Below are 57671 nucleotides of genomic sequence, written 5' to 3'. Positions count from 1 at the left end.
GGATAATCGCCTTGCGGCTCGGGCAGCTTGACTGCGGGAAAAGCATACAGCAGACCGACCGTTCCAGCCAGCGCGAGCCCTATGCCGACATAGGCGAATCTTCGCAGCAGTCGGTACCGTTCTTTTTTGCAGACAAGCGCGGTAACCAGCAGGACCAGCACAACCGCGGCTCCCGCCAACGCAAATCCTCTCATCGTCGACTCCTCCTGTTCTTTTGGGCAGATGCTTCAATCTTACCTGGCAAAGGCCGTTTCAGCCATCGATTTTCCTTACAGCTTGATCGGGCTTGTGGGTACAACGGCAAAGCGGTCGAACGTTATAACGGCATGTAAGGCAAACCGCGTAGGCCCAGCATAAATCCTCCCTTTGAAAGCGTGCCTAGACGGTACGGCTTCCGAAGGGAGTTTTTATTATAAAAAATGAACAGGGAGCGTGAACCGTATGGAAAATGAGCTGATGCAGCGTCTGATTGAACGGTACTTGAGCGCTCATCACACGTTCGCAGTCGACCTGCCCAACGGTATGAAAGCGGGCGAAGTTCTGGCGCTGCGGGGAAAATCGGTCTTTGAAAAAAAAGGAGAAAAGCGGGTCCGAATCGAAGATCACAGTTAAAAGGTTCTGTCGTAAGCAGCAGGAGCCTGGAAAACGGCGAATCCGGAAAAATAGCGGCGGACGAATCTTTTTACAAGCGATCGAATCTCGCAATAGGGGAATACGTCATCGTACGCCTTGCACGGACAAAAAATGCGGTGAACCCGCTGTCAAAGGAGGAGAGGACACGCATGAAAAGATCCTCATTGTCCCTCGCACTCCGTATTCTGTCGCTGCTGCTCGGCGTAGTCGGAGTGCTGCTTATTATCCGTAGTACGGAACTTGGGCTGGCCCAGGCGGATTCGCTGACAGACGGCGAACAATACGACTCCGGCACCCGATTCTGGCTGGTGCAGCAGAGCGGGATCGCCGCTTATCGGACGCTTGGCGCGATTCTGGCCGGAGTCGGCCTGTTCCATGCGCTGCGTCCGCTCAGCCGGCTGGAAATGCAGCGGATCAGCACCTCGTCGGAGCAGGAAGACGAGCTGACCGGCATCAAGCAAACGCTGCTGCCGGGAGCGGCCAAAGATTCGGACACGTTCGCACCGCGTGCGGCCGGGTCCGAAGGGCCGAGAATCGATACGGCCGCCCGCATCGTCAACGCGTCTCCGCAAACGATCTATTGGGCGTTCGTCGATCCCGACGTGCTCGTGCGCTGGCTGCCTCCCGCAGGAATGCGCGGGCGGATCGAGCGCTTCGAACCGCAGACGGGCGGCGCATACCGCATGACGCTGACGTCTGCCGACGCTTCCGGTTCGTTCGAAGGCAAATCGTCGCCGGACACGGACATCGTCGAAGGCCGCTTCACGGAACTGGTGCCGGGACAGAAGATCGTGCAGACGGCGACGTTCGATTCGCCCGATCCTTCTTTTGCCGGAGAAATGGTCATGACGTGGGAACTGGAACCGGTCGGGGAAAAAACGAAAGTGACTGTCCTCTGCGAACACGTCCCGGCCGGCATCCGGCAGAGCGAACACGAACAGGCGCTGTCGTCGACGCTTGCGAATCTGGAGCGTGTGATCGGATAAGGAAAAGGTTGGTCGCTGTGTAATCTATTTATCTTGGATTATGACATGCAAAACAGGCATCCTGACATATGGCAGAACGCCCTCTTTTCCTATAATAGAAACAGAAGTTTATGTTCAAAAGCACGCATGGTAACATGAACACGACATCATAGTCCGAAACGGAGGATTTTCTTTTGCCTATTTTCCATGATTCCACAGCCCAAACGTTCCACCTGCAGTCCGCCGCGTCCAGCTACGTGATCCAGCTCGTGGAGTCCGCGCATCCCGCCCACGTGTACTGGGGACCGAGACTGTCCCAGGAAACGTTCGAGCCGCGCATCCATTCGATCGAGCGCGCTTCGTTCAGCCCGAACCTGAGCCCGGAAGCGATGCACGTCTCGCTCGACACGCTTCCGCAGGAATATCCGGCCTACGGCAGCGGCGATTTCCGCGAGCCGGCGTTCGAAGCCCGCTACGCGGACGGATCGACGATCAGCCGCCTGGCGTACGAGAGCCACGAGATCGTGTCCGGCAAGCCGGCGCTCGAAGGCCTGCCCGCCACGTACGTCGAGAACGACGCCGAAGCGGACACGCTGCATATCCGCCTGCGCGACGAGCTGACCGGACTCAGCGCCGTGCTGAGCTATACCGTGTTCCACGAGATCGACGCGATCACCCGCTCCGTGCGCTTCGCGAACGAAGGCCAAGACGTCATCGCTCTCGGCCGCGCGCTCAGCGTCAGCGTCGACTTCAACCACAGCGAATTCGAATTCCTGCAGCTTTCGGGCGCGTGGATTCGCGAACGCCATATCCACAAGCGCGAACTGGTTCCGGGTATCCACCGCATCGACAGCAAGCGCGGATCGAGCAGCCACAACCAGAACCCGTTTATCGCGCTGCTGGCCAAAGACGCGGGCGAAGACTTCGGCGAAGTGTACGGATTCAGCCTCGTGTACAGCGGCGGATTCCTCGGCCAGGCCGAAGTGGATTCGTTCGGCTCGACGCGCGTCCAGCTCGGCGTCCAGCCGTTCGATTTCGAATGGAGACTCGAAGCGGGCGAGACGTTCCAGACGCCGGAAGCGGTCATGGTCCGTTCGTCGGAAGGACTCGGCGGCATGTCGCGCACGTACCACAAGCTGTACCGCACCCGGCTCAGCCGCGGCGAGTTCCGCGACAAAGCGCGTCCGATTCTCGTCAACAACTGGGAAGCGACGTATTTCGATTTCAACGCGGATAAGATCAAGGAGATCGCGGCGGCCGGCCAGGACCTCGGCATCGAGCTGTTCGTGCTCGACGACGGCTGGTTCGGCAAGCGCGACAGCGACGACAGCTCGCTCGGCGACTGGTTCGAAGATTCCCGCAAGCTGCCGGACGGCTTGTCGAAGCTTGCGAGCGACATCACGGCGACGGGCATGGAATTCGGCCTCTGGTTCGAACCGGAGATGGTCTCGCCGAACAGCGAACTGTACCGCAATCACCCGGACTGGTGCCTGCACGTGCCGAACCGCAGCCGCACCGAAGCGCGCCGCCAGCTGATTCTCGACCTGTCGCGTCAGGACGTGTGCGATTATATCGTCGATTCCGTCTCGAAAGTGCTGGAATCCGCGCCGATCACCTACGTCAAATGGGACATGAACCGCAATATGACGGAGATCGGTTCCGAACTGTTGGCGCCGAACCGCCAGCGCGAGACGGCGCACCGCTACATGCTCGGTCTGTACGGCGTGCTGGAACGCATCGTGTCGCGCTTCCCGCATATCCTGTTCGAGAGCTGCTCCGGCGGCGGCGGACGTTTCGATCCGGGCATGCTCTATTACATGCCGCAGACGTGGACGAGCGACGACAGCGACGCGGTGGAGCGTCTCAAGATCCAATACGGCACGAGCATCGTCTATCCGGCGAGCAGCATGGGCGCGCACGTATCGGCCGTGCCGAACCATCAGGTCGGCCGTATCACGCCGCTTGAGATGCGCGGACACGTCGCGATGAGCGGCAACTTCGGCTACGAGCTGGATCTGACGCAGTTCACCGAAGAAGAGAAGACGGAAGTGAAAGCGCAGGTGCAGCAGTACAAAGAACTGCGCGGCCTGATCCAGTTCGGCGACTTCTACCGGATCAAAAGCCCGTTCGAAGGCAACGATACGGCGTGGGCTTACGTGTCGGAAGACCGCTCGCAGGCGTTCGCCGCCTACTTCCGCGTGCTGGGCGAACCGTATGCGCCGCTGCGCCGCCTGAAGCTCAAAGGACTCGACCCGACGAAGCGCTACAGCGTCGAAGGCCGCCTTGGCCAAGGCGAGAGCGGCAGCGTGTACGGAGGCGACGAACTGATGCACTTCGGACTGTCGCTGCCGATGCTGAACGGGGATTTCCAGAGCGTGCTGTACGTGATTAAGGAAGTGTAACTTCGGCTGGTTGTCGAACCGGCAGCTCATACGGCATCCAAGCCGGAGCATCCGATTGACTGTCTTTTTCGCACACATAGTCGTCTTCATATAAGTTCCGTCGGGAAACCAACTTCCCGGCGGGATTTTTCGTTTATTCTAATAAGAGGCATCATGTGAAAAGCGAGGCTCGGCTGCGAGCGGGAAGAGGAGACCCTGGATGAAAATGAGAAGGGCTGTAATCGTGCTGCATCCGATCCTGTTCTGCGGAGCGATGTTTATCGCGCCGATCGCTTCCTGGCCGTTGATCGTCGGAGTATCGCTCGTTTTTTGTTTGCTGTGGGAAAAATGGACCGACGTGCTGCTTTCGACCGCGCTGCTGCTGATTGCCGTTTTTCCGCTGGCTTTATGGATCGTTTCTTTTGAGGAGCCTTTGATGGTCCTGAATCTGAAACCGTGGGCCGGACTGCTTTATGTCGCATACGGCTTTTTGTTCCTGCTGCCGCAGTTGGGTCTGGTGGCGATCCGGCGTGCTTTTCAGGCAAAAAAGATGAAAAGCAGCCAATAGATGCGAGAGAACACTTATTTCACGCTTCACCTGCCCTCTGCCGCAAATAACTGCGTAGAAGCGGTTATTTTCTCTGTTTTGGCTCGGTGAGGTACTTTTTCGGAAAATAACTGCTCTCCTGCACTTATTTCACGTTTGGATGAGACAGTAGGGCAAATAAGTGTTCTCTCGCAGTTATTTTCGCAAACAACCTCAAAAGTCTCTTTTCATGCGTATGGGTAGGCGAATGCGAAGGACGGGCAAACTCTCTTTTACAAATGACGACATCGCTGGCGATGATCTCGGATATTCACGGCAATACTTATGCGATACGCACAGGGAAGGCGCTGCGCTAAGCGGCTCTGGCTCTGTCGGGTAGATCGGCTGTCAAGAAATCGCGAACAGAAGGAGATTTTACACATGCAGCAACCTGTTATCGTCGTCCCTTACGACGAGAATTGGCCTCACCGGTTCCAAGAAATCGCCGGAAGGCTCCGTCAATCGCTTGGCGACCGGGCGCTGCGGATCGACCATATCGGCTCGACGGCGGTCCCCGGGCTCGACGCCAAGCCGGTGATCGATATCCAGATTTCGGTGCCGGCGCTTGAACCGATGATCTATGCGCAGGCGCTCGAATCGGCCGGATACGTTCACCGCGCAGACAATCCCGATCTGACCAAACGTTATTTTCGCGAACAAGCCGGACAGCCGCGGACGCATATCCATGTGCGCGAAGCGGGCAGTTGGTCCGAGCAGACGGCGCTGCTGCTGCGCGATTTTCTCAGGGAGCACGAATCCTATCGCAAGCTGTATGCCGCGGAAAAGCATGCGCTGGCCCGCCGGTATGCCCGACCGGATCAGCGGCAGCTGTACGTGGACGGCAAAGATCCGGTGATCTGGCGCATCCTGTACGCAGCGAGCGGGTGGAGTCATGCAACCGGCTGGAAGCCGCAGCGTCCCGGCGACGACGATCGGGATCGGCAGGCGCCGTCGTCGGGCGATACGCGCTGAGCCCCGATCTGTTCCCTTGAACGCTTCCGGGCGCAGCATGAACAAATCCCCGCAAAAGAACCGCCAAGGTTGACTTGCCCATCCCCGCCCTCTAGCATAGAAAGCAGTGAATGACGGGGCAACGCCCCGTTCAACTTTGAGGCAGCCGGAGGGATCGCGATGATCAATCATATGACGACGCTTGGATTCGATATGCAGGGCGAAGAAGATTTTCTGAAACTGGCGGATTACGCCTACAAGAACGGGACGCCGATCCAGACGCCGCAGGGCGCTTACGTTCGGCTTCAGGCCGGAGGCGGCGCGGAGCTGTGGCTTCAGCTGGACCGCGAACAGGTGGCGATCGGGATGCATCCGCATTTTACCGGGGCGGGTCTGATGCAGGTCGGCATCGAAGGCGAGCTGCGGCGGGAAGAAGCGAACGAACTCGACGGTACGTTCTATGCGTGGGCCGGAGCGGAAGCAGGGCGTCCGGGCGAAGGCTTGTACGCGTTCTTGTTCGATCTGCCGGATCGGGACGTGTACGGGGCTCTGACGACGCCGATGATCCGGTCGGTGCAGCTGTCGGCGTTCGCGCATGAGCTGACGGTGTTCTCGAACGAAGCGGATTATTATTCGTATCAGTTGGAGCGATCCGCGGGAGGGCTGGTGCTGCAAACGGAGACGTTCACGTCGACCGGACTGGACGATCAAGGCGGAGAACCCGGTTCGACGGCTGCTTTTACCGGACGGGTACTGCGCGCGGGCTGGATCAAGAACGAAATGAGCGGAACGTATTTCCATTGGGCGCTCGTGCGCACGCTAGGCGGCGATATCGACGTGGTCGCGGACGAGCGGCTGGTCGGCGGACGCGAGATTCACGAAGGCGATATTCTGAGCGGGTCGTTCTGGCTGAGCGGGCGTTTGGTGGAACAGACCTGAGCTTGAGCATGCAGCGAAAGGAGCGAGGCAGATGGAGTTGAGCGGGATGGTTCCGATTTTGCGCATCTTCGACGAGACGAAAGCCCGGGAATTTTATATCGGGTATCTGGGGTTCGCCGTCGATTGGGAGCATCGTTTCGAAGCGGGCCTGCCGCTGTACATGCAGGTGTCGAGAGGACCGGTGCGGCTGCATCTGTCCGAACATCACGGCGACTCCACGCCGGGCTCCGCGGTTCGGATCGGGGTGTCGGACGTGATGGAGCTGCACCGCGAACTGACGGCCAAGCCGTACCGTTTTCTCAATCCGGGCGTGGAAAACAGGCCGTGGGGCGGGGCGGAACTTGAGTTGGTCGATCCGTTCGGCAATCGCCTCGTGTTCCACGAGTCCGGTTGAGGCCGGCGTTAGCGGAACTTGAACCCGGCCATGCATAATCTTTGATCTGCAAGCCTTGATGGGCAATCCTGATTTGTATCCGCATACATTCTGACAGCGAGACATTCTGACAGCGAGAGGACGATGCACCATGACCCAAGCGCAAATTCCAGCCATGATGAAAGCCGCCGTTATGCACGAATTGAGACAGATCACGATCGAGGAAGTTCCGGTACCGGAGATCGGGCCGAACGAAGTGCTGATCCGGGTAATGGCCGTCGGCATCTGCGGGTCCGATCTGCATTATTACGACCACGGCCGTATCGGCAGTTATGTCGTTGACGGACCTTTCGTGCTGGGGCACGAATGCGCCGGCGAGATCGCCGCCGTCGGTGCCGAAGTCGCGAAGTTCAAGGTCGGCGACCGCGTCGCGATCGAGCCGGGCGTCACCTGCGGCACGTGCGAGATGTGCAAGGCGGGACGGTATAATCTGTGCCCGAAGGTCGAGTTTCTGGCGACGCCGCCGTATGACGGAGCGTTCGTGCAGTATCTCAAGATGCGCGCGGACTTCGTGTTCCCGATTCCGGATCATCTGTCGTACGAGGAAGCGGCGCTGGTCGAGCCTTTCTCGGTCGGCATCCATGCGGCGTCCCGCTCGAAGCTGCAGCCCGGTTCGAGCCTCGCGATCATGGGCATGGGCCCGGTCGGCCTCATGGCCGTCGCGGCGGCCAAAGCTTACGGCGCGTCGACGATCATCGCGACCGATCTGGAGCCGCTGCGGCTGGAAGCCGCGCGGAAGATGGGGGCGACGCACGTCATCAACGTGCTGGAGCAGGACGTGGTCGGGGCGATCAAGTCGATTACCGGCGGAGCGGGCGTCGATACGGCGTGGGAGACGGCGGGCAATCCCCAAGCGCTCCAATCCGCTCTTAGCAGTCTGCGGCGCGGCGGCAAGATGGCGATCGTCGGCCTGCCGGCGCAGGCGGACATTCCGCTGAATATTCCGTTTATCGCCGACAACGAAGTCGATATTTACGGCATTTTCCGTTATGCCAACACGTATCCGAAAGGCATCGAATTCCTGTCTTCCGGGCAGATCGACGCGTCCGTGCTGGTCACGGACAAGTTCCCGCTTGCGCAGACGTACGAAGCGCTGGAACGGGCGTTGAATTACAAAAGCGAATGTCTCAAAGTGGTCGTGTATCCGAACGGATTACTCTGAACGCCTCGTCAACAAGACAGACAGTTTCCATATCGGATGGCGGGTCTTGAACAGAATGGAGCCGAATAAACGGCACACTAAAGGAGCTTTCCGTATAAACCTTCATACGAAGGAAAGAACGGGAAAGCTCCTTTCGTTGTGCTTTTCGTGCATGATTTTACAAAGTTATCGTTTACATTTTACAAATCGTTCACTAGTATTAAACACGGTGGCATCTATACTTACATACATGAGATTATAGGGGGATTACAAGCATGCGCAAGTTGTTGACGAAACGTTTGGCCGGAAGGTCTTTGGCTTGGCTTTTGGGTACGTCCCTTTTACTGATTCCGTTCGCTTCCGCTTCGGCCGAATCGGCCGGGACGCCTACAGAAACGAAGATTACGCTGCTCGGCACATCCGACGTCCACGGTCGCTTTATGCCGTGGGATTATGCGTTGGACGGTCCGAATCCGGCAGGAAGCCTGACGCAGCTGCATACGATGATCCAAAAAGTGCGTGCGGAAAATCCCAACACCATCCTGCTCGATGTCGGAGACATGATTCAGGATAACTCGGCCGAACTGTTCAACGATCAACCCCGGTCTCCGATGATGGTCGCCATGAACGAGATGAACTACGACGTCTGGGTGATGGGCAACCACGAATTCAATTTCGGTCTGGACGTGTTGGAGAAAATCTCTTCCCAATTCGACGGGCAGCGTCTCGCCGGCAATCTGTTCAAAGCAAACGGCGACCGGTACATGCCTGCGTATACGATCATCGAAAAAGACGGAATCAAAGTCGGCCTGATCGGCATGACTACGCCGATGATTACCGAGTTCGAGAAGGGGACCGACCATCTGGACGGCGTGAACGTGAAAGATCCGGTTCAGGAAACGAAAAAAGCGATCGCCGAGCTCAAAGGCAAAGTCGACGTCATGGTCGGAGTCATGCATATGGGTCTCGACAACGAGAACGGAAATCCGGGCACCGGCGTGACCGATATCGCCAATGCGAATCCGGAACTCGCCGCGATCTTTGCCGGACATCTGCATACGCTGATCGAATCGGAAACGGTGAACGGCGTGCTGATCTCTGAACCGAACAAATACGGATCGCACGTCTCGCGTATCGACCTGACGTTCGAGCAGGATGGCGACCGTGTCGTTCTGAAAAACAAAGAAGCCCGCGCGCTTGCCGTAAAAGCGTCGGACGGCACCTATGCGGATTCGGATGCGCAGCTTGAACAGACACTCCGACCGTTCCATGAATACGCCCGCGCGGACGCCAATATCCGGGTGGCCGAATTGGAAGGGAAAAATCTGGTGCCGGCGGACGAGATCACAGGCATTCCGGCCGTGCAGGTGCAGCAGACTCCGTTGTCCGACTTCTTCGCGGAAGTGATGCTCCATTACAGCGATGCCGACGTGGTGGCGCACCAGATCGATAACGACAAAGCCAGGCTGGATATCGGACCGATCAAGAAAAAAGACATTGCGTTCAACTATCAGTACGCGCTCGGCGAAGTGACCGTGTACGAAGTCACCGGCCGCGATCTCAAAGACTACATGGAATGGTCGGCGGGATACTTCAATTCGTCGCGCCCGGGAGACGTTACGGTCAGCTTCGATCCCAAGCGCCGGGCTTCCAAATACAGCACGAACGATTTCTTCGGCGGCGTCACCTATCAGATTGATCTCTCCAAGCCTTACGGCAGCCGGATCGCGCAGCTGAAGTCCGCCGGCGGAGAAGCGATCCAAGCGTCGGATAAGCTGAAGCTCGGCATGAACGCGTACCGGATGGAAGCGTTGATCGGGCAGGGCGGACCGCTGGAAGGGCGCACGTTCAAGCCGCTCTGGTCGTCCAAAGACGCGTCGGCGTTCGGCGAGATTCAAGGTACGATCCGCAGCCTGTCGATCGCTTACCTGACCGACGTGATGAAAGGCGTGTACGAACCGAAAACGCGGAGCGGCTGGACGATCACCGGCGTCGATACGGACGCACCGGCGCGCGCGGATGTCGTCGAACTGATCAACGACGGCATCCTGTCCGTCCCGACGACGGAAGACGGCAAATACACGAATATTGCCGCCATTAATATTGCGGACGCCGTGAATCCGCAAGAGATTGCCGCCCTGTCCGCCAAAGCCGGCGTGGACCCGGCTCAGTTCAAAGGTTTGAATACCAAAGGCGAATTTTATCGCAAGCTGAACGCGGCCCGTAAATTGGCAGCCAACGGCGGGGCAGCGACCCCATCGACTCCGACCGCGCCAACTCCGGCCAAGCCGGAAGCTTCAACCCCGGACACCGAGGCAGGCAGCCAAGTGAAATCGGGCAAAGTGACCGCAGAGCATCTGAACGTGCGCCTCTGGCCTTCGTCCAGGTCCAAGATCATCAAGGCCGTACCAAAAGGAACCGTGCTCGACGTCCTCTCGGCGGACAAGCACGGTTGGTTGAAAGTGAAACTGGACGGACGCATCGCTTACGTGTACGGTAAATACGTGAGCGTCGCGAAATAGGCGCAAGCCGCGGCGATAGAGGCGAAAGCGTCTGTACCGCCTGGATCAAATACTTGAACAGCGGAGGAATCCTATCCATGAAAATTGCGTTTCTCATCATCGACATGCAGATCGTCCATTTGGAAGGCGTACCTCAGTCCAAAATCGACAAGGTATGCGAATATATCAATCATGTGTCTGGCGTGATGCGTGCAGCCGGGCATCCGATTATCCATATTCAGGATATCGAAGGCATGACGGAAGAGACGGAAGGCAGCTACCGAACGATCGAAGAGATTGTATTCGAATCGCCCGATCAAGCGCTGTCCAAACAATATTCGAATGCGTTCTGGCAGACGAAGTTGGAAGAAACGCTTGCGCAGCACGGCATCGAACGCGTCATACTGGCCGGATTCGCAGCCGAACACTGCGTACAGTTCACGTACAACGGCGCGGTCGAACGCGGACTCAGTCCGGTACTGCTGCAAAACGGCATCCTCAGCCGGCACGACGATGCGGTCGCCGCCGCTTACCGGGATCGCAACCTGATCTCGTATCCGGTCGTGGAATGGCTGGCGCGAAGCTAGCCCTGTCTCCGGTAACCTGTCGGCGTGACCCCGGTCTTGCGCTTGAACAGCCGGTAGAAAAACTTCAAATCGCCGTAACCGACAGCCGCCGCGATCTCCGCAATCCCCGTGTTCGACGAGGAGAGCAGATCGCAGGCGGCTTCGACGCGTGCATTTTGCAGAAACGTCGAGAAGTTCAGCCCGGTCTGCCGCACGAACAGGCGGCTGAACTGGCGTTCGCTGAGGCCGGCCGCCCGCGCCAGTTCGCCGAGCGTCAGCGTCTCCGCGTACCGCCGCTCGATCTCCCGCACCGCCCGCGCAATCGACGCTTCGGCCGCGCCGCCGCGGATCGGCCCGGCCGAGGAGCCGGGCTCCGCCTCTTCGGTAGGATGCTCCGCCGCTTCGCCGGCGCGAGTGCGCTGCAGGGCGATCAGAATGCGGATCACGAGCGAGGTGAGCACCGCTTCGCAGCCCGGCTGCCGCGCCGTGTACTCGCGATACAAGGCGGTGAACCAGCCGTGGAATTCGCCGGGATCGCGCAGCTTGAACCAGGGACTTCCGGGTGCGCGAAAAGCGGCGAGCAGCGCCGAGGCGTCCGGAAACATCTCCTCCAGCCGCAGCAAATAGTCGATCGGGAAAATGCAGTTGTAGACGATCAGTTCCCGGCCGCGCCCCGGCGCCGCGGGGCGGAACACATGCGACACGCCGACCGGAATAAAAAAGACGTCGCCGCGCGAGACCCGCATATCCCGTTCGCCGATATAATGCACGCCCGCGCCTTCGCACACATAAGTCAGCTCGACGAAATCGTGCGTGTGCTCCAGCATGTCGAACGATTCCGACGCCCGGTTGACGTAAATCGGCATTTCTTTTTCAAAAAAATACGTGCCCAACAGTCGATCCATCCTTCGCTGCATAGGTGATCCCTCCTTGGCCGAAGCCGGCCGGTTCTGCTGCTTCGAGCCTAATCGTTTTGTCCGGGCTTGTCCAGATCGGCCTATGAATTCGTCCGAATCGGCCTCTTGGTCCGGGTACAAATCGCTTTACAATGAACAAGAACAGCACCGGCATTCAGCATACAAGCACGGGCATTCACTATACGATCGACCGGGAGGAATATGACTGATGCGTTCAACGAGAGTGACCGAACTGCGCTGCGAGTATTTGCAAGATCCGCTGGGACTGACCGTTCGCCGTCCGCGTCTGGGCTGGAAGCTGCTGGCGGATCGCCGGAACGTGATGCAGAGTGCTTACCACATTCAGGTGTCGGCCGACGATCCCTCTTTTGCCGAAGAAGGGTTGGTCTGGGACAGCGGACAAGTGGACTCGGACGAGAGCGTCCACGTACCGTACACAGGCGAGGCGTTGATCTCCGTGACGCGCTACCTGTACCGGGTGCGGATCTGGGACGAGCAGGGCGAAGAATCGCCGTGGAGCGAGACCGCCTGCTGGGAAACGGGACTGCTGGACGCCGGCGAATGGCGCGCGCGGTGGATCACGCCGGCGGCGGAGGCTATCGATGCGGCGGCTCAGGCGGCTTTTTATATGCGGGGGCAGTTTGAGACGAATGGGAAAAGAGTACGCCGGGCTACTGTCTTCGCAACCGCGCTCGGGCTGTACGAACTGGAACTGGACGGCCGGCGGATCGGCGACAGCCTGTTCACGCCGGGCTGGACGCGATACGACCGCCGTCTCCAGGTGCAGGCGTACGACGTGACGCAGCAGCTGAGCGGCGCGGGCGGCGAACCGCATGTGCTCGGCGCGGCGCTTGCGGACGGCTGGTACAAAGGCCGGCTCGGCTGGGAAGGCCGCCGCGACATTTACGGAGACCGGCGCGCGCTGCTGCTGGAGCTGCATATCCGGTACGAAGACGGGACACGGCAGGTGATTGCGTCGGACGAATCGTGGCGCGCCAGCGCGAACGGACCGATACGCATGTCCGGCCTATACGAAGGCGAGACGTACGACGCTTCGCTCGAAATGCCCGGCTGGAGCGGCCCCGGCTTCGACGCTGCGGACTGGTCTCCCATCTCGGCGCTGGACCGCCCGCTGGATACGCTGATCGGCGAGCAGAGCGAGCGGGTCAAAGTGACGGAGACGATCGCGCCGGTGTCGCTGATCGTGACGCCCGCGGGAGAACGGGTGCTGGATCTGGGGCAGAACATGGTCGGCCGCATGGCGTTTACCGTCCGCGCGCCCGCGGGCACGACGCTTACGCTGCATCACGCGGAAGTGCTGGACCGGGCAGGGAACTTCTACACCGGCAATCTGCGCACCGCCGCGCAGGAAGTGACGTATGTGTGCCGGGGCGGCGGCGCGGAGTCGTACCGGCCTGCTTTTACGTTTCAAGGGTTCCGCTACGTCCGTCTGACCGGCTTCCCGGAAACGATCGACCTGCATGACTTCGTCGGGGAAGTCATCCATACCGATATGCGTCCTACCGGATCGTTCGAATGCTCCAATCCGCTGATCAACCGGCTGCAGCGCAATATCGTCTGGGGGCAGCGCGGCAACTTCCTCGATATTCCGACCGATTGTCCGCAGCGCGACGAGCGGCTCGGCTGGACAGGCGACGCGCAGGTATTTATCCGCACGGCGGCGTTCAATTACGGCGTCTCGCCCTTTTTTACCAAATGGCTCAAAGATCTGGCGGCCGAGCAGCTGCCAAGCGGCGGCGTCCCGTTCGTCGTGCCGAACGTGCTGGGCGAAGACGCACATTCTTCGGCGGCCTGGGGCGACGCGGCGGTCATTTGTCCGTGGACGATCTACCTCTGCTACGGCGACCGGCGCATACTGGACGAACAATACGACAGCATGACCGGCTGGGTCGAATACGTTCGCGCCCAGGGCGAGAACGAGCTGCTGTGGAACACCGGCTTTCACTTCGGCGACTGGCTCGGGCTGGACGCGGAAGAGAACGGCTACGTCGGCGCGACGCCGCGGGATCTGATCGGTACCGCCTTTTTCGCCTATTCCACGTCGCTGGTCGCGAAAGCGGCCGCCGTGCTCGGCAAGGAAGAAGACGCCCGCACATACGCCGAGCTGCACGGCCGCATCGTCCGGGCTTTTGCCGACGAATTCATGACGCCAAACGGCCGGCTGGCCGGTCATACGCAGACGTCGCATGTGCTGGCGCTCATGTTCGAACTGGCGGAAGGACAGACGAAGCGCCGCCTGGCGGATACGCTGGCCGGGTACGTGCGCGAGCGAAAGATGCACCTGACGACCGGCTTCGTCGGAACGCCGTATCTGTGCCGGGTGCTGTCGGAGAACGGTCATCACGACGTCGCCGTGCAGCTTGCACTGCAGGAAGAGTATCCGTCGTGGCTGTACTCGGTGCATCAGGGCGCGACGACGATCTGGGAACATTGGGACGGCATCAAGCCGGACGGTTCGTTCTGGAGCGACGACATGAATTCGTACAACCATTACGCATACGGCGCGATCGGCGATTGGCTGTACCGCACGGTAGCGGGGCTGGATACGGACGAGTCCGCTCCCGGCTACAAGCGGATCAAGCTGTCCCCGAACCCGGAGTCCGGCTTGACGCACGCCCGCGTGCGGTACGAGTGTCTGTATGGCACAATCGTCAGCGGTTGGGCCAAGCTTGAAGACGGCAGCGTCGCGTACGAGTTCGAGCTGCCGCCGAACACGACGGCCGAAGTCCGGCTGCCGCGCTCGGCCGATCAGGCGGTGCGGATCGACGAACGCGAGGCCGCCGAAGCGCCGGGAACGGCAGCATTCCGCACGGAAGACGGCAGCGTCGTGCTGGAACTCGGCTCGGGCCGGTATACGGTGCGAGTCGGCGGTTGAAGAGAGCATACGAAGAGAGCATACGAAGAGAGCATACGAAGAGAGCATACGAAGAGAGCATACGAAGAGAGCATACGAAGAGAGAAGACGGCTTGCCGCGGACAGCGGGGGCCGTCTTCTTTTTGGGTAAAAAAGGATGGGGGACCGGGGCAGCGAATAATTAAAAAAGGAGTGAAAGGGGAGGATCGACATGAATCAATCGATCGTACATATCGCGCTCGTCGTGAACGATTATGACGAGGCTATCCCGCTCGCCGATCGAGTCGTCGCAGTTTTTTCCAAAAAAGAATCACTAAAATAAAAATCATATTCAAAGGAGCGATAATCGATGTCTAATTCTTTGCCCAACCCTTCCGCCCACAGCCTGGAAAGCCAACTCGCGAAGCTGCGCGAACTGGGGATTCACGGGGCCGATTCCGACGCGGATATGATCCTACGGTTAACGAAATATGTCGGAGCCGCCTACTATGAACAGCAGCCCTATCTCCGCCTGCTGGCGGAACTCGGACATGAATTGTCGCCGAACGTCTGGACGTTCGATGTCGAGTGCGTGGAGAGCGCCGACGTGTATGAGAATGCGATTTCGAAGATGATCGCTTTGGCGGAAGGGCGGATCGAAATCGGGAGTCTGCAGGGCAAGTTCGATCCCGCCGAAGATTGGACGCGGATTGATCTGGTCCATGCGGGCCAGTCGCATGAACTCAACGCCGCCAACAACGGGGATTGGTTCGACATGGACGTGCTGGGCCGGGTAGAACGGATCGTGCGTATGGAAGACTGGGAATTTCTGCACCGCTGGGAAGACCAGACGGTGACGCTGGTGTTTATCGACCGCGCAGCGAGCAAAGAGCTGATCCGGCTCACGGACAAGCAGTTTGGGCCTTTGATCTGAACACCTTCACGCCTATCGCCGCCTGCGCAAACAAGCAGCAGAAGGCACAAAATAGAAAAGTGGATAAATTTTGCATCCTTTTGCTTGGCAGCTGCGTAGAGTTCCCTTGTACGTTCGAGAAACGAAAACGAGAACAGATACAGGGGGATTCAGGATGAAAAAAAGATTATGGACAGGGTTGGCGGTCTGTTCGTTGGCGATCATGACGGCATGCGGGAACGATGCGAAAGAGACGGCCGCCGCCGCTCCTGCGCAGGCAGCGGCGGAGCAGCCGGCCGAGCGGGCGGTGGAGGCCGAAGCTTCCCAAGCGGAAGCCGCGGTCGAAGTCGAGCACGAAGCGGCAGCGGAGACGGAAGCAGCGGTCGAGACCGCCGCCGAACGATCCGGGCCAAGCGATACGCGTTCGGAATCGCTCGTCCTTACCGAGGGGGATATCCAGCTTGTGGAGGAGTATTTCGAGCAGATCGAACCTGCGCTAAACGTCGCGCAGTCTACGATGAGCAATCTCTACGGATCGCTTGAGGCATGGAATAACTACGAAATGGAAGATGCAGAGCTGCGCGAATCTCTGATGGCATCAAACGCCGCTTTTACGCTGCTGGAATACGACTTCTCCCGAATACAGGTGCCTGGTTTGGAATCTGCGGCGGTATACGAGGTGCTCTCCGAGATACAGAATATATTTTTGGGTATGGGCATAAACGGAGGGCGAGGCGTCGACTTGTTCATAGAGGGGCTCGACACGCAAAACGAAGCGAAGCTGGATGAAGCTAACGAGGCGTTTGCGCCTTTTGAACAATATGAAAAGCGGATGGCAGAGATCTCTAAGGAAGTACAAATGATGCTTGATACCGAGTAACAGACAAGCAAAAGGCGGAAAGCACCTTGAAGGGCTTTCCGCCTTTTCGTCTTTTCACCGATCGTGACTGTTCCAATCGTTACCGTTCCACCGTCCAGCCGGCTTGAATCTGCTGCGCCATCTCTTCGGCGATCTGCTCGGGCGTCCGCGCATCGACGTCGATCGTATGATGGTTGTCGGCGTACACGAGCTTGCGGCTGGCGAACATCTCTTCCACTTCGGCCAGCGATTTGCTTTGCAGAATCGGGCGGGTATCGATCAGCGCTTCAAAGCGCCCCAACCACGCCTCCCAGCTCAAATCGAGGTGGTACACGATGCCGCTCGACAGACACGATTCCCGGATCTCCTCCTGCATAAAAGAACCTCCGCCGAGCGACACGACTTTCTCGCGCTCGCTGCGGCACAGCGTCGTCAGGTACTCTTTTTCCATCTGCCGAAAAGCGGGTTCGCCCATCGTCCTGAAAATTTCCGTGACCGGCATACCGTGCAGCGCTTCGATCTCGTGGTCGGCGTCGAGAAACTCCCGTCCGAGCTTCTGCGCGAGCAGTTGGCCGATCGTCGTTTTGCCCGCGCCCATGAAGCCGATCAGAATGATATTTTTTTGGCGAAAAGGAATCCCGGAGGAAAAGGGTGGATTGGATAGGATCATGACTTTGCTCCTTTGCGGCTTTAAACCATTGAATTGTAAGTCGACAGCAGCGCCGCGTAAAATGAATACGTTCATTATAAAAGGTGCGGTTGACGGGAGCAAGGTCAAACGTGTAGGGAAGAAGGTGCAGCGATGCCCTTGTTGTTCGTGCGCCACGGTCAGGCCGAGCACAATCTCGATACGCCGGACCGGCTGGAGCGGCTTCATCCCAGGTTGACGGATCTGGGCAGGCAGCAGGTCGCCGAACTGAACAGCCGGATTCGGATCGACGACGGCGATCTGCTGCTGGTCAGTCCGACCGTTCGGACGTTGGAGACGCTGGCGCTGTTAACGGAAGGGTGCAATGCCCGGCCGGCTTGGGTCAGTCCGCGGGTCGGCCCGCGCATGTTTCCGCAAAATCCGGCGTGGACGACGCTGCCCTGCGACGTTCCGCTGACGCGGGAAGACGTGCAGGCTTACGGCGCCGGGCTGAAGCTGCGGCAGCCGGATACGGCAGCGCTGTGGAGAAGCGGAATCAACGCCATGCCCGAAGCCGAATTTGCCCCGCTTGCGCGGGAGCTGATCGACTGGATCGCCGGCCAACGCCGCCGAAGAACGATCATCGTCAGCCACGACGGAACGATCAACGCCTATCGGCAGCTGTTGGGCGAACCGGACGTGAGCCGGCACGATTTTCTCGGCGAAGCAGGCTGTTATACGTTGGATATATGAAAAAGAGGGGGATTGGAATGTCAAACCAAATCAAAGAACGTCTGCGTGAGCTGGGCATCGAGCTGCCCGAAGCGAGCGCTCCGGCTGCGGCTTACGCGAACGCGGTTATCGTAAACGGTCTGATGTTTGTCGCGGGTAAAGGGCCTTCGGGCGAACCTCGTGGTAAGCTGGGACAGAACTATACGACAGAGGAAGGCTTCGAATTCGCCCGGCAGGCTGGAATAGGGATTTTGGCCGTACTCCAAAGCGAGTTGGGATCGCTGGACCGCGTTAAACGCGTCGTCAAGCTTCAGGGGTTCGTCAATGCGACCGCAGAATTCGAACAACATCATAAAGTACTGGACGGCTGCTCCAAGTTAATGATTGACGTTTTTGGTGAACGCGGCTCGCATGCAAGATCGGTCTTTGGTGCCGTTTCTGTCCGCGACGATCTGCCGATTATCGTGGATTCGATTTTTGAAGTAGAAGAGGATGTGAACGCATGACCAGACAAACATACTCGACCGGTTCCCCGTGGGAACCGATCGTCGGTTACAGCCGCGCGGTCCGCGTCGGCAACGTCGTGGAAGTCGCGGGCACAACGGCGATGAAGGACGGAGAGGTCGTCGGAGTCGGCGATCCGTACCGGCAGACGGCGGAGATTCTGGGCACGATCCGGGAAGCGCTGGAGCACGTTGGAGCGAAAATGGAGCATGTCGTCCGCACGCGCATGTTCGTGACCGATATTTCGCAGTGGGAAGAGATCGGACGCGCCCACGGCGAAGCTTTCCGCGACATTCGTCCCGTGGCGACGATGGTTGAAGTAAAGGCGCTGATCGATCCGGCGCTGCTTGTAGAGATCGAGGTGCAGGCGATTGTACCGGAGGAGTAGAGCCGGAATTGGCGAAGGGGCAGGCGGAATTGCTGGATAAGCGGCCGGTTGTTCCGGGCGATGGGGAAGGCTCGAAGAGTGGGAAGAGTGGGAAGAGTGGGAAGAGTGGGAAGAGTTGAAGGGTTGAAGGGTTGAAGGTTTGAAAAGATTGAAGAGTGAAGGTTGAAGAGTGCAGGTCTAGGGCGATCGGAGTGTCGGAAACCTGCGCAGTCGCGGAAATGTTGACTTTTAATGCACATTTTCGGCTTATCGAGCGGGTTTTGGAGCGAATGTTGACTTGATGTGCACATTTTAGTCGATTTGGTCGGATTAGGCGTCGAAATCGGCTAAAATGTTGCCTTTTAGGCAGCATTATTGCTCCGGCGGCCGATAATCGCGTGAAATGTTGACTTTATGTGCACATTTTAGTCGACTTAGTCGGATTAGGCGTCGAAATCGGCTAAAATGTTGCCTTTTAGTCAGCATTGTTGCTCCGGCGGCTGCTAATCGCGTGAAATGTTGACCTTATGTGCACATTTTAGTCGACTTGGTCGGATTAGGCGTCGAAATCGGCTGAAATGTTGCCTTTTAGTCAGCATTATTGCTCCGGCGGCTGATAATCGCGTGAAATGTTGACTTGATGTGCACATTTTCGAAGCCGGGCTTGCTTTGCCACGTTCGGCCTGTCTCTGACCACGTTTGGCTTCGCCTCGCAGCGTTCAGTCTCGCCTGGCTCGCTCCAAAATCGCCAAAAGCCTCAAAAGCCCACACCCCAAAAGCCGCCAACCCATACCCAAACGGCGCACATCCACCCAAAAAACACCACAAAAAAGAAGCCGAGCCAACCGCTCGGCTTCTTTCGGCTTCTTTTCATATATCCTGCTATAAACGATCCGGTATCCGGCCGCTTACTTGCTTTTCGCCGCATCTTCCGCCACTTCGCCGGAGACCTGCGTAAAGCGGCCCAGCAGGGCGCGGATATCGGCGGAAGATTTGAGGCGGTATCGGGCCGCCGTCACTTCTTTGCCGATCTTGACGGAGTACGCGTGCTCCGGCAGCGCCGCGAACATGTCTTCGTCGGTCCGGTCGTCGCCGGCGCCGAACACGAAGTCGAAGTTGCCCTGCCTCAGCATGAGATGCGCGCCGTGGCCTTTGTTGACCCGCGTATCTTTGACTTCGATAACTTTGTTGCCGTCCAGAACGCCGACGGTCATCGACTGGGTGATGGACATGAGCGCTTCCTTCAGCTCGTTGCGCTTCACGGCCGCGATGTCCGGTTCGGACTGGCGGTAATGCCAGGCGATCGAATAGTCTTTCTCTTCGATCAGCGAGCCCGGCGTCCGGTCGGTGTACGTCTCCATGATCGGACGGATCGCTTCTTTCCATTCGTTGTCGATGTTCAGCGTCATCGTCCATTCGCCGCCCGCCGGGCGGAACCACAGACCGTGCGCCGCGACGATGCTGAGGTTCAGATCGCCCAGCCATTTCTCGGCTGTGAAGCGGTCGCGTCCGGTGATGATGACGACCGTGTTCTTCGGATCTTCGGTCAGCGTCGTCAGCAGCTGCTTCAGTTCGCGGTCCGGCCGCGCCTGATCCGGCGTCGGCTTGAAGCCGACGAGCGTGCCGTCGTAGTCGAGGAACAGCACCCGCTTGTTCGCGGTCCGGTACGCCAGATCGAGTTCCGACGAAGCGGAAGTCAGGCGATCGAGCGGTTCGGTATGGATCTTCTCTTCCGGCGAACCCTGCAGCGTGTTCAGGAATTCTTCCGCCCAGAACTTGACGTTGTAGCGGGAGATCCGGCGGTGCATGTTTTTGTTGCGGTCCATCTTGTCGTCTTCCGGCATTTCGAGCGCCATCTTGATGCCGGCCGCGATCGCTTCGTGATCGTTCGTGTTGACGATGATCGCTTCGCCGAGTTCGCTGGCGGCGCCGGCCGTCTCGCTCATGACGAGCATGCCTTTGTAATCGGTGCGCGAAGCGACGTATTCTTTGGCGACCAGGTTCATGCCGTCGCGCAGCGGAGTGACGAGCAGCACGTCGCTGTGGCGGTAGAAAGCGATCAGGTCGTCCTGGGACACGGTGCGGAAGAAGAACCAGACCGGCATCCAGTTGAACGTGCCGTATTCGCCGTTCACTTCGCTGACGAGCTCTTCGATCTCCCGCTTGAGGTTATCGTATTTCTCGATGCCGACGCGGGACGGCGCGATGATCAGGTTCAGGCGTACCTTTTCCCGGTATTCCGGGTAGTTGGACAGAAACTGCTTGAACGCTTTGATCCGGTCGGGAATGCCTTTCGTATAGTCCAGACGGTCGACCGAGATGATGTTGCGGACGTTCTGCGTGCTTTTGACGAAATCCATCGTTTCCTGCGACGCGTTTTCTTTGGTCGGCGTTTTGGCGAAATAGTCGTAATCGATGCCCATCGGGAACGCGTCTACCTGTACGACATGCGACTCCAGCTGCATTTTGTACAGGCTGTGTTCGTGTCCGAGCAGACGGCGCACGCTGCTCAGGAAGTGGCGCACGTAATCGTACGTATGGAAACCGATCAGGTTCGCGCCCATCAATCCTTGCAGAATCTCGTCGCGCCAGATCATCTGACGATAGATTTCGTACGAAGGGAACGGAATATGGAGGAAGAATCCGATCTTCACGTCCGGATGCTTTTCCCGGATCATCTGCGGCAGCAGCATGAGCTGGTAATCGTGGATCCAGATCGTGTCGCCTTCCTCGATCAGCGGATCAACCGAATCGAAAAACTTGCGGTTTACGCGCTGGTACGCTTCCCACGTCTCTTTTTTATACTCGACCGCGCTCGTGAAATAATGGAACAGAGGCCAGATCGTCTCGTTGCAGAAGCCGTGGTAATATTGTTCGATGTCGTCGGAAGTCAAAGGGACCGACAGGCATTTGTAGTCGTTTCTGAGGGTGTCGGCAACGGAGGAACTCTCTTCTTCGCTGAGATCGTCCTGCGCGACGCCCGGCCAGCCGGCCCAGACCGTGCTGCCCTGTTCATGGTAGTTTTTGAGTCCGGTAGCCAGACCGCCTATGCTTTCCTTGTACTCCAGGCCGGATTCGTGTTTGCTGACGGTGACGGGAAGACGGTTGGATACGAAAATCGTTTTACTCATAGGTTGGACCAGCTCTCCTTCTTATTTGAAAATGGATGAAAAACGCGCATTATCCGTAACAATTCTTTTGCTCATTACCCGAAACGGGGCGTTCAGACTCAAATCCGGGACGAAACGAAAACGTACGGCAGGTAAAACGGGGTTTTTGTAACTTTTTGGCGGCAGGCTCCGTTTAAGGGGAGAATGACCGGAAAATCGGGAGGAGAGAAGAACCTGAGATGCGAAGATCCGTCATGATGTCGGTTGTCCTGCTGCTGATTCTGGTGTCTGTAAACCTGTATGTGCCGTCCGGAAAAGCGCTGGCTTGCAGCTGCTCCATTCCGGCAGCGGCGGACCTGGCGACAGAGCAAGCCGCGGCCGTTCTGACCGGAACGGTGCTTGGGATCGAAAAGTTCAAAGACGGCCGGAACGAAGCCTATGACCGCAGGAAGTCCTAACGCAAGCGAATGAAGAAACGGGTAACAATAGAGGATGGATCGGAGTACTGACCGGGATTGTACTGCTTGCGGCTGCTTTCGGAGTGTGGCAATGGCGGAAGCGGGGCAAAAGAGCCCGGGAATGAACACGAAAAGAATGAACGCGAAAAGAATGAACACGAAAAGCAGCCTGCGGTTCGATCGCTTGAGATCGTGGTCGCCCGGCAGAAAAAGCGGCATCGGGAAGGAGCTTACAAGGATGCACAACCAAATGGACCCTCACAAGAAACAGGCAGCGCCGCGGGAACGCCCGACTGTCGATCAGGGCGGCAGCCGCGAGCCGTCGTACCGGATACGCCCCGCGACAGCAGAAGATCTTCCTTTTCTATGGGACATGCTGTTCGAGTCGTTGTATGTACAAGAAGGCGCGGAGCCGTTCGACCGTTCGATTCTCGAACAGCCGTCCATGCGCAAATACGCGGAAGACTGGGGCCGGGCCGGCGATTTCGGCGTGATTGCCGAAGCGCCGGACGGGACGCCGCTCGGTTCGGCGACAGCCCGTTATTTCGGCGCGGACAACCGGGGCTACGGTTATGTCGCGCCGGACGTACCGGAGCTCGGGATGGCGCTGCTGCCGGGCAGTCGGGGCCAAGGCATCGGGACGGCGCTGCTGGAGCGTCTGCTGGACGGACTGCGGGAGCGGGGCGCGCGGCGGGCATCGCTGAGCGTCGATCCGGGCAACGAATCCGCGATGAAGCTGTACCGCCGCTTCGGCTTCGAAGAAGTCGGCCGGGAAGGGACGTCGATCACGCTGATGGCGAGCTTGGGAAAAGAAGGCGCAGACCCGACTCCGTCCGAAGCTTTATCTTCGGCGGGCGAGGCAGGTACGGCAAATGCGGCAGAGAGGTACGCGGCGCCTGGCGAAGCGGAGCTTGAACGCGACCCGCTGATCGTCAGCCTGCGCCCCGAGCCTTACGCCCGGATGCTCGCGGGCACGAAGAAGCATGAATTTCGGCGGCGCTTCGCAGGCCGGCCGGCCGGCGCGTACCTGTACGTATCCGCGCCGGTCGGAGCGATCGCCGCCTACGCGCAATTCGGCCGCCCGATTGCGGGCACGCCGGAAGAGCTGGCCGCGCTCGCGGAGCGCGACGAGCCAGGCTCGTACGCGCAGACGCTGGCGTATTTCGACGGCACGAAGCGCGGCTTCGCCGTGCCGATTCTGGCGGTGCGGCCGATCGCTCCGCTGCCGCTGGCCGACATGCGCGGGACGTTCGGCTTCCCGCCGCCGCGTTCGTATCGGCGCCTAGACGCGGCGTCCGCGCTGGGCCGCGAACTGGCCGAAAGGCTGGCCGCCGCCGGCGAAGGACCGGAACCCGGGTAAGCGAAGCGCAGAGCAGAATGAGCAGCCTAAGAAACGACAGCATAAGCCGCACAAGCAGCGACAGCACAAGAGAAGAGGCCTTGCGAACATGGACGATTTCACGAAGCGACGGATCGAGAAAATCATGCGGCATTATATGGAGAGCGCCGCCGAGGAGCAGCTGCGCAACCGGCGCAGCATCGGCTATTCGCTGGAAGGCGACGAAGTGATGCTGATCGAGCAGCGTCCGTCCAAAGACGGCGCCGGCTGGATCGAGCTGCCGGTCGCTCAGTTCCGGCTCGACGCCGGCGGATGGAACGTCTACGGCATGGACAGCGGCGGCCGCTGGCGCCCGGTGCCGGAGATTCCGCCAAGCGACGATTTCCAGGCGTAGCTGAACCGCGTGGCCGCCAACGACCTGGGCATTTTTTAACGAAAAAGGAGGCTTAATTAGGATGAAATACGCCGAACAATTCCGCACGCTGCAAGAGACGCTCGTACCGGATAGCGGCCAGGCGCCGACCGTGCAGGGCGAACTGATCCGCTCGGTCGCCCGCCTGCACGAAGAAGCCGAACAAAACGGCAACGCGAACTGGGACGAAGGGTACGAGCTGTTCGCCGATTTTATCGAGAAGACGTTCCACGCGCAGCGCATGGCCGATCCCGTGTTCAGGGAGCGGGTCGAGACGATCATCAATCGTATCCGGCAGCCGAAGATCGCGTATCTGGATTATGAATCGTTCCACGAATTGAGCGATCACGCGGTGCAATGGTGCCGGCTCCATCCCGAGCCGATTCCGAATCCGCACGATCCGAGGCAGTACCGCTGAACCGGCGCTGCTGACCGGGTACCGCCGATCGCGGCCGAAGGCGAGGAAATGCTCGGGAACGCTCCGAAAACGCGCCTCGGCGCGAAGCAGGCAGGCCGGACAAGCGTCCGGTTTTTTTTATATCCAGAACGAAAATAACGCTTTCAAAAAAAGAGTTGAAACGTTTCCAATTTGGTGCTATCATACGCCTAAAGAGAGAAAAAGTAGGTGGAGAAACAAATGTCGAGTGTCAAGGATGTCGCTCAGTTGGCCGGCGTCGCGGTCGGAACCGTTTCGCGCGTCATCAACAACTCGGGTGCCGTCAAGCCCGAGACGAGAAGAAAAGTCGAAGAAGCGATTCGTACGCTGCAGTACGTGCCGAACGAAGTCGCGCGCAATTTCAAAATGCAAAAATCGAAGACGGTCGCGCTGCTGCTTCCGAGTATCTGGCATCCGTTCTTCTCGGAACTCGCTTATTACATCGAGGACGAACTGGATCTGGCGGGCTTCAAGCTTATGCTGTGCAACAGCGGCGGACGCCCGGAGAAAGAACTGTATTACCTGGAGATGCTTCAGCAGAACAAGGTGGCCGGCATCGTGGGCATCACGTACAACGACGTCGAACATATGGTACGCACCGATATTCCGATCGTCAGTATCGACCGGCATTTCGACAAGACCATCACCTGCGTCACGTCCGACAATTACGAAGGCGGCCGGTTGGCGCTGCGGGAACTGGTCAAGGCCGGTTCGACCAAGCCCGCTTTTATGGGTTCGCGCACCGAGCTGTTCAGCGAGACGATGAACCGCCGCGACGGCTTCGCGGACGAAGCCGAGGCGCTTGGCGTTGAATACGTCATTTACGAGAAGCCTGATCCGGTCGTCGACGAAGACGCGTATTACGAAGAGTTCCTCGAACGTCACCGCGATATCGACGGCGTGTTCGCGATTACGGACATGTTCGCCGCCAAATATATCGAACGCGCCAAAAAGTTGGGTATCCGGGTGCCCGAAGACGTGCGCGTAATCGGATACGACGGCATTCAGGACCACGCCTATTTCCATCCCGTGCTGTCGACCATTCGCCAGCCCGTCGAAGAGATGGCCCGCATGACGATCCAACTGCTGTTCAAGAAAATCGAAGGCACCGAAATCGAACAGGAAACGTATCGCCTGCCCGTTACGTTCAGACCCGGAGAAACGACGTAACGGAAGGCCTGTTTTTTAGCCAGTTTTGGAAACGTTTCAAATTTAAATTGGAAACGTTTCAATTCTACATAAACGTTGGGTGAACAGAAAGGGAGAATGAGGATGATATCAAGACAAAGCTTGACCGGACGCTCGGAAGTCAAAGCGAAACGAAACGTCTGGAGCCGGATCAAAAGGGATTACCAACTGTATCTGTTCTTGCTTCCAATCGTGGCGATCTATCTGGTGTTCCGGTACTACCCGATGTATGGCGTGCAGATCGCGTTCAAGGATTTCTCGCCCAGCCAGGGCATCTGGGGCAGCGAATGGGTCGGATTCAAGCATTTTGCCGACTTTTTCGGCGCGTACAACTTCTGGCAGATCATGGAGAACACGCTGCTGCTGAGCTTTCTCTCGCTGCTGTTCAGTTTTCCGGCTCCGATCCTTATCGCCCTGCTGCTGAACCAGATGATGGCGAAGAAGTACAAGAGCTTCGTCCAGACCGTCATCTACGCGCCGCACTTTATTTCCACCGTCGTGCTGGTCGGCATGCTGGGCGTGTTCCTGTCTCCCAATAGGGGCATCGTCAACCATGTCATTACGTGGTTCGGCGGCCAGCCGATCCTGTTCATGGCCGACGCCGGCTGGTTCCGCCCGCTGTACATTCTGTCCGGCATCTGGCAGGAGACGGGGTTTGCCACCATCATCTACCTGGCCTCGCTTGCCGGCGTCAATCCCGAACTTCACGAAGCGGCGATCATGGACGGAGCAAGCAAATGGAAAAGAGTGCTGAACGTCGATATCCCGAGCATCCTGCCGACGATCGTCATTCTGCTCATTCTGGCGCTCGGCAACGTGATGAGCATCGGGTTCGAGAAAGCGTTCCTTATGCAGAGCGATCTCAACTACTCCGCTTCGAACATCATTCCGACTTACGTGTACGAGACGGGCATTCAGAAAGCGCAGTACAGTTTCTCGACCGCCGTGGGCCTGTTCAACTCGGCAATCAACATTATCCTCATCTTCGCCGTTAACCGCATTGCCAAAAAATTGACGGAAACCAGTCTTTGGTAGGAGGAAGCCCCATGAACTTATTGACGAAAAGAAAAACGAAAGGCGATTTCTGGTTCGACGTCGTCAACTACTCGCTGCTGACGATCGTCATGCTGCTCGTGCTGTTCCCGCTGTACTTCGTCCTGATCGCGTCGTTCAGCGACCCGAACCTGATCTACTCCGGCGAAGTATGGCTGTTCCCGAAAGGATTCACGCTAGAAGGCTACGAGCGTATCTTCCAGGACGCGGCGATCTGGACGGGCTACGCCAATTCGCTGCTCTACGCTTCGGTCGGGACGTTTATCGGCGTGGCGGTGACGCTGTGCGCGGCTTATCCGCTTGCGCGCAAAGACCTCTACGGCAAAACGGCGATCATGTGGTTCCTGCTCGTGACGATGTTCTTCAGCGGCGGACTCATTCCGACGTATCTGCTGATCAAGGACCTGAACATGCTCGACAGCCTGTGGGCGCTCGTGCTGCCGGGAGCCGGGGCGGTCTTCAACGTCATCATCGTCCGCACTTTCTTCCAGTCTTCGATCCCGGACGAGATGTGGGAAGCCGCCTCGATCGACGGCTGCTCCAACGCCCGCTTTTTCTGGAGTATGGTGCTGCCGCTGTCCAAGTCTATCGTCGCGGTCATGGTGCTGTATCACGTCGTCGGGTTCTGGAACGGATTTTTCGACGCCATGATCTATTTGAGCGACGAGCAGAAATATCCGCTGCAGCTCGTGCTGCGCAACATCCTCGTCCAGAACCAGGTGAATTCCAGCATGATGATCGACGTGGAATCGTACGCGGCCAAGCTGCGGGTGACCGAGCTGATCAAGTACGGCGTCATCATCGTGGCCAGCCTGCCGCTGCTCGCCCTGTATCCGTTCCTGCAAAAATATTTCGTCAAAGGCGTCATGATCGGCTCGATCAAAGGCTGATCGCGGATTCGATTTCGCTCGGGGAGGGATGCCGGAAGCAGCACGAACCCGCGGTCTGCGGGCAGCGACACCCATTCATTCAACGAACCTAAGGGGGTTACGAAAGATGTCCAGAAAATTGTGGAAAAAACCGGCTTGGAAAAGTGCGAGCGTGCTGATGCTGACGAGCGTGATGGTGCTGGGCGGATGCGGCGGCGGCGCTCAGGAAGACCATGTGGGCAAAGCCGACCAGGACGACAACTTCAACGCGACCGGGCTGCCGATCGTCGACGACACGATCACGCTGAAGATGGTGTCGCAGAAGTCGGCGCTGGCGCCGGATTACGGCGAAATGGAAATTTTCAAAAAATTGCAGGACAGCACCCATGTTCAGGTCGAGTGGAACAACATCCCGGACACCGATTTTGCGGAAAAGAAAAACTTGCTGTTCGCCAGCGGAGACATTCCCGATGCGTTCTACAGCGCCGGCCTGTCCGACTACGAACTCGTGAATTACGGCAAAGACGGCACGCTGCTTCCGCTGGAAGACTTGATCGAGCAGTATGCGCCGAACCTCAAAGCTTTATTGGAAAAGCGTCCGGATATCCGCGCGAACATCACGGCGCCCGACGGGCATATTTACGGCCTGCCTTCCTGGGAAGAGAACGATCTCGGCTCCAATCCGTTTTTCCACGCGATCAACAAGACCTGGCTCGACAAGCTCGGCCTCAAGGTGCCGCAGACGCTCGACGAATATACGCAGGCGCTGCAGGCGTTCAAGACGCAGGACCCGAACGGCAACGGCAAAGCGGACGAACTTCCGCTCAGCTTCATGCATATGCAGTGGTGCATGGATATCGGCGGCCTCTTCGGCGCTTTCGGCATGCCGGATAACATGGAGCACCGGATCGTACGCGACGGCAAAGTCATCTTCACCGCCAATCAGCCGGAATACAAGGAAGCGCTTAAGTACGTGCACGACAACTGGTACGCCAAAGGGCTGATCGATCCCGAATCGTTCACCCAGGATGCCGCCCAGTATTTGGCCAAAGGCAAATCGCCGGACGAGACGCTCGGTTCCTTCGTCTGGTGGGAAGTCGCGGAGATGACCGGGGCGGAGCGCGCCGACGATTACGTGCTGCTGCCACCGCTGACCGGACCGGACGGCGATCGCACGATCGGCCGGGGCAACGGCGGCGGGCCGGCACGGGGCGCGTTCTCGATCACGAAAGAGAATCAGTATCCGGAAGCGACGATGCGCTGGATCGACGAGCAGTACGAGCCTTACATGGCTGCGCAGGTCCATTGGGGGCCGCTTGGCGTCGTGTTCGAGAAAGATGCCGCAGGCAAGCTCGTGAATCTGCCGCTTCCGGAAGGCACGAATGCCGGCGAATTCCGTCAGACCGTGGCCGTAGGGGCAGGCGCGCCGGGCGTCATCACGAAGGAAGACCTCGGCGTGGTCGTCGATCTCGAACCGCGGGCGCAGCAGCGTATGGACGATCTGGAGAAATACTACATGCCTTATATGGAAAAAGAAAATTATCCGAGCCTCTTCTTCGAACCGGACGAGTTGGACACGATCAACCGTATTGAGCCCGAGCTGCTGAAATACGTCAACACGCAGCGCGGCAAGTTTATCGTCGACGGCGGCGCGGACGAGGAATGGGACGCTTATGTGCAGACGCTGGAGAAAATGGGACTGAACGAATTGATGGAAATTTACCAAACGGGCCTCGACCGCTATAACGCTTCCCTGAAGCAGTAAAGCGGAGACAGGCAGGAAGCCATATCCAAAATAGAGACAGGTGGGAGAAACCATGCTTGATTTTACCGCAATCGGAGAAGTACTGATCGATTTTGCGCCGTCCGGGGAACCGGACGGCAAACTCCCGACGTTTACGGGCAATCCGGGAGGCGCCCCGGCGAACGCGGCCGCGGCGCTGGCCCGGCTGGGACATCCTTCGGCGCTGATCGCCTGCGTGGGCAACGACGCGTTCGGCGCCCTGCTGCGCGACACTTTGCGCGAATGCGGCATCGACGTCTCCGACGTCCGCGTGACGGACGAAGCGAATACGACGTTGGCGTTCGTGCATCTGGACGAAGACGGCGACCGTTCGTTCAGCTTCTACCGCAAGCCCGGCGCGGACATGATGCTGACCGAAGATGATCTGCCGGCGGATCTGATCGAACGCAGCCGCATCCTGCATTTCGGCTCCGTGACGCTGACGCACGAACCGGCCCGCAGCGCGACGAAAGCGGCGGTCGAACGCGCGCGCGCCGCGGGAGCGACGATCACATTCGATCCGAACGTGCGGCTTGATCTGTGGACGGACGAAGCGGCGGCGCGGGAGCAGATCCGGTGGGGACTGGAGCGGGCCGACATCGTCAAAGTGTCGGAAGAAGAAGTGCTGTTCCTGACCGGCATCGCCGGCGTCGAACGCGGAGCGGCGAAGCTGCGGGAACAATTCGCCGGACGGCTGCTCGTCGTCACGCTCGGAGAACGCGGCTGTTATTACGAAGCCGGCGGCAGTTCCGGGTACGTGCGCGGCTACGAAGTGGACGTCGTCAATACGACCGGGGCGGGCGACGCGTTCTTCGGCTGCCTGCTGCATGCCCTGCTGGAATACGGCCTCGATTCGCTGCCGGCAGAGACCGAACTGCGCCGGGCGCTTGCGTTCGCCAACGCCGGCGGCGCGCTGGTCACGACCCGGCCCGGCGCGCTGCGGGCGATGCCTGCCGCCGAAGAAGCGGCGGAGCTGATGGAGCGCGCCGCGCCGCATGATTATACGGAAAATTTCCGTCCGCAGTTCCATTTCACGCCCGAGTGGCATTGGATGAACGATCCGAACGGGCTCGTCTTCTATGAAGGCGAATACCATCTGTTCTACCAGCATCATCCGCATTCGAGCGTCTGGGGACCGATGCATTGGGGACATGCGATCAGCCGCGACCTGATCCGCTGGGAGCATCGCCCTATCGCTCTGCTGCCCGACGAGCACGGCTTCATCTTCTCCGGCTGCTGCGTCGTCGACCCTAACGACAGCAGCGGATGGTTCGGCGGCGGTTCCGGGCTGGTCGCTCTGTTTACCCATGCGTCCGACGATCCGGGCAGCGGACGTCCGGTGCAGCGCCAGAGCCTGGCCTACAGCCGCGACAAAGGCCGGACGTGGGAGAAATACGCCGGAAATCCGGTGCTGGAAGAAGCAGACTGCCCCGACTTCCGCGATCCGAAAGTGTTCTGGCACGCCGATACGGGCCGCTGGATCATGCTGCTGGCCGCCGGCGACCATATTCGCTTCTATCGGTCCGCCGATCTGAAGAGTTGGGAATTCGCCAGCGAATTCGGCCGCAGCGAAGGGTCCCATGACGGCGTCTGGGAATGTCCCGACCTGTTCGAACTTCCGGTCGAAGGCGGAGGCGGAAGCCGCTGGGTGATGATCGTCAGCATCGGCGACAACCCGGCCTGCCCGGAAGGCTCGCGCACGCAGTATTTCACCGGCCGCTTCGACGGTCTGTCGTTCGTCAACGACGCGCCGGCCGGGCGCGTGCTCTGGCTCGATCACGGCCGGGACAATTATGCGGGCGTCACATGGTCGGACGTCTCCGCGGAAGACGGGCGCCGCTTGTTCATCGGCTGGATGAGCAACTGGAAATACGCCAATATTACGCCGACCGAAGGCTGGCGCAGCGCAATGACGCTGCCGAGGACGCTGTCGCTGCGGGCCGGAGCGGAGCAGCCGGAGCTGGTGCAGCTTCCGGTGCGCGAAGTCGAGAGTCTGCGCGAAGCGACGGAGACGGCGTCCGGCGCGGTGCTTGCGCCGGGTTCGGCGCTGCGTATGGAAGCGGGAGCGGGGCTGATCGAGATCGAGGCGGAGATCGGGACCGGGTCCGCGGAAGAGATCTCGATCTCGTTCCGGTCCGGCGAATCGGGCGAGACGACGATCGGATACGAACCGCAGCGCGAATGGCTGTATATCGACCGGACGCATTCGGGCGTGACGGAGTTCCATGAAGCGTTCGCCTGCCGGCACGGCGTTCGGGCCCGGAGCGAAGACGGGCGGCTCAAGCTGCGGATCTGGCTCGACCGGAGTTCGGTCGAAGTGTTCGCGGACGGCGGAGCGGCCGTGCTGACCGACCAGATCTTCCCGTCGGCCCCGGTAGACGGGATCGAATTCCGGGCGCGGGGCGGGGAAGTCCGCTTCGAACGTCTGAACGTGCACCGGCTGGGATCGGCGTACGCCGAACCGGCGGCGCACACGATCGAAGAAGGGAGCTTGTCCCGATGAGCGATCTCCTACGCATCAATAACAGCGACAACAACGACAACGGCCTGCTGCTGCATTGGCCGTTCGACGAAGGCAGCGGACCGGTCGCGGTCGAACGCTTGTCCGGCCGAGCCGATTCCGTCGAACACGTGCTGCGGAATCCGCCGTTCGCCGAGGCGCGCGATCCGCAGTGGCGCACCGGGCCGGGCGGCGAAGCACGCGGCAGCCTGCTGTTTGACGGATACTCGACATTTATCGCGCATCCGATCGGGACGGACGAAGCGATCGAACGCGCAGACGGCCTGTCCGCGCTGAGCGTCGGCGCATGGATCGCTCCACGTTCGTACGAGCACGGCGACCCTCGGCATCCGGCCGCGATCGCGGCGCGCTGCGACCGGGACGCGGGACGCGGATTTCTGCTCGGAACGTCCAGTCACGGCTCCTGGACGTTCCAGTTCGGGCTGAGCGACGGCCGCTGGATCGAACTCTGGGCGCCGGACGAAGCCCGGCTGCCCAAAGGGCAATGGTCGCATGCCTACGGCGTGTTCGACGGGGAAGCGGGCACGGCGAAGCTGTACCTGAACGGCCGGGAAGCCGCTTCGCTTCCGGTGCCGCAGGGCTCGCGCCTGAGGCCGGCTTCCGGTACGGAGCTGTGGATCGGGCGCCATCCGCAGGGGGTGCGGTTTGCCCGGGCGTTCGAACGGCAGCGCTTCGCCGGCCTGCTCGGCGGACTGCGGATCTACGGCCGGGCGCTTGCCGAAGCGGAGATCGCCGAGGCTTACGCCGGCGTGCGCCGCGCCTGCGGCGGAAATCATCCGCCGCTTGGGAGCGGGCAGATCCGGCTGGACCGGTCGGCTCTGGCGTCGGATCGGCATCGCCCGCAGTATCACGCCCATCCGCCGGCGCACTGGATGAACGAGCCGCATGCGCCCGTATACTTCGAAGGCAAATACCATTTGTTTTACCAGCACAATCCGCAGGGTCCTTTTTTCCATCATCTGCATTGGGGACATTGGATCAGCGAAGATCTGGTGCATTGGCGGGACCTGCCGGTCGCGCTGGCGCCGGAAGACGACGGACTCGCTGCCGACGGCATCTGGTCGGGCAGCGCTTCGTACGACGCCGACGGCCTGCCCGTGCTGTTCTTCACGGCCGGCCATACCCAGGCTTCGCCGGATCAAAGCGTGGCGCTGGCGCGCAGCACGTATGCCGAAGACGGGGACGCCGAGCTGGTTCGCTGGACCAAACATCCGGAGCCGCTGATCGTGCAGCAGCCGGATCAGGGACGGTTCGGCGATTTCCGGGACCCGTTCGTATGGCGGGAAGGCGATCGCTGGTACGCGCTGGTCGGCTCTGGCACGGCGGAAGGCGGCGGGACCGCTTACGCCTACGTCTCGACGGACCTGCTGAACTGGACGTACAAAGGGCCGTTCTACATAGCGGACATGGAGCGCTCTCCTTATCTCGGCCCGATCTGGGAACTGCCGGTGCTGCTGCCGCTCGGCCGGGACGCGGGCGGCGCGGAGAAGCATCTGCTGCTGATTAGCCCGGTCGGCGCCGGAGCGGACGTCGAAGTGTTCTACTGGATCGGGACGCTGGACCGCGAATCGCTGTCGTTCGTGCCGGACGACGAAGAACCGCAGCTGATCGACGTCGGCGATTTCCATTTTACCGGGCCGAGCGGCATGGTCGATCCGAAGACCGGCCGCTTGATCGTCTTCACGATCGCGCAGGGCGATCGCACGCCGGAGATGGAATACGCGTCGGGCTGGGCGCATAACGCGGGGCTTCCGCTGCAGGTATGGCTGCGCGAAGACGGCAGGCTCGGCCTCGGGCCGATCGAAGAGCTGGAGAGTCTGCGCGGCGAGAAGCTGGCGGATCTCCGCGACGTCGGAGCGGACGAAGCGAACCGTCTGCTGTCCGGCATCGAAGGCGACATGCTGGAGATCAAGGTTGAACTGCGGGCGGACGGTGCGGACCGATGGGGGCTTGCGGTCAGACGTTCTCCGGGCGGCGAGGAAGAGACGACGCTGTTCTACGACAGCGCCGAATCGCGGCTTGGCGTCGACCGTTCGAAGACGACGCTCGACCCGCGCGAGCAGGGCGGCGGTGTGCAGAGCGGACGGCTGGATCTCGGCGGCGACACGCTCAAGCTGCATGTGTATCTGGACCGCTCGATGATCGAAGCGTACGCGAACGGATTGAAAAGCGTGACGACAAGGGCTTATCCGAGCCGAACCGATGCGCTTGGCGTGCAAGTATGGGGGAACGGCGGCGTGCAGGTGACGTCGCTGGAAATTTGGGAAATGCGGTCGATTTGGGAAGTCGGCTGAAGCGTACGCAGACAGAAGTTCGAGCTTAACGCGAAGGAGGTCCGATATGGCGCAGGAATTTTTCTACCGTCCCGAACAGGCATGGGTCGGCGATGTCATTCCTTATTACGAAGACGGGGAGTTTAAGTTGTTCTACCTGCACGGCTGGAGGGAGAATCACCGGGAAGGGCTGGACCACGGGTGGCATCTGCTCGGCACGACCGATTTCGTGCGGTACGACGAACGCGGAGCGTGCGGCATCGAAGGCGGGACCGGGCATGTGCTCAAGGTCGACGGGACCTACCATATGTTCTACTGCGTCTTCCCCGAAGGCAGGCAGTTGGTCTGCCATGCGGTCAGCACCGACCTGAAGCATTGGGAGAAGCTGCCCGAAGAGACGTTCGGGCCGGACGGAGAGATCTACGAAATGGCGGACTGGCGCGATCCGTTCGTGTTCTGGAACGAGGAAGAAGGCTGTTACTGGATGCTGGTCGCCGCGTTGGCCGCAGGGACGACAGCCCGCAAAGGCTGCGTCGGGCTGCTGACGTCCGCGGATCTCAAGCATTGGGAATATCAACCGCCGCTGTACGCGCCGAAGCTGCATGTCGGCGCGCACGAATGCCCGGAGTTGTTCCGGATCGGGGAATGGTGGTATCTGGTCTACTCTTCGTATACGGGCCGCTTCGGCACTTTTTACCGGATGAGCCGGTCGCCGCGAGGCCCCTGGCTCTCGCCGCGCGAAGAAGCGTTCGACGGCCGCGCTTATTACGCGGCCAAGTCGGCATCCGACGGAACGAAGCGGTATCTGTTCGGCTGGAATCCGACCAAGCGCGACGACCTGTTCGGCTGGAATCCTCCGCAGGCGGCGGGACAGGATTACGATACGTGGGATTGGGGCGGCAATCTGGTCGTGCACGAGATTTTCCAACGGCCCGACGGCACGCTCGGCACGCGGGTGCCCGAGTCGATCGACGCGGCGTTCTCCGTGCCCGTACCGGCTTCGTTCTCCGGCCTTGAGGGAGAGTGGACGGAGACCGGCGGAGGCGATGCCGGAGGTCCGACGCTGACGTGCGGCGAACCTTACGCGTTCGCCGCCTGCGCCACGCGCGGCGAGCTGCCCGGGGTCTGCCGGATATCGGCCGACCTGAGCTTCTCGCCCGGCACGCAGGGCGCCGGCTTCATGCTGCGGACGCAGGGCAGCCTGGATGCCGCTTATTACGTGACGCTTGAGCCGCAGCGCGGCCGCGTCACGTTCCGCGGGCCGATCATGCAGTCGGAAGAAGGCGGGAAGACGTTTCCTTACGAAGTCGAACTGGAGCGTCCGTTCGATTACGAGCCGGGCGAAGCCGTCGGGATTCGTATTCTGATCGACGGCACGATCTGCGAAATCTACGTCGGCGGCCGGGTCGCGATGAGCGCCCGCATGTACGACATCGAACAAGGCCGGCTCGGTCTGTTCGTCAATCAGGGAGAAGCGGCGTTCGGGAATGTGCAGATTCATAAGCTAGGGTGATCCGAATCGAATGAAGGAGGTTCTCGAATGGGAAAATTCGCGTTCAACAAATCCCGAATGGCCAAAATGGTCATCGGAGCGATGCTGATCCAACTCGCGGTTCCCGGATTGTCGTCGTCGGCCGAACAAAGTTCCGGAGGCGCGGCCGCTTCAGACTCCCCGCAGACAGCCGCGGTGTCCGTCACCGATTCCGTCTATCAACCGGACAATACGGGCTTTGAGACGGGAGACCTGAGCGGCTGGACGGTCGTCGAAGGTCAAGCGTTCGGCCCGCAGAGCGTATCCGACGAGACGACCTGGTGGGCGGAGAACATTCCTTATGCCCAGGAAGGCAGCCATCACCTGAACGGCTGGAAAGCCGACGAAGCGGCCACCGGCACGCTTCGCTCCGGTACGTTCGAACTCGGCGGCAGCGGCTGGATCAGCTTCAAGCTCGGCGGCGCCAAGAACCCGGCCAAAGCCTATATCGACATCGTCGATGCCGATACGAAGCAGGTCATCGCCCGGTACGGCAATTCCGCCTTCTCGGACAAAGGCTTCCCGAATCCGGCTCAAGGGATGCGGCTGGCCAACATGGAGACGTACAAAGCGAATCTGTCCGATTATAAGGGCCGGCAGCTGTACATCGAGATCGTGGACCGCGCCGTGTCGGACTGGGGCGTGGTCTTCGCCGACGCGTTCTTCACGAATCACCCGGCGGAGCCGGCCGAAGGCGTGCTCGCGGCCGATATCAAGCCGGACTTCAAGCGGTATCAGATCCAGAATCCCGGCTTCGAGACCGGTGATCTGACCGGCTGGACCGTCACCGAAGGCGACGCGTTCGGACCGGGAAGCGTCTCTGACGAGAGCGTCTGGTGGGAAGAAGACATTCCTTATCAGCAGCAGGGAATCTATCACCTGAACGGCTGGAAAGCCGGCGAAGCGGCGACCGGCGTGCTGCGGTCGAGCGATTTCGAACTCGGCGGCAGCGGCTGGATCACGTTCCGGCTCGGCGGAGGCAAACATTCGGACCAGGCTTACATCAGTGTCCGCGACGCGGAGACGGGCAGCCTGATCGCCAGATACGGCAACGACGCATTCAGCGAAGACGGGTTCCCGGACCCGGCCCAGGGCATGCGGCTGGCGAACATGCAGATATACCGGGCCGACTTGTCCAGGTATATCGGCAGGAAGCTGCATCTCGAACTCGTCGATCGGGCCGTCTCGGATTGGGGCGTGCTGTTCGCCGACGCTTTCGATACGTTCCACGAAAGCCGGCCCGAAGACGGAGCGATCGCGGTCAACCTGATCCCGAGCGCGATCGGCAATCCCGGGTTCGAGACCGGCACTTTGGCCGGCTGGACCGTCGAAGGGAATGCTTTTGAAGTGAGCGACGAGGCGGCAGCCGGCAAAGAAGGCACTTTCTACGCCGCTTCTTCTGCGGAAGGCCAGGGTTCGATCACTTCCGGCGCGTTCACCCTGCAGGGCAGCGGAACGGTCGCGTTCAGCCTGATCGACGTCATGCGTCCGGAAGAAGCCTATGTCGCCCTGTACGAAGCGGGGACCGATACGCTGCTGGCCAGAACCGGCGCGGCCGAACCCGGCGGGAAGATCTCCTGGAACATGCAGAAGCATTACGGCAAAAGTCTGTATCTCAAAATCGTGGACGCGTCCGACCAAGCCCGCATTGCCGTCGATGCTTTTGAGACGAACGGGACAGGCAGCGTGTTCCATATGAAATTCGACGAAGGCACGGGCAAGGAGGCGCTTGAAGAAGTGCAGAACCGTCGGTACGACGTGCGCTACGTCTTCAACGCCGCGAGATACATGGATTCCAAAGACCCGAGATGGACGCCCCGCGGAGTCAAAGGCGGAGCGCTGCTCTTCGACGGCTATTCGAACGACGTGGAAGTTCCCGCGGCGGACACCGTTCCTGTCGGCGACGCGCTGACGATCGAAGCCTGGGTCGCTCCGCGCAGCTACGAATGGGGAGACGGCGGCAAGCTGTCCGCTATCGTGAACCAGTCCGACGCGGACAAGGCGGAAGGTTTTGCCCTGGGCATGTACCGGCACGGCACCTGGTCCGCGCAGATGGGCATCGGGGGACAGTGGGTTCAGGTCTGGGTAAAAGATCATCCGCTGGAAAAGTACGCCTGGAACTACGTGGCCGCGACGTTCGACAAGCAGGCAGGCAAAATCAAACTGTACCTGAACGGCGAGGAAGTGGCTTCGCAGGATACGCCCGCGAACGTCCCGATCACCGCGTCTTCCGCGAGCCTGCTGATCGGCAAAAACAACAAGCCCGTAGAGCTTGCGGGCCTGTTCTCTTACAACATGTTCAGCGGACTGATCGACGAAGTGAAATTGCAGAACCGCGCGCTCGGCGCCGCGGAGATTCGCGCCGAATACGACAGCGTGAAGACGCTGCACGGCGGCAGCATTCCGCAAATTCCGAGAGGCGATATCGACGAGGACCCTGCGGTCTTCGACGGGGACCAACATCGTCCGCAGTACCATGCGATGCCTCCGCAGAACTGGATGAACGAAGCGCACGCGCCGATCTATTACAACGGCAAATACCATCTGTTCTACCAGCATAATCCGCAGGGCCCGTACTGGCATCAGATCCATTGGGGCCATTGGGTCAGCGACGACATGGTCCACTGGGAGAACGTGCGGCCGGCGCTTGCGCCCGAAGCGGGTTCGCTGGACCCCGACGGCGCGTGGTCGGGCAGCGCCGCGTACGACCGCTCCGGCAATCCGGTGCTGTTCTACACGGCCGGCAACGACGCATTGTCGCCCAACCAGCGGACGGGACTGGCTACTCCGGCCGATTTGACCGATCCCGATCTGGAAAAATGGAACAAGCATCCGGTGCCGGTCACCGAGCAAGGCGGCAATGGTATCCCGAACGAGTTCAGGGACCCGTTCGTCTGGTACGACCAAGAGACGGACAAATGGTACCAACTGGTCACTTCCGGCCTGAAAGACTTCAGCAGCGGAACGGCCTTGGTCTACGTGTCCGACGACATGTACAATTGGGAATACAAAGGTCCGCTGTATACGAGCGACCGAAGCCTGTACCCGGAACTCGGCACGGTATGGGAACTGCCGGTGCTGCTTCCGCTCGGCACAGACAGCACCGGCAAAGAAAAGTATATTTTCATGGTGAATCCGCACGAGAAGCCGGAACAGGTTCCGCCGGCGAACGACGTGCAGCGGGACGTTGAAGTCTTCTACTGGATCGGCACGTGGGACCGCGACAATTTCAGGTTCGTCCCCGACCGGGACGCGCCGTCCAAACTCGACGTGGGCGACGGTTATTTGACGGCGGAGAGCGGCATGGTGACGCCCGACGGCAGAACGGTCGTCTTCTCCATGGTGCAGAACGTCAGAACGCCGCAGGCCGAATACCAGGCGGGATGGGCGCACAATCTGGCGCTGCCGATCTCGCTGAGCCTCGACGATCAAGACGAGCTGCGTATCGAGCCGATCGCGGAACTGCAAAGCCTGCGGGCGGACAAGCTGGTCGACCTGAGCAACGAAAGTCTGGCGGACGCCAACCGGTCGATCAAGGACGTCAAAGGCGACATGCTGGAAATCGTCATGGAGATCGATCCGGGCGAAGCGCAGCAGTTCGGGCTCAAGGTGCGCCGTTCCGACAACGGCGAAGAAGAGACGCTGATCTATTACGACAAAGCGGACTCGACGTTCAACGTGGACCGGACCCGAAGCAGTATCGATCCGGACGTGCGGGTGGACGGCGTTCAGGGCGGGTACGTGGACCTGGACGGCGAAAATCTCAAGCTGCACGTGTTCCTGGATCGATCGGTCGTCGAAGCGTTTGCCAACGACAAGAAAAAGCTGACGACGCGCGTCTACGTCGGCCGGTACGATTCGCTCGGGCTGCAGGTCTGGGGCGATCAGGACATTACGGTCAAGTCGATGGAAGTGTGGAACATGAACGCTTTGACGGGCAAAGCGGCGGCTCCGGTCGACGTGCCCGCCGATTGGGACAATTCCGCTTATCCCGGCTTGACGGAACTGCCCAATCACGATTTTGCCACGGGGGACCTGACCGGCTGGATCGCGGAAGGCGAAGCTTTCCAGAATGTCCATGTGACCGATGAAGCGTTCTTCTGGGACACGATCTACTTCAATCCGTCGCACAAGATTCCCGGCGGTTATCATCTGTGGGGCTTCAACGAAGCCGCGGGCGGCGACCGCTTGACGGGAACGCTGAAATCGCAAAATTTCGTGCTCGGCGGGAACGGCCGAATCGATTTCCTCGTCAGCGGCGGACGCGATCCGGACAAGCTGTACGTCGCGCTTGTCCGGGCCTCGGACGGGCAGGAGCTGTTCAAGGAAACGGCGACGAATTACGAAGAGTACCAGCGCAAAATTTGGGACGCTTCGGCCTACGTGGGTGAACAACTTTACTTGAAAGTGGTGGATCAATCGGCCGGCGGGTTCGGGCATATCAACGTCGACGATTTCAACGTGCCGGTCCAGGGAAGTGCTCCCGTTGATCCGGGAGAGCCGACCGGTCCGTCGGAACCGGCGGAGCCGGGACAACCGACCGATCCGGGTAATCCGTCCGTTCCGGTCAACCCAACCAATCCGAACGATCCGGGCGCTGCACCCGCTGCGCCCGCTTCGGGGCCGAACGTCGTTTCTCCGGCCGGTTCCTTGAACGTCACGGATAAGCCGCTTGAGCCCGGCAGCTTGTCGTTCAGGCTTCAACCGGGGCAGCGTCAGCTGCTCTTCCCGGCCGACCTGGCCGCGAACGGCGGGGAAAATGCCCTGAAGATCGTCCGGGGCGCAGTGGAGATCGATATTCCGGCGGACGTTCTGATGCAGCTGCGGCCGCTGATTCCGGCTGCGGCATGGGGACAAGCCCGAATCTCCGTCGAACTGGATGTGCTGCCCGCCGATGTGCGCCGGGCGTAGCTTGAACGCGCCGCAGGCCGCAGCCAAGCGGAGATCGCCGCTGCGGGCGAAATATTCGATTTCGAATTGTCGGTCGTTCAAGCCGACGGTACCGTTCGCCCGCTGAAGGCGTTCTCGAAGCCGGTCACGCTCCGGCTGCGCGCCGACGGGAATTCGCCGCAGAAGCCGGACGGCATCTACGCGATCGCCGAAAACGGAAGCCTTGAGTATATGGGCGGCACGCAGACGGACAGCGGATGGACGGCGCAGGTGGACCGCTCCGGCCGGTACGGCCTCCTGCGTTACGACAAGTCATTCGACGACGTGCCGGCTTCGTATTGGGCGCATGAAGCGATCCGGCGCATGGCCGCCAGGCAAATCGTGCAGGGATTCGACGGGGCGTCGTTTGCGCCCAAGCGCGACGTGACCCGGGCCGAATTCGCCGCGCTGATCGCCCGGGCACTGGACCTGGATTCGGCGAAGCCGAATCCGTTCAGGGACATCGATGCCCGCCGGGCTTATGCGCCTGCGATTGCCGCCGTATTCGAAGCGGGAATCGCAGGCGGCCGAAGCCGGGATACGTTCGGTCCGGAAGACACGCTGAGCCGGGAAGAAATGGCGGTCATGCTCATGAACGCCTATCGATTCCGGGCAGGCCGCGAAGCGTCCTCGGCAGGGAAACGTGCCGATTTCAAAGACGTCGATGACGTCGGCAAGTGGGCGCAAGAATCCGTCTCCGCCGCGAAGAACCTCGGACTGATGCAGGGTCGGGGAGGAGACCGGTTCATGCCGCAGGCGACGGTAAGCCGTGCGGAGACGGCGCAGGCCGTCTCGCTGCTGCTCGACAAAACCGCTCCCTGAAAAACCGAGCCCTGCAAAAAGAGCATCCCGAACAACGAGAACTCCGACAATGCGAACTCCAACGATATGAGCTCTAACAATACGAACCCCAACAATAGGGGTTCGAAAAGCACGGCCCGTACCGGATCGGGCAAATTATCCGAATCGGACCGCGCCAAAAAAGGCATTCCGCTTGCAGATTCTTCTGCCTCGGAATGCCTTTTTCTTGTTCACGAAAATTCCGTTTCGCCGGATTCGGTCGTTTCTTCGGATTCTCCCGCTTCGTCCGATTTCCCGCGCGCTCTGTTCGCTTCGCGCTCTCCGTGCGGCCCGTTTTCCCCGTACTCTTTTCCGAAAGCTTCCATCTGCTCCAGAATCGGCAGCAGCCGAACGCCTTTTTCGGTCAGCGAATATTCGACTTTGGGCGGAACTTCCGGGTACACTTTCCGGTGCACGACGCCGTCTTTTTCCAGCTCTTTGAGCTGCTTGGTGAGCGAACCTTGCGACAGTCCGCCGAGAAAGTGCTGGATATCGCCGAAACGGCGGGTTCCGCTTTTGAGATACCAGAGAATGAAATATTTCCATCGGCCCGACAGGATGTTCTGCGTCAGGACGATTGCGTACAGGTCTTCTTTTTCTTCAATAAAGGCCGGCTCGAATCCGTTCAAACAGACTCTCATGGCGATCCCTCCCGATCCAAAGGTACAAAATTATGGACTATGCCTATTTAAATTGCCTTCTTTGCAAAGCAAAGCGCCGGACTTATGATAGGTTCACGCCGTCGAACGCAGCATGCGTTTTATATATTTAGTAGGCTAACTACCAGTGTAACAAATTTCAAAGGAGAAAAGAACCATGACCTCTCGCAAACAGATGCAGCTTGCTCTGCAAATGGTGTCCGGCTACGGCGCCGAATTCAGCGCCTGGCGTATGCCGGGCACCGATCCGGCGGCTTACGCCGACACGGACGCCTACGTACGGCGGGCGCAAATCGCCGAACAAGGCAAATTCCATATGATCTTTATCGCCGATACGCCGGCGCTGACCGTCGATCTCGGTCCGCAGACGCCGATGTTCCCGATGGACCCGATGCTGGCGCTGCTGGCGGTGGCCCGGGAGACGTCGCGCATCGGACTGGTCGCGACGCTGTCGACGACGTTCAACTACCCGTACTCGATCGCCCGCCAGTTCAAAGCGCTGGACGTTATCAGCCGCGGGCGCGTAGGCTGGAATGCGGTAACGACGTCCGAGCCGCTGGCCGCCGCCAATTTCGGGGCCCGGGTCGCCGGCCGCGAAGAACGTTATGCCCGCGCGCAGGAGAGTATCGAGATTGTGCAGGCGCTGTGGGGAAGCTGGGGAGAAAACGCCTGGAAGCTGGACGCGGAAGGCGGCGTTTTTGCCGACATGGATCAGGTTCGCCCGGTCAACCTGCAGGGCGAGTATTACGCGTCGCGCGGCCCTCTGCCGATCCCGCCGTCCGAGCAGGGACAGCCTGTTATTTTTCAGGCGGGCGGAGGCCGGGAAGGGCTGGAGCTGGCCGGCCGATACGCTTCGGGCGTCTACGCCAATCCGTACGATATCGAATCGGCCCGCGAGCACAGGCAGGCTATTCGGCAGAGCGCGGTCCGGTTCGGGCGCGATCCCGACGAAATCAAAATGTACGCGGGCTTCATGTTCTCGCTCGGCGCGACGGAAGAAGAAGCGCTGGAGCGGCGCAGGCAGCTGATGCGCTTCAATCCCGCGGAGATTCCGGGCCGGGTGAGCTATCTCGGCTCGATGGTCGGATTGCCGCTGTCGGTAAGCACCGTGGATATTCACGCGCCGCTGCCCGACGAGCTGCTGGCACAAGCGTACGCCAGTCCGCGCGACCCGCGTTCTCCGCGTGCGCTGCAGCTGCTCAAGCAGGGACTGTCCGTGCTTGACGTGCTGGCCCACGGCGTCATCAATTACCATCCGGTCGTTGCCGGCACCGCCGAGCAGGTCGCCGATTTTCTGCAGGAATGGTTCGAAGCCGGCGCCTGCGACGGATTCTCGGTCGTGCCGGACATCGCGCATGACGGCGTAGCCGATTTCGTGGAACAGGTCGTCCCGATCCTGCAGGAACGCGGCTTGTTCCATCGGGACTACGAAGGCGCGACGCTGCGCGAGAATATGGGCGTGCCGTACCAATACGGAGCGATGCAGCCCTGAACCTTGGCGCTCCCGTTTCCGTCCCTGTCCCCAATCACATTCAATAGAAAAGAGGAAAAGCATTGAATCCTACGATCGAACTGCTGCACAATCACGTATCCGTCCGTTCCTATGCCCCCGAACCGCTGACCGACGAGCAGCGGGAAGTTATTTTCCGGGCCGCCAACCAGACGTCGTCGTTCAGCCTGCTTCAAGCCGTCTCCATTATCCGCATCACGGACCCGGAGCTGCGCAAGCAGGTCAGAGCGCTGTGCGTGGATCAGCCGTATATCGAAGAAGCGGGCGAATTCTGGATTTTCTGCGCGGACTTCAACCGCAATCATCGCATCGCGCCAGACGTGGACCTGTCCTATATCGAATTCCTGTTGATCGGAGCGTTCGACGCGGGCCTGATGGCGCAAAACGCGCTGACGGCCGCCGAATCGCTTGGCCTCGGCGGCGTATACATCGGCGGGGTGCGCGCGAATATCGAAGCTCTGTCCGACCTGCTCGAACTGCCGGAATACACAATTCCGCTCGTCGGACTGTGCCTCGGCGTGCCGGCGGGAGAGAAAGCCGGCTTGAAGCCGAGACTGCCGCAGTCCATGGTGCTGTTCGAAGACCGGTACCGGACGCTGGACCGCGACGAACTGGCCGAATACGACCGAATCGTGCTGGATTATTACGAGCAGCGTCCGGTCAAAGCGCCTTTTACCGCCAAAAAGGTCAAAGGATGGAGCGATCACGTACAGGATCATCTGGAGCGGAGCATTTTGCCCGGCATGATGGACTACTTGAACAAGCAGGGCTTCGCCAGAAAATGAAGAGGCTGCGGCAAATTGACACCCCTTCCCGTCCATGATAAATTTAGCCTGCTAAATATCGGGAAAGAATGGATGGTTGACTCATGACAGATACAGATACAAATACAGATACAGATACAGATGCAGTGGATTGCGAGATTCGCCAATCGTTGGACCGGGTCTCCTCGCAGATGCGGCGCAATTACGGCGAATCGCTGAGAGAACTCAATCTTTATGCCGGACAGGACAATTTGTTGTATCGGTTATGGCTGGGCGACGGCATTACGCAGATGCAGCTGTGCGAACATCTCAAGTGCGAGCCGCCGACCGTCACGAACATGGTCAAGACGCTGGAACAGAACGGATTCATTTATCGCAAAAAAGACGGGGCGGACGCGCGGGTCATGCGGATTTTCCTCACCGACGAAGGTCGTGCGCTCCAGCAGCCGGTCGAGAACAAGTGGAGAGAGCTGCGGGAGAAGCTGCTGCACGGCATTTCCGAAGAAGACCGGCTCATGCTCCGCACGCTTATGCGGCACATGGAGAGCAATCTGGCTTAGCCGCCGTCTCGATCCGCGCAGACAAGGAGAACAGGCCAAGGTGGAACAAAGAAAGCTCAAATTGGGAGGCATCATTGACGGCGTCGGCTGGAATCATACGGGCTGGAGACATCCCGGCATGCCGGCGGACGGCAGCGAAAACATAGATTACTACGCCGAAAAAGCGATCCAGTTGGAAGAGGCGAAGTTCGACCTGATCTTTCTGGCGGACGTCAGCCATATCGGTCCCGGCATGATTCCGCATTATTTGAGCATGTTCGAAGGGGTATCGATCTTGTCCGCTTTGAGCATGGTCACCCGATCGATCGGCCTTGCGGCCACGATCGCGACTTCGTATGCCGATCCGTTCACGGTGGCGCGGCAGATCGCTTCGCTGGACAAGATCAGCCGGGGACGCGCCGGGTGGAACGCGGTCACGTCGAATCCGGGCGGACTGGTCAATTACAGCCGGGGCCATCTGCGCAAGTCCGATCTGTATCCGATGCAAAAAGAGTTTCTGGACATCGTCGAAGGGCTGTGGGATTCGTATGAAGACGACGCTTTTATCCGGGACAAAGAAAGCGGAGTTTTCTACGATCCCCGCAAGATGCACGCGCTGAATTATAGAGGGAACTATTTCTCGGTGGACGGACCGCTGAACGTCAGTCGTTCCAGGCAGGGGAGACCGGTCGTGTTTCAAGCCGGCACTTCGCCGACGTTTATGGACATCGCCGCGCGGCATGCCGAAGTCATCATGGCACCGGGCGACGATTTCGCTTACCTGACCGGATACGCGGCCGAACTTAGAAGCAAAGCCGCCGCTCAAGGACGTTCGCCGCACGACCTGCTGATGATGCCTTCGCAGAATCCGATCGTGGGCGAAACGGAGCAGGAAGCGCTGGACAAAATGCGGGAGATCGAATCGTGGATGCCGCGCGGGTATCGGATGCCCAAGCCGACGTTTATGGGGTCCGCCGAGCAGGTCGCCGACCGGATCGAACGCTGGCACCTTGCCGGCCTGATGGATATTTTGCTGATCCGGCAGGACCATCCCGAAGGCTTCGCGGACTTTATCCGGCTGGTCGTTCCGATCCTGCGGGACCGGGGGCTGTTCCGTACGGAATACGAGCATGACACGCTGCGCGGCCTGCTGGAACTGCCTTACCCCGAGCACCGGCACGCCAACTCGCATCGTTGAATAAAAATCTTTGAATCAAAAAGGAGAGATTAAGCATGGGCCGAAAAATCAGAACGGGCATTATCGGAGGATCGATCAACAACGGTTGGGCGAGAGGCACGCATATCCCGGCCCTGCAGCAGTTGGAAGAGTACGAACTGACGGCGGTCGGCACGAGCCGGATGGAGAGCGCGCGCCAAAGCGCCGAAGCGTTCGGCGCGGCTCACGCGTTCGACCGGGCGGCCGATCTGGCCGGTCATCCCGACGTGGATCTGGCGGTCGTCAGCATCAACGTCAAAGAGCATCATGCGGCGGTCCGGGCGATCGTTCCCGCGGGCAAGCCGATTTACTGCGAATGGCCGCTCGGCTCGAACACGGCGGAAGCGCTGGAGATGCGGCAGTGGGTCACCGAGAGCGGCATCCCGAACGCGATCGGCCTGCAGGCGAGGCAGGCTCCGGCCGTCAACTACGTCAAAGACCTGCTGAAGCAGGGATTCGTCGGCAAAGTGCTGTCGGCCAAGCTGAACCTGTCGATCGAAGGGATGGGCGGCGAATCCGACAAAGCCAACTCGTATCTGTTCGACCGCGAAGTCGGCGGCAATCTGCTGACGATCGTGACCGGCCACAATCTGGACGCGTTCACGTACATGCTCGGAGAGTTCAAGGAACTGTCGGCCGTCACGGCGCAGCAGTTCGCGGAAGTTCGGATCACGGATACGAACGAGCGTATGACCAAGACGACCGACGATCAGATTCTGATCAACGGCCTGCTGGAGAGCGGCGCCGCGGCCCAGGTTCACGTCCAGGGCGGCGTGAAGCACGGGACCGGCCTGACGATCGAAATCTTCGGCGACCAGGGTACGCTCGTGCTGAGCGCGCCGGCCACCATCCAGTTCGGATCGCATCGGCTGCGCGGAGCGGGCGCGTCCGACGCGGAGCTGCGGGATCTGGACGTTCCCGCGTCTTACGTCGACGTGCCGGATTCGCTGCAAAGCGATTCGGGCTTCGTCTTGAACGTCGCCCACGCGTACCGGAAATTTGCGGCGGACATCGCCGAAGGCACGTCCACGGCTCCGAATTTCGATGAAGCGGTCAAGCTGCATCAACTGCTGGACGCCGTCGAAGAATCTGCCCGCACCGGGAACCGGCACGTTTTCTAAACGGGCCGAAATATCGAAAAACCCGAAGCTCCAGCCTGGAGCTTCGGGTTTTTTGGCATTCAGCCGGACATCAGGGCCGCGTCGCGGAGCGGAGCCGGCCGTCGCCCGACCTCCGATCCGCAGCCGCGTTCAACTGCGTTCACTTTTTTTCTTCGAAAAAATCTCCGCCCTGCATCCGGTCGACAAACCCCTGCAGCCAGACGTAATACTGCTCGGCATGCTGAAGTTTGTGCAGGTCGCGCAGCGCCTGCTCGCGCTCGTCGGCCTGCGTATGCCGCGAGAGGACAATCTCCGACAGCTCGGGCGAGACTTCGCGGATCGTGGACAGCATCACGTCGATCTCCCGCTGAAGCTTGGCGCCGAAAAAGTTCCGGAACGTGCGGAAAAAGTCGGTCTCGGCGACGTATTGGTCTTTGCGTTCTTTTTTCTCGTCAAGTTTGTAAATCATTTGCGATTCCGTCAGCGCGCGCACGGCGTAACTCATATTGCTTTTGCTCATGTTCATGAAGTCTTTCATCTCTTCCAGCGTCATCGGCCGGTCTTCGAAGTACATGATGCCGTAGAGCTGCCCGAACGAATGGTTCACTCCGTACAGATCCATCGTCGAAGCGATAGACTCGATCATTTTCTTCCGCAGTTCGCGCCGCTGCTCCTGCCCGGACGCTGCGGAAAGGCCGGACGTGCCGGCGGATTCCTGTTCCACGCTGTCACCCCTGAATCGGAATTCGGACTTTGTTCCCCGTTGCCCCCATATTTTACACGATTCCCTGCACATTTAACACCGGGATAATCCCCATTTTTCAAATCGAATGTACAATCATGTTTGTACGGTAGATTAAAAAGTCGAAAAAAAGAGCTGAGAAAATCTTCGATCAAAAAAAATTGAACACGGAGGAGTTGTGGATTTGCGTCTTAAAGCGTTCAGGGAAGGCGAGGCGGTGCTGTTTACCCTGCCTGCGCTCGTTCCGCTGCTGATCTTCTGGATGGGGCCGCTCGGTTACATCCTGTACTTAAGCTTCACGGAGTGGGACTTCATGAGTCCCGAGAAACTCTTCGTCGGCCTGGACAACTATACGTATCTGCTGACGCACGCCGAATTCTATCAAGCGCTTCGGGTGACGCTGACATTCGGACTCGGCACCGTCGTTCCGATCATCGTGGGCGGGCTTGCGCTTGCGCTGCTGATGAACAGCAAGCTGAGATCGACCGGCCTGTTCCGGGCCATGATGTTCTCGCCGTGGGTCACGCCGACCGTCGCGGTCTCGATCGCCTGGTCGTGGATCTTCGAACCGGACGTCGGACTTGCGAATCTGCTGCTCGGCTGGATGGGATTCTCGCCGGTCGGCTGGCTGCAGGACCCGAATTGGGCGCTCGTGGCCGTCATGATCGTCACGATCTGGAAATCGATCGGCTGGTCGATGGTGTTCTACCTCGTCGCGCTGCGCAATCTGCCGTCCGACCTGCTGGAAGCCGCTTCGATCGACGGAGCCGGCACCTGGGACAAGTTCCGGGCGATCACGCTGCCGCTGATCTCGCCGACGACGCTGTTCCTCTCGATCATCCTGACGATCCAGTCGCTGCAGGCCTATGACCAGATCAACGTCATGACGCAGGGCGGACCGGCCGGATCGACGCGCACGCTGCTGTACATGTATTACCAATCGGCGTTCGAGACGTTCAACGTCGGCGAAGCTTCCGCGATCGCCGTAATCATCATTCTGATCTGCGTCCTGCTGTCGGGATTGTCGTTCCTGATCAGCCGGCGCCTGGTGCACTACTCATGAACATGACCGAAGCAAGCAAGGCAAGCAAGAAACGCGCCGTACGCCGGGGAGCCGGGCAGGCGGGCAGCCGCCGGTTCGTCCCGGCCGGGGAACGGTTCGGCCGCGCCGCGCGCTACATCCTGCTGGCCGTAATCAGTCTGGCGATGGCGTTCCCCTTCTATTGGATGGTGACGAGCGGACTGAAGACGAACGACGAGATCTGGCGGTTCCCGCCGACGTTCTGGCCGGAGTCAATCCATTGGAACAACTATGCCGATGCGTGGAATTCGGCGCCGTTCGCCCGCTATATGTTCAACAGCATTTTCGTGGCCCTGTCGATCTGCGTGCTGCAGGTGATCAACGCCAGCATGATGGCTTATGCGCTGACCCACATGAAGTTTCGGTTAAAAGGCGCGTTCACCGCAATCGTGCTGGTCGGCTACATGATTCCGAGCACGGCCGTGTACCTGCCGAGCTATCTGATCCTGAACGAGCTGCATCTGCTGGACAGCTACGCCGGGCTGATCCTGTCCAACTGCGTGAGCGTGTTCGCGATCTTCCTGCTGCGTCAGGCGTTCCTGCAGGTGTCGCACGAGCTCGTCGAAGCGGGGCAGCTGGACGGAGCTTCGCACTTCCGGATTCTGTGGACGATCATGGCTCCGCTGATCCGTTCGTCGTTCGCCGTCATGATCCTTATTACGTTTATCGAACAGTATAACAATTACTTCTGGCCGATGCTGATTACGAAAGACCCGGATCTGAGGCTCGTCTCGGCGGGGCTGCGCAGCTTCTTCGTCGAAGGCGGTTCGTACGGGCTGGCCTGGCCGCAGATTATGGCTGCCAGCGCTTTTACCATCGCTCCGCTGCTGATCCTGTTCCTGTTCGCCCAGAAGACGATCATGCAGAGCGTCAATATGTCCGCCGGCGTCAACAAGAGCTGAATTCCGAGTCGAACCCGAACAGGGACAACCGACATCCATTAGGAGGCAAAAAGAATGAAATTACGCCTGAACGCAGCAAATTTCGCCATGAAGAAGCCGGATGCAAGCGCACGTTATCGGAGAGGCGGTCTGTCGATGCTGCTTGCGGCAAGCTTCGCACTGCTGGCCGCCTGCGGTTCGCAGGGGGCGGATCCTCAGGGCGCGGTCGCGACCGCGGCGCCAGCCGCCGCGGAATCGGGCAAGCCGGTCGAGATCGAATTCTGGTACGGCCTGGGCGGCAAGCTCGGCGATAACATGAAAGCGAAGATCGACGCCTTCAACGCTTCGCAGGATGAAGTGATCGTCACCGGCATCGCCCAGGCGGATTATACGGAGACGGAGCAGAAGCTCCAGGCGGCGATCGCTTCGAACAACGTGCCGGCGGCGGTCCTCAGCGCAAACGCGGATTGGGCACGCAAAGGCTATTACGCTCCGCTGGACGAACTGATCGCGGCCGAGTCGGACTTCAACGGCGACGATTTCGTGCAGACGTTCCTCGAAGGCGGAAAAGTGGACGGCAAGCAGTATTTCCTGCCGATGTACGGTTCGACCCAGATCATGTATTACCGTCAGGATCTGTTCAAAGAGCACGGAATCGACCCGGCGTCGCTCACGACGTGGGAAGCGCTCGGCGAAGCCGCGGCCAAGATGACGAAGCAAGAAGGCGGCAAGACGACCGTCTACGGCTGGGAGCCGATGTGGGGTGAAGCGAATATGACCGATGCCGTGCTGAGCCGGGGCGGCAGCATTCTGAGCGAAGACGGCAAGACCGTCACGATCGATTCGCCGGAATGGATCGACACGTGGGAGCAGTTCCGCAAATGGATTCACGAAGACAAAATCATGCGGATCCACTCCGGCGGACAAGGCTGGGAATACTGGTACAAGACGATCGACGACGTGATGAAAGGCCAGGCGGCCGGTTACACCGGTTCGAGCGGCGACCAGGGCGACCTCGACTTCAAAGTCGTAGCCGCAATGGAGCAGCCGGGCTGGGAAGGGATGGGCGCGGGCAAGCCGGTCGCCGGCGCGAGCCAGGCCGGTATTCCGGCCAAAGCGACTCCCGAGCAGCAGCAGGCCGCGTTCAAATGGTTCATGTACTTCATGAAGTCGGAGAACACGGCCGATTGGTCGATGAAGACAGGCTATATCGCGGTGCGCCAATCCGCGCTCGAAGATCCGGCGTTCAAAGCGTTCAGCGCCAAAAATCCGCAGATCAGCGTTCCGCTCCAGCAGGCGTCGCATGCGTCGATGCCGTTCCAGGACCCGACCGGCGGCAAGATTACCGACGCGCTCAAAGTCGCGGCCGACCAGGTCCAGATCAACAACATGCCGGCCGAGCAGGCGCTCAAGGAAGCGCAGGCCACGGCGCAGAGCGCACTGGACCGCGCGGCCAAGTAACGATCGGCGTAAAGCCCGGGCCCGGGCTTAGGGGCCCGGGAGCCGTGCGGGGTGAGGCCATGCGAGCCGTCCGCGCCGTCCGCCGTACAGACTGTCCGCAGGGAGCGCGCGTTCCGCGCGGTGCCTGCGGTTTTCTTTTGGACAAAAACATTCGATCGAAGACGGCCGGAAACGAAGACGCGAGGCCGATCCGGGCAGCAGGAGAAACGGGAGGACGGGATGATGACCGAGAAGCAAGGGATACAAGGCGGGCAAGGCGGGCAAGACGTGCAAGGCGAGCAAGACGTGCAAGACAGACCGGATAGACAAGACGTGCAAGGCAGACCGGCCGCAGAGGATACGCGGGATACGCGGGCGCAGATTACAGGTACGGGGGAGACTTGCGGCACGCCGCAGGCGCAGATTACGGGGGAGGGCGGCGAGCCGCAGACGCAGAGTCCGCGGAGTATGCGGGACGTTGAAGAGGCGTACAGCCTCGATTTGGAGGGCGCGGGTGCGATTTTGTTCGACAAGGACGGGACGCTGCTCGATTTTACGGCCATGTGGGGATTTTGGACCGATCGGGCGCTGAAGCTGTTCCGGACGCTGTTGGCGGAGCGAGGCTTGGCGCTTAGGGAGGCGGGGCTGCCGCAGATCTGGGGCACGACGCATGACGAAGAGGGCAAAACGATCGACTACGACCGGCGGGGGCCGCTTGCGATGGGTACGGTGGACGAGATGCACGCCGTGTTGGCCTGGCACGGTTACCGGGCGGGATTGTCGTGGGCGGAAGCCAAACTGCTCGTGCGACGCTGCGCGGAGCAGGCCGATGCGGCGATGGAAGCGGAACGTCCCGCGCAGCTGCTGCCCGGCGTGCGGAAGTTTCTGGACCGCTGCCGCGAACTGAACGTGCCGATGGGCGTCGTGACGGCCGACGAGACGGACAGCGCGCTGCGCCATCTGGAATGGCTGGGGATCGCGGATTATTTTGATATCGTCATCGGCACCGATCTGGCGCGGCGCGGCAAGCCGTTTCCCGATTTGTGCCTGCTGGCCTGCGAACGTCTCGGCGTGCCGCCCGAACGCGTCGTCGTGATCGGCGATACCGACGGCGATATAGAGATGGCCCGCGCGGCCGGGGCGGCGTTGAAGATCGGTATCGGCGAAGCCGGAACGCTGAAGCTTGCCGACGTGACGGTGCCTTCGTTTGAAAGGCTGCTGGGCAGCGCGGTGCGGCGATGAGCCCGAACGTCTCGCTCGGGTGGACGCTGCTGGCGTGCGCGATCGCGCTGGAGCTGAGCGGAACGCTGCTGATGAAAATGTCGGACGGATTCACCCGGCCGTGGCCGTCGGTGTTCATGTTCGTCTGCTACGGAGTCAGCTTTACGCTGCTCAATTTTTCCGTCAGGCATATTCCGCTCGGCGTCGCCTACGCGATCTGGTCCGGCGTCGGCATCACGCTGATCGGCGTGGCCGGCCATTACTTTTTCGGCGAGCGCCTCAAAGCGGCCTCGCTGGTCTGGATGGGCTTTATCCTCGTCGGCATCGTCGGCTTGAAATGGAGCGAATCGTAAAACGCCGCAGGTCGTGGACAGGCGTTAACAAGAGCGAATAAAACGGAAACCGGAAAACGGAGGGATACGTCATGGAACGGGAAACGCAGCGGGGATCGGAACGCGAAACGGGCAGGATGAATACGGGGGCGGGCTTCGGGATGGAGCGCGGGGAACGCAGAGGGCATCACGGCATGGGGGCGCATGAAGCGGCGGCTGGCGCGGGCGGAGTTACAAGCGGAGCGGAGACGCACGAGCCGATGGGGGGAAAGAGTGAAGTGGGCAGCGGGATGGAGATGCGCGAAGCGGCGGACACGGTGTGGGGAAAAGAACTGGCTGCGGCGGCCGAAAAGCCGCTCGCGACGTTTCAGGTCATCACGGACACCCATATTCGGGATGACGCCGACCATATCAACAATCGGCATTTTGAAGAGGCGCTTGCGGATATTGCGTCTTTTTGCGCGGGCAGTCTGGGCGTGATGCACGCCGGAGACGTGACCGATCGCGGCCTTGCGCCCGAATACCGGGAATTCGCCCGAATCTGGAGCAGCCGCCCGGCTGAGCTGCCGCCGATGTACGTCACGCTCGGCAACCACGATATCGGCGCGATTCTATGGGGCGAAGGCGATAAGCCGATCGATCTGAGCGTGCTCTCCGGCGACGAGATCGAGGACGTGCTGGACGGGAATTTCCCGGCCGGGACGGTCGGACAGCCGGGCGAAGCGGCCGCGGCGGAAGCGGGAGGTATGGACGGAGAGGAGGCGTCAGGCGTGGGTGAGGCGTCGGGCGCCAGTGCGAAGGACGCATGGGCGGAAGCGATCGCCGAGTCGGAGGCAAGCCTGGGCGCAAAGCAGGCTTCGGCCGAGGTGGCAGACGCCGCCGCGGGCCCAAGCGCTGCGCAGCCGGTCAACGCAAAAGACGCGTTGGCCGAAGCGGCCGCGGCGGCGGGGCTTGATCTGGGCGGCATGGCGGCGCGCTTGAACAGCTTGGACGGGGACGAGGCGGAAGGCGGCCTCGTGCGCGAGATGTGGAACCGGCGCATGCGCCGGTTTGCCGAAGGGACGGGCGCCGCCGCGCCGTATCACGCTCATTGGATCGGCGGCTACCATTTTATTTTCCTCGGCAGCGAAGTTCCGCATCCGAAAGACTGCGACCTTTCTTCGGCGCAGCTGCGCTGGCTGCAAGAGCGCCTGACCGAAAAGTCGTCGCCGGACCGGCCGGTCTTCGTCTTCCTGCATCAGCCGCTGATGGACACCGTCGCCGGTTCGATGGAGCGGCAGGGCTGGTACGGCGTCAATCAGGATGCCGAATTGAAAAAGGTACTGTCGGCCTGCCCGCAGGCCATCCTGTTCACCGGGCATACGCATTGGCAGCTTGAAGCCGAGCGTACGATGTACGACGGGCAGGGCGTCATGCCGAGCATGTTCAACGCCTCGTCGGTCGCGTACCTCTGGACCGACGGCGACGAACATCTGACCGGCAGCGAAGGGCTGCAGGTCGACGTCTACGGCGACCGGGTCGTCGTACGCGGCCGCGATTTCGTGAAGCGCGCGTGGATCGAAGGTGCCGAGTATACGGTGCCTTATCCGGCAGCCGGTGCGATTTCCACGCGGAGATAGAGGGGAAGCGGCGCTGCGAGCGATACGGCCGCGGTCCGTGCGGCGTATTGGCTCGGCGTGCGCGAAATAACGTCCTTTATGCAGTTATTTGGAGGGAACGGTTCGGCGTGTGGGAAATAACTGCGCCAGAGCATTTATTTTGAACGGGAAATCAAGAAATCCGCCTTTTGGATGAAAATAACTGCCGTGAGGACGTTATTTGCGCTCAAAAGGCTTTTTTACGTGGAATAGTTGTGCTCAGGACGTTATTTTGGAAAAGGGCACGGTGTGCAGGCTTCAAGCCTTCACCCATCTTAGATAACGTCCGATATGCAGTTATTTGGACGGAACGGCTCGGCATGTGGGAAATAACTGCGACAGAGCATTTATTTCGCCCGGAAAATCAAGAAAGTCGCCTTTTGGATGGAAATAACTGCCGTGAGGACGTTATTTTCGCTCAAAAGGCTTTTTTACGTGGAATAGTTGTGCTCAGGACGTTATTTTGGAAAAAGGGCACGGTATGCAGGCTTCAAGCCTTCGGCCATCCGAAATAACGTCCGATATGCAGTTATTTAGACGGAGCGGCTCGGCGTGTGGGAAATAACTGCGCCAGAGCATTTATTTCGCCCGGGAAATCAAGAAATCCGCCTTTTGGATGAAAATAACTGCCGTGAGGACGTTATTTGCGCTCAAAAGGCTTTTTTGCGTGGAATAGTGGTGCTCAGGACGTTATTTTGGAAAAAGGGCACGGAATACGATTGCGATCAGATCAAATCAGATTAGAGCAGGACAGGATACGGCAGGGCCCTGGTGCGGGATCGAGCAGGAGAACGGCTTTTTTCGTAGGCGTCGTCGGCGCGGCTTGGTATAGTAGAAAAAGGGCGGGCGGATGCGGAGAAAAAGGGCCGCCGTCAAGGGGAGAACAAGATGTCGATGTCAAAAAAAGATCGACCGTCCGTCGCGCTGGAAACGGTGCGGCGCACGGAACTTGAGACGCTGCGCGTGATTGCGGTCGCGGCGTTTGCCCAAGGGCTGCGCGATTACGGCAAACGACCGGACGGGATCGAGACTATCGGCTGGCACGAGCGCGGCTGCGCGGAAGGCAGCTATCTCGCGATCCGGGCCGACGGCCGACTCGCGGGCGGGGCGCGGGTGTTCGACTACGGCGAAGGCGTGTTCCGGATCGGCTCGCTGTTCGTCGATCCGGCGCTGCACGGGCGCGGCATCGGCAGCCGGGCGCTCGCCGCGATCGAACGGCGGTATCCGCAGGCGAGCCGCTGGTCGCTCGACACGCCGGCGCTCGATGCACGCAGCCGGCGTTTTTACGAAAATGCGGGCTACGTCAACGTCGGGAGCAGCCGGGCCGAACGCGCGTCCGATTTCAGGCTGATCGATTACCTGAAACTGCCGCTGCTGCGGGAGATCCGGGAGGCTGACCTGTTCCCGGGCCGGCGAGACGCTTCGCCGTGGGAAGAGGCGGGCTTCGCGCTGCGCCAGGCGGCCCGCGCCGTGCTGCTGGACGCCGACGGCCGCATGGCGCTGATGCGTGTGACGCGCAGCGGCTGTCACAAGCTGCCCGGCGGCGGGATCGAAGCGGGCGAAGACGTATTTGCGGCGCTGCGGCGCGAACTGCGCGAAGAAGTCGGCGCCGGCGAGATTCAGCTGACAGACGAGATCGGCATGACGGCCGAATATATCGCCGAGTATCGGCTGAAGCAGTTCTCGTACGCGTACGCGGCGCGCCTCACCGGCCCGCTCGGCGTCTCCGCGCTGACCGCAGAAGAACAAGGCGACGGGTTTGCCCTTATGTGGGCGCGGCCGGAAGAAGCGCTGCACCTGATGCGGAGCGATCGGCCGAACAGCTTGTCGGGTCATTTTATCCGCTGCCGCGATCTGGCGATTGTGCGCAGCTTTCTGGAACAGAGCGGTTCGGGCGATGCCTGGCAAAGAGGGGGAGAAACTCATTTATAGAGGAATCGGGATCGACGGATGCCCCGGAGGCTGGGCGGTCGTTTGGATCGAAGGCGAACGGGCCGCCGAGGGCATACGGGCTGACGGCGAACAATCCGCCGAGGGCACACGGGCTGACGGCGAACGATCCGCCGAAGTTACACAGACCGACGGCGAACGATCCGGCCATCAAGAGGAATACGGTCCGCATGCCGCGCTCGCTGTCCGCTCGGCGGTGTACCCGGACCTCCCGGCGCTGTGGGCGGCGCTTCAGCCCGATCCGGCGCGCGACCGTATGCTGCTCGATATGCCGATCGGCTTGGCCGAAGGCGCGGACGGCTCGCTCAACCGCGTCGAAGACCGCCGCTGCGACCGGGACTGCCGCAAGCTGCTGCCGAAGCGGCGCAAATCGAGCGTGTTCCCGGTGCCCGCGCGCCAGGCGCTGCATGCGGCCGATCCGTCCGCGGCCAACGAAGCGGCGACCGGCCGACGGCTGAGCCGCCAGAGCCTCAACCTGCTGCCGAAGATTCGCGAAGTCGACGAACTTGTCGCCGGGCTGCTGGCGCGCGGTCTGCCGGTGACGGGCCTGCTCGACGAATCGCATCCGGAGCTTGCTTTTTTGCGGCTGAACGGAGGCGAGGCGCCGGCGCATGGCAAGAAGGAAGCGGCCGGGCGGCAGGAGCGCCTGGACATTCTGGCCGCCGCGGGCTTCCCCGAAGCGGAGCTGGATCGGCTGCTGCAGACGTTCGCGCGCAAACAGGCCGCGCCCGACGATCTGCTTGACGCGGCGGCGCTTGCGCTCTGTGCCTGGCGGATCGTGTCCGGGCACTCGCCGGCCCGCGGCGTGACCGAAGGCGACCGGCGGCAGCACGATTACGGCGGACGGGTAGAGATGAATATCGTCTATATATGAAGAGAAAATTCGCGGATGAGCTGCCGGGCGGCGGATTTCCGACACTTCGACGTCATCCGGCCCGTAAAGGCCGAACAGACCATCGAGGCAGGCGCGGCGAGCAGCGAAGGGCG

48 protein-coding genes and 1 pseudogene (1 of these 49 running past the window's edge) are annotated in these 57671 nt (G+C 60.2%); 43 read left to right on the top strand and 6 right to left on the bottom strand.

From position 1 onward, the window contains the following. Nucleotides 1–194: the 5' end (the start) of an alpha/beta hydrolase family protein gene (locus FFV09_RS05370; RefSeq protein WP_141446765.1), read on the bottom strand. Its footprint begins 1138 nt before the window's first position; the window shows 194 of its 1332 coding nt (coding positions 1–194); its start codon is at nucleotides 192–194; its stop codon lies off the left edge, out of view. A gap of 247 nt (nucleotides 195–441) precedes the next feature. On the opposite strand from FFV09_RS05370, the gene FFV09_RS23685 reads away from it, so the two are divergent. The 10 genes from FFV09_RS23685 to FFV09_RS05325 all read left to right on the top strand — a co-directional run bounded on the left by FFV09_RS23685 (nucleotide 442) and on the right by FFV09_RS05325 (nucleotide 11117). Beyond that, nucleotides 442–612, top strand: a complete 171-nt coding sequence (locus FFV09_RS23685) for a hypothetical protein (protein WP_170314945.1) — start codon at nucleotides 442–444, stop codon at nucleotides 610–612. A 170-nt stretch (nucleotides 613–782) separates the two neighbouring features. Beyond that, nucleotides 783–1619, top strand: coding sequence for an SRPBCC domain-containing protein (locus tag FFV09_RS05365; protein ID WP_246098482.1), 837 nt, complete (start codon nucleotides 783–785; stop codon nucleotides 1617–1619). 173 nt (nucleotides 1620–1792) lie between these two features. After that, nucleotides 1793–4000 carry an alpha-galactosidase gene (locus FFV09_RS05360; protein WP_141446763.1) on the top strand — a complete coding sequence of 736 codons (2208 nt, stop codon included), beginning with the start codon at nucleotides 1793–1795 and terminating at the stop codon, nucleotides 3998–4000. Nucleotides 4001–4199: 199 nt separating this feature from the next. Beyond that, entirely contained in the window at nucleotides 4200–4547 is a 348-nt protein-coding gene (locus tag FFV09_RS05355; RefSeq protein ID WP_141446761.1) for a hypothetical protein, read from the top strand. Between the two features lie 399 nt (nucleotides 4548–4946). Further along, nucleotides 4947–5537, top strand: a complete 591-nt coding sequence (locus FFV09_RS05350) for a GrpB family protein (protein ID WP_141446759.1) — start codon at nucleotides 4947–4949, stop codon at nucleotides 5535–5537. Nucleotides 5538–5696: 159 nt separating this feature from the next. Then, nucleotides 5697–6455, top strand: coding sequence for a hypothetical protein (locus FFV09_RS05345; protein WP_141446757.1), 759 nt, complete (start codon nucleotides 5697–5699; stop codon nucleotides 6453–6455). Between the two features lie 31 nt (nucleotides 6456–6486). Beyond that, a complete protein-coding gene (locus FFV09_RS05340; RefSeq protein WP_141446756.1) occupies nucleotides 6487–6849 on the top strand; it encodes a glyoxalase superfamily protein in 363 nt (120 codons plus the stop codon). 130 nt (nucleotides 6850–6979) lie between these two features. Next, nucleotides 6980–8050: an NAD(P)-dependent alcohol dehydrogenase gene (locus tag FFV09_RS05335; RefSeq protein ID WP_141446754.1), complete on the top strand. Its 1071-nt coding sequence runs from the start codon at nucleotides 6980–6982 to the stop codon at nucleotides 8048–8050. 254 nt (nucleotides 8051–8304) lie between these two features. Continuing rightward, nucleotides 8305–10551: a 5'-nucleotidase C-terminal domain-containing protein gene (locus FFV09_RS05330; RefSeq protein WP_141446752.1), complete on the top strand. Its 2247-nt coding sequence runs from the start codon at nucleotides 8305–8307 to the stop codon at nucleotides 10549–10551. Between the two features lie 77 nt (nucleotides 10552–10628). After that, entirely contained in the window at nucleotides 10629–11117 is a 489-nt protein-coding gene (locus FFV09_RS05325; protein ID WP_141446750.1) for a cysteine hydrolase family protein, read from the top strand. Here the strand turns inward: FFV09_RS05325 and FFV09_RS05320 are convergent. Beyond that, nucleotides 11114–12013: an AraC family transcriptional regulator gene (locus FFV09_RS05320; RefSeq protein ID WP_141446749.1), complete on the bottom strand. Its 900-nt coding sequence runs from the start codon at nucleotides 12011–12013 to the stop codon at nucleotides 11114–11116. The genes FFV09_RS05325 and FFV09_RS05320 overlap by 4 nt on opposite strands. A gap of 208 nt (nucleotides 12014–12221) precedes the next feature. Between FFV09_RS05320 and FFV09_RS05315 the strand changes: the two genes are divergently transcribed. The 3 genes from FFV09_RS05315 to FFV09_RS05305 all read left to right on the top strand — a co-directional run bounded on the left by FFV09_RS05315 (nucleotide 12222) and on the right by FFV09_RS05305 (nucleotide 16660). Then, on the top strand, nucleotides 12222–14909 hold the full coding sequence (locus FFV09_RS05315) for an alpha-L-rhamnosidase (protein WP_141446748.1): 2688 nt from the start codon (nucleotides 12222–12224) through the stop codon (nucleotides 14907–14909). 328 nt (nucleotides 14910–15237) lie between these two features. Further along, complete coding sequence (locus FFV09_RS05310) at nucleotides 15238–15801, top strand: hypothetical protein (RefSeq protein ID WP_141446746.1); 564 nt, start codon at nucleotides 15238–15240, stop codon at nucleotides 15799–15801. Nucleotides 15802–15955: 154 nt separating this feature from the next. Continuing rightward, the gene (locus FFV09_RS05305) at nucleotides 15956–16660 is read left to right on the top strand and encodes a hypothetical protein (RefSeq protein WP_141446745.1); all 705 of its coding nucleotides are present in this window, start codon (nucleotides 15956–15958) and stop codon (nucleotides 16658–16660) included. 79 nt (nucleotides 16661–16739) lie between these two features. On the opposite strand, the gene FFV09_RS05300 is transcribed toward FFV09_RS05305, so the two are convergent. Then, complete coding sequence (locus FFV09_RS05300) at nucleotides 16740–17309, bottom strand: shikimate kinase (protein WP_141446743.1); 570 nt, start codon at nucleotides 17307–17309, stop codon at nucleotides 16740–16742. A 132-nt stretch (nucleotides 17310–17441) separates the two neighbouring features. Between FFV09_RS05300 and FFV09_RS05295 the strand changes: the two genes are divergently transcribed. The 3 genes from FFV09_RS05295 to FFV09_RS05285 are packed head-to-tail and all read left to right on the top strand — an operon-like array spanning nucleotide 17442 to nucleotide 18891. Next, a complete protein-coding gene (locus FFV09_RS05295) occupies nucleotides 17442–18020 on the top strand; it encodes a histidine phosphatase family protein (protein ID WP_141446741.1) in 579 nt (192 codons plus the stop codon). A 17-nt stretch (nucleotides 18021–18037) separates the two neighbouring features. Continuing rightward, nucleotides 18038–18505, top strand: a complete 468-nt coding sequence (locus FFV09_RS05290) for a RidA family protein (RefSeq protein ID WP_141446740.1) — start codon at nucleotides 18038–18040, stop codon at nucleotides 18503–18505. Further along, a complete protein-coding gene (locus FFV09_RS05285) occupies nucleotides 18502–18891 on the top strand; it encodes a RidA family protein (RefSeq protein WP_141446737.1) in 390 nt (129 codons plus the stop codon). Before FFV09_RS05290 ends, FFV09_RS05285 begins: the two co-directional genes overlap by 4 nt. A gap of 887 nt (nucleotides 18892–19778) precedes the next feature. Here the strand turns inward: FFV09_RS05285 and FFV09_RS05280 are convergent. Next, nucleotides 19779–22001: a bifunctional alpha,alpha-trehalose-phosphate synthase (UDP-forming)/trehalose-phosphatase gene (locus FFV09_RS05280; protein ID WP_141446736.1), complete on the bottom strand. Its 2223-nt coding sequence runs from the start codon at nucleotides 21999–22001 to the stop codon at nucleotides 19779–19781. 218 nt (nucleotides 22002–22219) lie between these two features. On the opposite strand from FFV09_RS05280, the gene FFV09_RS05275 reads away from it, so the two are divergent. The 13 genes from FFV09_RS05275 to FFV09_RS05215 all read left to right on the top strand — a co-directional run bounded on the left by FFV09_RS05275 (nucleotide 22220) and on the right by FFV09_RS05215 (nucleotide 41594). Continuing rightward, entirely contained in the window at nucleotides 22220–22438 is a 219-nt protein-coding gene (locus tag FFV09_RS05275) for a hypothetical protein (RefSeq protein ID WP_141446734.1), read from the top strand. A gap of 250 nt (nucleotides 22439–22688) precedes the next feature. Further along, the gene (locus FFV09_RS05270) at nucleotides 22689–23798 is read left to right on the top strand and encodes a GNAT family N-acetyltransferase (RefSeq protein WP_141446732.1); all 1110 of its coding nucleotides are present in this window, start codon (nucleotides 22689–22691) and stop codon (nucleotides 23796–23798) included. 88 nt (nucleotides 23799–23886) lie between these two features. Then, the gene (locus FFV09_RS24065; protein ID WP_246098481.1) at nucleotides 23887–24171 is read left to right on the top strand and encodes a DUF3024 domain-containing protein; all 285 of its coding nucleotides are present in this window, start codon (nucleotides 23887–23889) and stop codon (nucleotides 24169–24171) included. A gap of 61 nt (nucleotides 24172–24232) precedes the next feature. Further along, complete coding sequence (locus FFV09_RS05260) at nucleotides 24233–24607, top strand: hypothetical protein (protein WP_141446730.1); 375 nt, start codon at nucleotides 24233–24235, stop codon at nucleotides 24605–24607. A 219-nt stretch (nucleotides 24608–24826) separates the two neighbouring features. After that, a complete protein-coding gene (locus tag FFV09_RS05255; RefSeq protein ID WP_141446729.1) occupies nucleotides 24827–25795 on the top strand; it encodes a LacI family DNA-binding transcriptional regulator in 969 nt (322 codons plus the stop codon). 102 nt (nucleotides 25796–25897) lie between these two features. Next, nucleotides 25898–26848 (top strand): ABC transporter permease, encoded by a 951-nt coding sequence (locus tag FFV09_RS05250; protein ID WP_141446727.1) that lies wholly within the window; start codon nucleotides 25898–25900, stop codon nucleotides 26846–26848. Between the two features lie 11 nt (nucleotides 26849–26859). After that, nucleotides 26860–27756: a carbohydrate ABC transporter permease gene (locus FFV09_RS05245; protein WP_141446725.1), complete on the top strand. Its 897-nt coding sequence runs from the start codon at nucleotides 26860–26862 to the stop codon at nucleotides 27754–27756. A 106-nt stretch (nucleotides 27757–27862) separates the two neighbouring features. Then, entirely contained in the window at nucleotides 27863–29500 is a 1638-nt protein-coding gene (locus FFV09_RS05240) for an ABC transporter substrate-binding protein (RefSeq protein WP_141446724.1), read from the top strand. A gap of 52 nt (nucleotides 29501–29552) precedes the next feature. Continuing rightward, a complete protein-coding gene (locus tag FFV09_RS05235) occupies nucleotides 29553–32021 on the top strand; it encodes a PfkB family carbohydrate kinase (RefSeq protein WP_141446722.1) in 2469 nt (822 codons plus the stop codon). Next, complete coding sequence (locus FFV09_RS05230) at nucleotides 32018–34333, top strand: GH32 C-terminal domain-containing protein (protein ID WP_141446721.1); 2316 nt, start codon at nucleotides 32018–32020, stop codon at nucleotides 34331–34333. Before FFV09_RS05235 ends, FFV09_RS05230 begins: the two co-directional genes overlap by 4 nt. 46 nt (nucleotides 34334–34379) lie before the next feature. Further along, nucleotides 34380–35825, top strand: a complete 1446-nt coding sequence (locus FFV09_RS05225) for a glycoside hydrolase family 32 protein (RefSeq protein WP_141446719.1) — start codon at nucleotides 34380–34382, stop codon at nucleotides 35823–35825. A gap of 27 nt (nucleotides 35826–35852) precedes the next feature. Then, a complete protein-coding gene (locus FFV09_RS05220) occupies nucleotides 35853–40754 on the top strand; it encodes a GH32 C-terminal domain-containing protein (RefSeq protein ID WP_246098480.1) in 4902 nt (1633 codons plus the stop codon). Nucleotides 40755–40820: 66 nt separating this feature from the next. Then, on the top strand, nucleotides 40821–41594 hold the full coding sequence (locus tag FFV09_RS05215) for an S-layer homology domain-containing protein (protein WP_141446717.1): 774 nt from the start codon (nucleotides 40821–40823) through the stop codon (nucleotides 41592–41594). A 314-nt stretch (nucleotides 41595–41908) separates the two neighbouring features. Here FFV09_RS05215 and FFV09_RS05210 read toward each other — a convergent pair. After that, nucleotides 41909–42253 (bottom strand): annotated as a pseudogene (locus tag FFV09_RS05210) (winged helix-turn-helix transcriptional regulator); the annotation flags it as partial. A 175-nt stretch (nucleotides 42254–42428) separates the two neighbouring features. Here FFV09_RS05210 and FFV09_RS05205 point away from each other — a divergent pair. From FFV09_RS05205 to FFV09_RS05185, 5 genes are all read left to right on the top strand, one after another. Then, nucleotides 42429–43763: an NtaA/DmoA family FMN-dependent monooxygenase gene (locus FFV09_RS05205; RefSeq protein ID WP_141446714.1), complete on the top strand. Its 1335-nt coding sequence runs from the start codon at nucleotides 42429–42431 to the stop codon at nucleotides 43761–43763. A gap of 62 nt (nucleotides 43764–43825) precedes the next feature. After that, a complete protein-coding gene (gene nfsA, locus FFV09_RS05200; RefSeq protein ID WP_141446712.1) occupies nucleotides 43826–44566 on the top strand; it encodes an oxygen-insensitive NADPH nitroreductase in 741 nt (246 codons plus the stop codon). Between the two features lie 83 nt (nucleotides 44567–44649). Beyond that, nucleotides 44650–45105, top strand: coding sequence for a MarR family winged helix-turn-helix transcriptional regulator (locus tag FFV09_RS05195; RefSeq protein ID WP_141446710.1), 456 nt, complete (start codon nucleotides 44650–44652; stop codon nucleotides 45103–45105). Between the two features lie 40 nt (nucleotides 45106–45145). Beyond that, the gene (locus tag FFV09_RS05190) at nucleotides 45146–46282 is read left to right on the top strand and encodes an NtaA/DmoA family FMN-dependent monooxygenase (protein WP_141446708.1); all 1137 of its coding nucleotides are present in this window, start codon (nucleotides 45146–45148) and stop codon (nucleotides 46280–46282) included. A 35-nt stretch (nucleotides 46283–46317) separates the two neighbouring features. Then, entirely contained in the window at nucleotides 46318–47421 is a 1104-nt protein-coding gene (locus FFV09_RS05185; RefSeq protein ID WP_141446707.1) for a Gfo/Idh/MocA family protein, read from the top strand. 139 nt (nucleotides 47422–47560) lie between these two features. Here FFV09_RS05185 and FFV09_RS05180 read toward each other — a convergent pair whose 3' ends face one another. After that, nucleotides 47561–48046 carry a GbsR/MarR family transcriptional regulator gene (locus tag FFV09_RS05180; RefSeq protein WP_246098541.1) on the bottom strand — a complete coding sequence of 162 codons (486 nt, stop codon included), beginning with the start codon at nucleotides 48044–48046 and terminating at the stop codon, nucleotides 47561–47563. A 280-nt stretch (nucleotides 48047–48326) separates the two neighbouring features. Here FFV09_RS05180 and FFV09_RS05175 point away from each other — a divergent pair, with 280 nt between their 5' ends. The 9 genes from FFV09_RS05175 to FFV09_RS05135 all read left to right on the top strand — a co-directional run bounded on the left by FFV09_RS05175 (nucleotide 48327) and on the right by FFV09_RS05135 (nucleotide 57558). Beyond that, on the top strand, nucleotides 48327–49205 hold the full coding sequence (locus FFV09_RS05175) for a carbohydrate ABC transporter permease (RefSeq protein ID WP_141450347.1): 879 nt from the start codon (nucleotides 48327–48329) through the stop codon (nucleotides 49203–49205). After that, nucleotides 49202–50125 carry a carbohydrate ABC transporter permease gene (locus FFV09_RS05170; RefSeq protein WP_246098479.1) on the top strand — a complete coding sequence of 308 codons (924 nt, stop codon included), beginning with the start codon at nucleotides 49202–49204 and terminating at the stop codon, nucleotides 50123–50125. Before FFV09_RS05175 ends, FFV09_RS05170 begins: the two co-directional genes overlap by 4 nt. 87 nt (nucleotides 50126–50212) lie before the next feature. Then, a complete protein-coding gene (locus FFV09_RS05165) occupies nucleotides 50213–51565 on the top strand; it encodes an ABC transporter substrate-binding protein (RefSeq protein WP_141450344.1) in 1353 nt (450 codons plus the stop codon). Nucleotides 51566–51787: 222 nt separating this feature from the next. After that, nucleotides 51788–52786, top strand: coding sequence for an HAD family hydrolase (locus tag FFV09_RS05160; RefSeq protein WP_246098478.1), 999 nt, complete (start codon nucleotides 51788–51790; stop codon nucleotides 52784–52786). After that, on the top strand, nucleotides 52783–53118 hold the full coding sequence (locus FFV09_RS05155) for a DMT family transporter (protein ID WP_141446704.1): 336 nt from the start codon (nucleotides 52783–52785) through the stop codon (nucleotides 53116–53118). The genes FFV09_RS05160 and FFV09_RS05155 overlap by 4 nt, the downstream gene beginning before the upstream one ends. 71 nt (nucleotides 53119–53189) lie before the next feature. After that, nucleotides 53190–54716: a metallophosphoesterase family protein gene (locus FFV09_RS24530; RefSeq protein WP_141446702.1), complete on the top strand. Its 1527-nt coding sequence runs from the start codon at nucleotides 53190–53192 to the stop codon at nucleotides 54714–54716. A 167-nt stretch (nucleotides 54717–54883) separates the two neighbouring features. Next, nucleotides 54884–55249, top strand: a complete 366-nt coding sequence (locus FFV09_RS05145; protein WP_141446701.1) for a hypothetical protein — start codon at nucleotides 54884–54886, stop codon at nucleotides 55247–55249. Nucleotides 55250–55622: 373 nt separating this feature from the next. Then, nucleotides 55623–56666 (top strand): bifunctional GNAT family N-acetyltransferase/NUDIX hydrolase, encoded by a 1044-nt coding sequence (locus tag FFV09_RS05140; RefSeq protein WP_141446700.1) that lies wholly within the window; start codon nucleotides 55623–55625, stop codon nucleotides 56664–56666. Further along, nucleotides 56632–57558 (top strand): DUF429 domain-containing protein, encoded by a 927-nt coding sequence (locus FFV09_RS05135; protein ID WP_141446698.1) that lies wholly within the window; start codon nucleotides 56632–56634, stop codon nucleotides 57556–57558. The genes FFV09_RS05140 and FFV09_RS05135 overlap by 35 nt, the downstream gene beginning before the upstream one ends. Nucleotides 57559–57671: the final 113 nt, after the last annotated feature.

The organism is Saccharibacillus brassicae (assembly GCF_006542275.1).
Taxonomy (GTDB): Bacteria; Bacillota; Bacilli; order Paenibacillales; family Paenibacillaceae; genus Saccharibacillus; species Saccharibacillus brassicae.
The sequence above is the reverse complement of the archived record's forward strand: the minus strand, read 5'-3'. Positions and strand labels throughout refer to the sequence as shown.

Bases quoted from the DNA above. Each gene is read 5' to 3' on its own strand.
- FFV09_RS23685 (WP_170314945.1), top strand. From the start codon at position 442: ATGGAAAATGAGCTGATGCAGCGTCTGATTGAACGGTACTTGAGCGCT.
- FFV09_RS05365 (WP_246098482.1), top strand. From the start codon at position 783: ATGAAAAGATCCTCATTGTCCCTCGCACTCCGTATTCTGTCGCTGCTG.
- FFV09_RS05355 (WP_141446761.1), top strand. From the start codon at position 4,200: ATGAAAATGAGAAGGGCTGTAATCGTGCTGCATCCGATCCTGTTCTGC.
- FFV09_RS05350 (WP_141446759.1), top strand. From the start codon at position 4,947: ATGCAGCAACCTGTTATCGTCGTCCCTTACGACGAGAATTGGCCTCAC.
- FFV09_RS05345 (WP_141446757.1), top strand. From the start codon at position 5,697: ATGATCAATCATATGACGACGCTTGGATTCGATATGCAGGGCGAAGAA.
- FFV09_RS05340 (WP_141446756.1), top strand. From the start codon at position 6,487: ATGGAGTTGAGCGGGATGGTTCCGATTTTGCGCATCTTCGACGAGACG.
- FFV09_RS05335 (WP_141446754.1), top strand. From the start codon at position 6,980: ATGACCCAAGCGCAAATTCCAGCCATGATGAAAGCCGCCGTTATGCAC.
- FFV09_RS05330 (WP_141446752.1), top strand. From the start codon at position 8,305: ATGCGCAAGTTGTTGACGAAACGTTTGGCCGGAAGGTCTTTGGCTTGG.
- FFV09_RS05325 (WP_141446750.1), top strand. From the start codon at position 10,629: ATGAAAATTGCGTTTCTCATCATCGACATGCAGATCGTCCATTTGGAA.
- FFV09_RS05320 (WP_141446749.1), bottom strand. From the start codon at position 12,013: ATGCAGCGAAGGATGGATCGACTGTTGGGCACGTATTTTTTTGAAAAA.
- FFV09_RS05315 (WP_141446748.1), top strand. From the start codon at position 12,222: ATGCGTTCAACGAGAGTGACCGAACTGCGCTGCGAGTATTTGCAAGAT.
- FFV09_RS05310 (WP_141446746.1), top strand. From the start codon at position 15,238: ATGTCTAATTCTTTGCCCAACCCTTCCGCCCACAGCCTGGAAAGCCAA.
- FFV09_RS05305 (WP_141446745.1), top strand. From the start codon at position 15,956: ATGAAAAAAAGATTATGGACAGGGTTGGCGGTCTGTTCGTTGGCGATC.
- FFV09_RS05300 (WP_141446743.1), bottom strand. From the start codon at position 17,309: ATGATCCTATCCAATCCACCCTTTTCCTCCGGGATTCCTTTTCGCCAA.
- FFV09_RS05295 (WP_141446741.1), top strand. From the start codon at position 17,442: ATGCCCTTGTTGTTCGTGCGCCACGGTCAGGCCGAGCACAATCTCGAT.
- FFV09_RS05290 (WP_141446740.1), top strand. From the start codon at position 18,038: ATGTCAAACCAAATCAAAGAACGTCTGCGTGAGCTGGGCATCGAGCTG.
- FFV09_RS05285 (WP_141446737.1), top strand. From the start codon at position 18,502: ATGACCAGACAAACATACTCGACCGGTTCCCCGTGGGAACCGATCGTC.
- FFV09_RS05280 (WP_141446736.1), bottom strand. From the start codon at position 22,001: ATGAGTAAAACGATTTTCGTATCCAACCGTCTTCCCGTCACCGTCAGC.
- FFV09_RS05275 (WP_141446734.1), top strand. From the start codon at position 22,220: ATGCGAAGATCCGTCATGATGTCGGTTGTCCTGCTGCTGATTCTGGTG.
- FFV09_RS05270 (WP_141446732.1), top strand. From the start codon at position 22,689: ATGGACCCTCACAAGAAACAGGCAGCGCCGCGGGAACGCCCGACTGTC.
- FFV09_RS24065 (WP_246098481.1), top strand. From the start codon at position 23,887: ATGGACGATTTCACGAAGCGACGGATCGAGAAAATCATGCGGCATTAT.
- FFV09_RS05260 (WP_141446730.1), top strand. From the start codon at position 24,233: ATGAAATACGCCGAACAATTCCGCACGCTGCAAGAGACGCTCGTACCG.
- FFV09_RS05255 (WP_141446729.1), top strand. From the start codon at position 24,827: ATGTCGAGTGTCAAGGATGTCGCTCAGTTGGCCGGCGTCGCGGTCGGA.
- FFV09_RS05250 (WP_141446727.1), top strand. From the start codon at position 25,898: ATGATATCAAGACAAAGCTTGACCGGACGCTCGGAAGTCAAAGCGAAA.
- FFV09_RS05245 (WP_141446725.1), top strand. From the start codon at position 26,860: ATGAACTTATTGACGAAAAGAAAAACGAAAGGCGATTTCTGGTTCGAC.
- FFV09_RS05240 (WP_141446724.1), top strand. From the start codon at position 27,863: ATGTCCAGAAAATTGTGGAAAAAACCGGCTTGGAAAAGTGCGAGCGTG.
- FFV09_RS05235 (WP_141446722.1), top strand. From the start codon at position 29,553: ATGCTTGATTTTACCGCAATCGGAGAAGTACTGATCGATTTTGCGCCG.
- FFV09_RS05230 (WP_141446721.1), top strand. From the start codon at position 32,018: ATGAGCGATCTCCTACGCATCAATAACAGCGACAACAACGACAACGGC.
- FFV09_RS05225 (WP_141446719.1), top strand. From the start codon at position 34,380: ATGGCGCAGGAATTTTTCTACCGTCCCGAACAGGCATGGGTCGGCGAT.
- FFV09_RS05220 (WP_246098480.1), top strand. From the start codon at position 35,853: ATGGGAAAATTCGCGTTCAACAAATCCCGAATGGCCAAAATGGTCATC.
- FFV09_RS05205 (WP_141446714.1), top strand. From the start codon at position 42,429: ATGACCTCTCGCAAACAGATGCAGCTTGCTCTGCAAATGGTGTCCGGC.
- FFV09_RS05195 (WP_141446710.1), top strand. From the start codon at position 44,650: ATGACAGATACAGATACAAATACAGATACAGATACAGATGCAGTGGAT.
- FFV09_RS05185 (WP_141446707.1), top strand. From the start codon at position 46,318: ATGGGCCGAAAAATCAGAACGGGCATTATCGGAGGATCGATCAACAAC.
- FFV09_RS05180 (WP_246098541.1), bottom strand. From the start codon at position 48,046: ATGATCGAGTCTATCGCTTCGACGATGGATCTGTACGGAGTGAACCAT.
- FFV09_RS05170 (WP_246098479.1), top strand. From the start codon at position 49,202: ATGAACATGACCGAAGCAAGCAAGGCAAGCAAGAAACGCGCCGTACGC.
- FFV09_RS05165 (WP_141450344.1), top strand. From the start codon at position 50,213: ATGAAGAAGCCGGATGCAAGCGCACGTTATCGGAGAGGCGGTCTGTCG.
- FFV09_RS05160 (WP_246098478.1), top strand. From the start codon at position 51,788: ATGACCGAGAAGCAAGGGATACAAGGCGGGCAAGGCGGGCAAGACGTG.
- FFV09_RS05155 (WP_141446704.1), top strand. From the start codon at position 52,783: ATGAGCCCGAACGTCTCGCTCGGGTGGACGCTGCTGGCGTGCGCGATC.
- FFV09_RS24530 (WP_141446702.1), top strand. From the start codon at position 53,190: ATGGAACGGGAAACGCAGCGGGGATCGGAACGCGAAACGGGCAGGATG.
- FFV09_RS05140 (WP_141446700.1), top strand. From the start codon at position 55,623: ATGTCGATGTCAAAAAAAGATCGACCGTCCGTCGCGCTGGAAACGGTG.
- FFV09_RS05135 (WP_141446698.1), top strand. From the start codon at position 56,632: ATGCCTGGCAAAGAGGGGGAGAAACTCATTTATAGAGGAATCGGGATC.